This is a genomic window from Escherichia sp. MOD1-EC6300, from assembly GCF_002965045.1.
GTDB classification, from domain to species: Bacteria; Pseudomonadota; Gammaproteobacteria; order Enterobacterales; family Enterobacteriaceae; genus Escherichia; species Escherichia coli_F.
Genome location: NZ_PTRH01000010.1, coordinates 57,672 through 115,342, shown reverse-complemented (window position 1 = coordinate 115,342; position 57,671 = coordinate 57,672). Strand labels below are relative to the sequence as shown.

54 protein-coding genes and 1 other annotated feature (2 of these 55 cut by a window edge) are annotated in these 57,671 nt (G+C 50.5%); of the genes, 17 read left to right on the top strand and 37 right to left on the bottom strand.

The features are described 5' to 3' along the window. Window positions 1–2,858: the 5' portion of an inverse autotransporter adhesin IatC gene (gene iatC, locus BGE37_RS16120; RefSeq protein WP_105288210.1), read on the bottom strand. 5,947 nt of this gene lie to the left of the window's left edge; only the first 2,858 of its 8,805 coding nucleotides appear in the window; its start codon is at window positions 2,856–2,858; its stop codon lies off the left edge, out of view. 202 nt (window positions 2,859–3,060) lie between these two features. After that, window positions 3,061–4,245, bottom strand: coding sequence for a purine ribonucleoside efflux pump NepI (gene nepI, locus BGE37_RS16115; protein WP_088541984.1), 1,185 nt, complete (start codon window positions 4,243–4,245; stop codon window positions 3,061–3,063). Window positions 4,246–4,478: 233 nt separating this feature from the next. Between nepI and BGE37_RS16105 the strand changes: the two genes are divergently transcribed. Together BGE37_RS16105 and BGE37_RS16100 are read left to right on the top strand one after the other, a co-directional pair. Continuing rightward, a complete protein-coding gene (locus BGE37_RS16105) occupies window positions 4,479–4,832 on the top strand; it encodes a type II toxin-antitoxin system RelE/ParE family toxin (protein ID WP_001521686.1) in 354 nt (117 codons plus the stop codon). After that, window positions 4,816–5,139: a helix-turn-helix domain-containing protein gene (locus tag BGE37_RS16100; RefSeq protein ID WP_000125643.1), complete on the top strand. Its 324-nt coding sequence runs from the start codon at window positions 4,816–4,818 to the stop codon at window positions 5,137–5,139. The genes BGE37_RS16105 and BGE37_RS16100 overlap by 17 nt, the downstream gene beginning before the upstream one ends. Before the next feature lie 115 nt (window positions 5,140–5,254). On the opposite strand, the gene BGE37_RS16095 is transcribed toward BGE37_RS16100, so the two are convergent. Together BGE37_RS16095 and adeQ are read right to left on the bottom strand one after the other, a co-directional pair. Beyond that, window positions 5,255–5,707 (bottom strand): DUF1198 domain-containing protein, encoded by a 453-nt coding sequence (locus tag BGE37_RS16095; protein ID WP_001353562.1) that lies wholly within the window; start codon window positions 5,705–5,707, stop codon window positions 5,255–5,257. A gap of 52 nt (window positions 5,708–5,759) precedes the next feature. Continuing rightward, window positions 5,760–7,094: an adenine permease AdeQ gene (gene adeQ, locus BGE37_RS16090; RefSeq protein ID WP_024166224.1), complete on the bottom strand. Its 1,335-nt coding sequence runs from the start codon at window positions 7,092–7,094 to the stop codon at window positions 5,760–5,762. A gap of 174 nt (window positions 7,095–7,268) precedes the next feature. Between adeQ and adeD the strand changes: the two genes are divergently transcribed. Beyond that, window positions 7,269–9,035 carry an adenine deaminase gene (gene adeD, locus BGE37_RS16085; protein ID WP_088541983.1) on the top strand — a complete coding sequence of 589 codons (1,767 nt, stop codon included), beginning with the start codon at window positions 7,269–7,271 and terminating at the stop codon, window positions 9,033–9,035. 46 nt (window positions 9,036–9,081) lie between these two features. On the opposite strand, the gene uhpT is transcribed toward adeD, so the two are convergent. From uhpT to ivbL, 9 genes are all read right to left on the bottom strand, one after another. Further along, the gene (uhpT, locus tag BGE37_RS16080; RefSeq protein ID WP_000879199.1) at window positions 9,082–10,473 is read right to left on the bottom strand and encodes a hexose-6-phosphate:phosphate antiporter; all 1,392 of its coding nucleotides are present in this window, start codon (window positions 10,471–10,473) and stop codon (window positions 9,082–9,084) included. A gap of 137 nt (window positions 10,474–10,610) precedes the next feature. Then, window positions 10,611–11,930 carry an MFS transporter family glucose-6-phosphate receptor UhpC gene (uhpC, locus tag BGE37_RS16075; RefSeq protein WP_088541982.1) on the bottom strand — a complete coding sequence of 440 codons (1,320 nt, stop codon included), beginning with the start codon at window positions 11,928–11,930 and terminating at the stop codon, window positions 10,611–10,613. A gap of 9 nt (window positions 11,931–11,939) precedes the next feature. After that, window positions 11,940–13,442 (bottom strand): signal transduction histidine-protein kinase/phosphatase UhpB, encoded by a 1,503-nt coding sequence (gene uhpB / locus BGE37_RS16070; RefSeq protein ID WP_105288209.1) that lies wholly within the window; start codon window positions 13,440–13,442, stop codon window positions 11,940–11,942. Continuing rightward, entirely contained in the window at window positions 13,442–14,032 is a 591-nt protein-coding gene (gene uhpA, locus BGE37_RS16065; protein WP_000633668.1) for a transcriptional regulator UhpA, read from the bottom strand. Before uhpA ends, uhpB begins: the two co-directional genes overlap by 1 nt. 160 nt (window positions 14,033–14,192) lie before the next feature. After that, window positions 14,193–15,722 (bottom strand): hypothetical protein, encoded by a 1,530-nt coding sequence (locus BGE37_RS16060; protein WP_032185538.1) that lies wholly within the window; start codon window positions 15,720–15,722, stop codon window positions 14,193–14,195. Window positions 15,723–15,935: 213 nt separating this feature from the next. Then, window positions 15,936–17,201 (bottom strand): hypothetical protein, encoded by a 1,266-nt coding sequence (locus BGE37_RS16055; protein WP_105288208.1) that lies wholly within the window; start codon window positions 17,199–17,201, stop codon window positions 15,936–15,938. A 261-nt stretch (window positions 17,202–17,462) separates the two neighbouring features. Beyond that, window positions 17,463–17,753, bottom strand: a complete 291-nt coding sequence (gene ilvN, locus BGE37_RS16050) for an acetolactate synthase small subunit (protein ID WP_001181706.1) — start codon at window positions 17,751–17,753, stop codon at window positions 17,463–17,465. A 3-nt stretch (window positions 17,754–17,756) separates the two neighbouring features. Beyond that, the gene (gene ilvB / locus BGE37_RS16045; RefSeq protein ID WP_105288207.1) at window positions 17,757–19,445 is read right to left on the bottom strand and encodes an acetolactate synthase large subunit; all 1,689 of its coding nucleotides are present in this window, start codon (window positions 19,443–19,445) and stop codon (window positions 17,757–17,759) included. 105 nt (window positions 19,446–19,550) lie between these two features. Then, window positions 19,551–19,649, bottom strand: coding sequence for an ilvB operon leader peptide IvbL (gene ivbL, locus BGE37_RS16040; RefSeq protein WP_001300753.1), 99 nt, complete (start codon window positions 19,647–19,649; stop codon window positions 19,551–19,553). 564 nt (window positions 19,650–20,213) lie between these two features. On the opposite strand from ivbL, the gene tisB reads away from it, so the two are divergent. Then, the gene (gene tisB / locus BGE37_RS16020) at window positions 20,214–20,303 is read left to right on the top strand and encodes a type I toxin-antitoxin system toxin TisB (protein WP_000060506.1); all 90 of its coding nucleotides are present in this window, start codon (window positions 20,214–20,216) and stop codon (window positions 20,301–20,303) included. Window positions 20,304–20,426: 123 nt separating this feature from the next. Here tisB and ysdE read toward each other — a convergent pair whose 3' ends face one another. Continuing rightward, window positions 20,427–20,501, bottom strand: a complete 75-nt coding sequence (ysdE, locus tag BGE37_RS25645) for a protein YsdE (RefSeq protein WP_211180519.1) — start codon at window positions 20,499–20,501, stop codon at window positions 20,427–20,429. A gap of 81 nt (window positions 20,502–20,582) precedes the next feature. Between ysdE and emrD the strand changes: the two genes are divergently transcribed. Next, window positions 20,583–21,767, top strand: coding sequence for a multidrug efflux MFS transporter EmrD (gene emrD, locus BGE37_RS16010; protein WP_001306726.1), 1,185 nt, complete (start codon window positions 20,583–20,585; stop codon window positions 21,765–21,767). 7 nt (window positions 21,768–21,774) lie between these two features. Here the strand turns inward: emrD and BGE37_RS16005 are convergent, their stop codons facing one another. From BGE37_RS16005 to BGE37_RS15995, 3 genes are read right to left on the bottom strand one after another with little or no spacing between them, the layout of a single operon-like run. Then, on the bottom strand, window positions 21,775–22,272 hold the full coding sequence (locus tag BGE37_RS16005) for a radical SAM protein (RefSeq protein ID WP_000148072.1): 498 nt from the start codon (window positions 22,270–22,272) through the stop codon (window positions 21,775–21,777). After that, window positions 22,269–22,631, bottom strand: a complete 363-nt coding sequence (locus BGE37_RS16000) for a DUF202 domain-containing protein (protein ID WP_001113432.1) — start codon at window positions 22,629–22,631, stop codon at window positions 22,269–22,271. Before BGE37_RS16000 ends, BGE37_RS16005 begins: the two co-directional genes overlap by 4 nt. Next, complete coding sequence (locus tag BGE37_RS15995; protein ID WP_000703961.1) at window positions 22,621–22,968, bottom strand: YidH family protein; 348 nt, start codon at window positions 22,966–22,968, stop codon at window positions 22,621–22,623. Before BGE37_RS15995 ends, BGE37_RS16000 begins: the two co-directional genes overlap by 11 nt. Before the next feature lie 107 nt (window positions 22,969–23,075). Here BGE37_RS15995 and yidI point away from each other — a divergent pair, with 107 nt between their 5' ends. Beyond that, window positions 23,076–23,525 (top strand): protein YidI, encoded by a 450-nt coding sequence (gene yidI / locus BGE37_RS15990; RefSeq protein ID WP_105288206.1) that lies wholly within the window; start codon window positions 23,076–23,078, stop codon window positions 23,523–23,525. A 48-nt stretch (window positions 23,526–23,573) separates the two neighbouring features. Here the strand turns inward: yidI and BGE37_RS15985 are convergent, their stop codons facing one another. After that, entirely contained in the window at window positions 23,574–25,067 is a 1,494-nt protein-coding gene (locus BGE37_RS15985; protein ID WP_105288205.1) for a sulfatase-like hydrolase/transferase, read from the bottom strand. Continuing rightward, entirely contained in the window at window positions 25,064–26,779 is a 1,716-nt protein-coding gene (locus BGE37_RS15980) for a solute:sodium symporter family transporter (protein ID WP_001087155.1), read from the bottom strand. The genes BGE37_RS15985 and BGE37_RS15980 overlap by 4 nt, the downstream gene beginning before the upstream one ends. A 166-nt stretch (window positions 26,780–26,945) precedes the next feature. Here BGE37_RS15980 and BGE37_RS15975 point away from each other — a divergent pair, with 166 nt between their 5' ends. Next, window positions 26,946–27,839 (top strand): helix-turn-helix transcriptional regulator, encoded by an 894-nt coding sequence (locus BGE37_RS15975; protein WP_001366762.1) that lies wholly within the window; start codon window positions 26,946–26,948, stop codon window positions 27,837–27,839. Here BGE37_RS15975 and BGE37_RS15970 read toward each other — a convergent pair. Both BGE37_RS15970 and BGE37_RS15965 read right to left on the bottom strand, forming a co-directional pair. Further along, the gene (locus tag BGE37_RS15970) at window positions 27,836–29,158 is read right to left on the bottom strand and encodes a 6-phospho-alpha-glucosidase (RefSeq protein ID WP_032185514.1); all 1,323 of its coding nucleotides are present in this window, start codon (window positions 29,156–29,158) and stop codon (window positions 27,836–27,838) included. The two genes, BGE37_RS15975 and BGE37_RS15970, sit on opposite strands and share 4 nt — an antisense overlap. Further along, the gene (locus BGE37_RS15965; protein WP_088541973.1) at window positions 29,158–30,774 is read right to left on the bottom strand and encodes a PTS sugar transporter subunit IIB; all 1,617 of its coding nucleotides are present in this window, start codon (window positions 30,772–30,774) and stop codon (window positions 29,158–29,160) included. The genes BGE37_RS15970 and BGE37_RS15965 overlap by 1 nt, the downstream gene beginning before the upstream one ends. A 295-nt stretch (window positions 30,775–31,069) precedes the next feature. On the opposite strand from BGE37_RS15965, the gene BGE37_RS15960 reads away from it, so the two are divergent. Continuing rightward, a complete protein-coding gene (locus BGE37_RS15960; protein WP_001300779.1) occupies window positions 31,070–31,786 on the top strand; it encodes a GntR family transcriptional regulator in 717 nt (238 codons plus the stop codon). On the opposite strand, the gene BGE37_RS15955 is transcribed toward BGE37_RS15960, so the two are convergent. The 3 genes from BGE37_RS15955 to ibpA all read right to left on the bottom strand — a co-directional run bounded on the left by BGE37_RS15955 (window position 31,783) and on the right by ibpA (window position 34,593). Then, the gene (locus BGE37_RS15955; protein ID WP_001279752.1) at window positions 31,783–33,444 is read right to left on the bottom strand and encodes a putative transporter; all 1,662 of its coding nucleotides are present in this window, start codon (window positions 33,442–33,444) and stop codon (window positions 31,783–31,785) included. The two genes, BGE37_RS15960 and BGE37_RS15955, sit on opposite strands and share 4 nt — an antisense overlap. 195 nt (window positions 33,445–33,639) lie before the next feature. After that, window positions 33,640–34,068, bottom strand: coding sequence for a small heat shock chaperone IbpB (gene ibpB / locus BGE37_RS15950; protein ID WP_105288204.1), 429 nt, complete (start codon window positions 34,066–34,068; stop codon window positions 33,640–33,642). Between the two features lie 111 nt (window positions 34,069–34,179). Further along, window positions 34,180–34,593: a small heat shock chaperone IbpA gene (gene ibpA / locus BGE37_RS15945; protein WP_001243437.1), complete on the bottom strand. Its 414-nt coding sequence runs from the start codon at window positions 34,591–34,593 to the stop codon at window positions 34,180–34,182. Continuing rightward, window positions 34,587–34,659, bottom strand: a sequence feature (ROSE (Repression Of Heat Shock gene Expression) occurs in the 5'-region of heat shock genes and acts as an RNA thermometer to modulate expression.). It overlaps the preceding gene by 7 nt. Window positions 34,660–34,898: 239 nt before the next feature. Between ibpA and BGE37_RS15940 the strand changes: the two genes are divergently transcribed. Next, window positions 34,899–35,231, top strand: a complete 333-nt coding sequence (locus BGE37_RS15940) for a YceK/YidQ family lipoprotein (RefSeq protein WP_000620888.1) — start codon at window positions 34,899–34,901, stop codon at window positions 35,229–35,231. Window position 35,232: 1 nt separating this feature from the next. Here BGE37_RS15940 and BGE37_RS15935 read toward each other — a convergent pair whose 3' ends face one another. Next, the gene (locus tag BGE37_RS15935) at window positions 35,233–36,447 is read right to left on the bottom strand and encodes a DUF3748 domain-containing protein (RefSeq protein ID WP_198598468.1); all 1,215 of its coding nucleotides are present in this window, start codon (window positions 36,445–36,447) and stop codon (window positions 35,233–35,235) included. Between the two features lie 100 nt (window positions 36,448–36,547). Between BGE37_RS15935 and cbrA the strand changes: the two genes are divergently transcribed. After that, window positions 36,548–37,648, top strand: a complete 1,101-nt coding sequence (gene cbrA, locus BGE37_RS15930) for a colicin M resistance lipid reductase CbrA (RefSeq protein ID WP_105277607.1) — start codon at window positions 36,548–36,550, stop codon at window positions 37,646–37,648. Here cbrA and BGE37_RS15925 read toward each other — a convergent pair. From BGE37_RS15925 to dgoR, 5 genes are all read right to left on the bottom strand, one after another. Then, the gene (locus BGE37_RS15925) at window positions 37,609–38,946 is read right to left on the bottom strand and encodes an MFS transporter (RefSeq protein ID WP_000253471.1); all 1,338 of its coding nucleotides are present in this window, start codon (window positions 38,944–38,946) and stop codon (window positions 37,609–37,611) included. The two genes, cbrA and BGE37_RS15925, sit on opposite strands and share 40 nt — an antisense overlap. Window positions 38,947–39,020: 74 nt before the next feature. Continuing rightward, window positions 39,021–40,169 carry a galactonate dehydratase gene (dgoD, locus tag BGE37_RS15920; protein ID WP_000705257.1) on the bottom strand — a complete coding sequence of 383 codons (1,149 nt, stop codon included), beginning with the start codon at window positions 40,167–40,169 and terminating at the stop codon, window positions 39,021–39,023. After that, complete coding sequence (gene dgoA, locus BGE37_RS15915) at window positions 40,166–40,783, bottom strand: 2-dehydro-3-deoxy-6-phosphogalactonate aldolase (protein WP_032304102.1); 618 nt, start codon at window positions 40,781–40,783, stop codon at window positions 40,166–40,168. Before dgoA ends, dgoD begins: the two co-directional genes overlap by 4 nt. Beyond that, window positions 40,767–41,645 (bottom strand): 2-dehydro-3-deoxygalactonokinase, encoded by an 879-nt coding sequence (gene dgoK / locus BGE37_RS15910; RefSeq protein WP_105288202.1) that lies wholly within the window; start codon window positions 41,643–41,645, stop codon window positions 40,767–40,769. The genes dgoA and dgoK overlap by 17 nt, the downstream gene beginning before the upstream one ends. Continuing rightward, a complete protein-coding gene (gene dgoR / locus BGE37_RS15905; RefSeq protein WP_000174305.1) occupies window positions 41,642–42,331 on the bottom strand; it encodes a D-galactonate utilization transcriptional regulator DgoR in 690 nt (229 codons plus the stop codon). The genes dgoK and dgoR overlap by 4 nt, the downstream gene beginning before the upstream one ends. Window positions 42,332–42,608: 277 nt before the next feature. Here dgoR and BGE37_RS15900 point away from each other — a divergent pair, with 277 nt between their 5' ends. Next, window positions 42,609–43,265, top strand: coding sequence for a YidX family protein (locus BGE37_RS15900; protein WP_000772929.1), 657 nt, complete (start codon window positions 42,609–42,611; stop codon window positions 43,263–43,265). Between the two features lie 43 nt (window positions 43,266–43,308). On the opposite strand, the gene yidA is transcribed toward BGE37_RS15900, so the two are convergent. The 6 genes from yidA to dnaA form a co-directional block, all read right to left on the bottom strand. Next, on the bottom strand, window positions 43,309–44,121 hold the full coding sequence (gene yidA / locus BGE37_RS15895; RefSeq protein WP_000985560.1) for a sugar-phosphatase: 813 nt from the start codon (window positions 44,119–44,121) through the stop codon (window positions 43,309–43,311). A gap of 114 nt (window positions 44,122–44,235) precedes the next feature. After that, the gene (locus BGE37_RS15890; protein ID WP_198598467.1) at window positions 44,236–44,634 is read right to left on the bottom strand and encodes a YidB family protein; all 399 of its coding nucleotides are present in this window, start codon (window positions 44,632–44,634) and stop codon (window positions 44,236–44,238) included. A 239-nt stretch (window positions 44,635–44,873) separates the two neighbouring features. Continuing rightward, window positions 44,874–47,288 carry a DNA topoisomerase (ATP-hydrolyzing) subunit B gene (gene gyrB, locus BGE37_RS15885; RefSeq protein ID WP_105288201.1) on the bottom strand — a complete coding sequence of 805 codons (2,415 nt, stop codon included), beginning with the start codon at window positions 47,286–47,288 and terminating at the stop codon, window positions 44,874–44,876. A gap of 28 nt (window positions 47,289–47,316) precedes the next feature. Further along, entirely contained in the window at window positions 47,317–48,390 is a 1,074-nt protein-coding gene (gene recF, locus BGE37_RS15880) for a DNA replication/repair protein RecF (RefSeq protein WP_000060098.1), read from the bottom strand. After that, entirely contained in the window at window positions 48,390–49,490 is a 1,101-nt protein-coding gene (gene dnaN / locus BGE37_RS15875) for a DNA polymerase III subunit beta (RefSeq protein WP_000673464.1), read from the bottom strand. Before dnaN ends, recF begins: the two co-directional genes overlap by 1 nt. 4 nt (window positions 49,491–49,494) lie before the next feature. Beyond that, window positions 49,495–50,898, bottom strand: a complete 1,404-nt coding sequence (dnaA, locus tag BGE37_RS15870; protein WP_000059102.1) for a chromosomal replication initiator protein DnaA — start codon at window positions 50,896–50,898, stop codon at window positions 49,495–49,497. A 296-nt stretch (window positions 50,899–51,194) separates the two neighbouring features. Here dnaA and BGE37_RS25190 point away from each other — a divergent pair, with 296 nt between their 5' ends. The 6 genes from BGE37_RS25190 (at window position 51,195) to mnmE (ending at window position 55,361) form a co-directional block, all read left to right on the top strand. After that, complete coding sequence (locus tag BGE37_RS25190; protein ID WP_122134670.1) at window positions 51,195–51,275, top strand: hypothetical protein; 81 nt, start codon at window positions 51,195–51,197, stop codon at window positions 51,273–51,275. 229 nt (window positions 51,276–51,504) lie between these two features. After that, window positions 51,505–51,645, top strand: a complete 141-nt coding sequence (gene rpmH / locus BGE37_RS15860) for a 50S ribosomal protein L34 (protein ID WP_000831330.1) — start codon at window positions 51,505–51,507, stop codon at window positions 51,643–51,645. Between the two features lie 16 nt (window positions 51,646–51,661). Then, window positions 51,662–52,021 (top strand): ribonuclease P protein component, encoded by a 360-nt coding sequence (gene rnpA, locus BGE37_RS15855; protein ID WP_000239730.1) that lies wholly within the window; start codon window positions 51,662–51,664, stop codon window positions 52,019–52,021. Beyond that, on the top strand, window positions 51,985–52,242 hold the full coding sequence (gene yidD / locus BGE37_RS15850; protein ID WP_001307474.1) for a membrane protein insertion efficiency factor YidD: 258 nt from the start codon (window positions 51,985–51,987) through the stop codon (window positions 52,240–52,242). The genes rnpA and yidD overlap by 37 nt, the downstream gene beginning before the upstream one ends. A 2-nt stretch (window positions 52,243–52,244) precedes the next feature. Next, a complete protein-coding gene (yidC, locus tag BGE37_RS15845) occupies window positions 52,245–53,891 on the top strand; it encodes a membrane protein insertase YidC (RefSeq protein WP_000378258.1) in 1,647 nt (548 codons plus the stop codon). Window positions 53,892–53,996: 105 nt separating this feature from the next. Further along, on the top strand, window positions 53,997–55,361 hold the full coding sequence (mnmE, locus tag BGE37_RS15840) for a tRNA uridine-5-carboxymethylaminomethyl(34) synthesis GTPase MnmE (RefSeq protein ID WP_001282361.1): 1,365 nt from the start codon (window positions 53,997–53,999) through the stop codon (window positions 55,359–55,361). Window positions 55,362–55,508: 147 nt separating this feature from the next. Here mnmE and BGE37_RS15835 read toward each other — a convergent pair whose 3' ends face one another. Then, window positions 55,509–57,671, bottom strand: partial view of a ShET2/EspL2 family type III secretion system effector toxin gene (locus BGE37_RS15835; protein WP_105288200.1) — the 3' portion only. Its footprint extends 9 nt past the window's final position; the window shows 2,163 of its 2,172 coding nt (coding positions 10–2,172); its start codon lies beyond the right edge, outside the window; its stop codon occupies window positions 55,509–55,511.

Below are 57,671 nucleotides of genomic sequence, written 5' to 3'. Positions count from 1 at the left end.
ATAGAGGAATAAGCCAGCACAGCTCCGCTTTCGCGGATGACATACGCATCGGATTGCTGCGCGCTACTCCATGTCGATAGTTTCAGCGTGGCGTAATGGCTATTGCCAGCAATCTTCGCGGTTCGGGTGGTGGTGTAAACGCCATCAGACTCTTCGCTCCAGTTACCCGTTTCATTTTTATCTGTACCGCTCACCTCGACCACACCGCTACCCACCAGCAGCGAAGCCATCCCTTTCACCAGGTTTTTCTGCTCATCCATAAGGGTAACTGACACTTTTATCTTGCCACCCGCGGTGTATGACACATCGTCCGTCTTGATGGTGGAGGTCAGCTGCGAGATATCGCCAGTAATAAAGCTCACTTCCACAGACTGACTACTGCCATTGATCTCGGCCTTGATAAGACTGTTTACCGCCTGGTCACTGGCAAGGTTAACGCTGGCAATCCCGTCTTTATCTGTCGTCACAATACCGCCATTTGGATCGGCAAAAACCGCCGCACCATTCACGACCGTGAAGGTAACATTTTGTCCCTGCAGTAAATTTTGATGCACGTCCCTGACCGTCACAGCGACGGTATTGTGATCGCGTCTGGCGACTGCGTTATTCGCGGTGATCTGCATCGCTGCGATTTTGGCGGTATCTTTATCACCCGCAATACTGAATGCATCCGAATGCTTGGTTTGCCAGCCGGGCATCGTCAGCTGGGCCGTTAATTTGTCGCCAATGAGATGGGCCGTATAGTTTGCTTTGTAAACTCCCTCACTTTCTTCCGTCCAGGCACTAACAGCATCGGTCTTCGTGTTGTCTACTTTAACAGCCTGTTTAAGAAGTTCTTTTCTTCCGGTAACCCCGTTGCCATTCTCATCTTTCAGGGTCACTTTTACGCCTATCGGCTTACCCGCGACGTAATTATTCTGGTCTGTTTCAATCATGGAGTCCGCTCGGGATGCCATATTAGCCACAATGGCAATCAGCGCTGGTGTTTTAGCAACATCGTCGCCGTTAAATTGTGGCATCAGCGACAACGCGCCTGACGTCTTCCCGGAGGTAACTAACTGGGTATAGGTTCCGTTACCGTTGTCTTTCCATTCGCTTAGGGCGAAATCTTGCAAACCTTTCGCATGGGTTTTTAATGTCATACCCGGGATAGGCTTGCCGCTGGAATCTCGCGCGGTATAGGTCAGCGTTGAAATTGATTTTCCATCCGCAAGCAGAATTTGTAGATCGACAGAAAGCGTTGAATCAGCGAGGCTTAGTGTGGGTTTTTCTACAACCACCATACTTTCTTCACGCCGGGAGAAATTCCCTTTCGAATCTTCCGCTATAACTGTTATTGGGTAAGTGTTGTCGGTTTCAGGCATTACCGTAAATCGGTAGGGTGGAATAGTGACCTGAATATCCTTGCCGGAAACAGCAACTTTCCCGCCCGCAGATTGCAAGGAAGCGGCTTCGATGTCATAACCTTTCAGCGCGTATTTGGTTTGTAAGGAAGAAACCAGCGATTTAACCTCGCCCGGCTTGCCTTTCAGCGGATCGGTCAGCGTCAGCCGCACCAGTTCTTTCTTGCGATATTCGAGGACAATATTGTTATTACGATCGACCAGGTCATAGCGACTGCCTACAAGGCTACGCCGTGCTGCTACTTCAGCCGGATCGAGCTGTTTTTGCAGTGATTGACCGGGTTGCAGCGTCAGCTCCATACCAATTCGGGTGTCGTTCTCTCCCTGTTTTCCCTGCCGTTGCTCGGCACTAAAGGAGATCAGGGGAACGGGGGTGTAACTCAAACCTGCGGTAATCGCGTGAGGATCATTTTGTCGCTCGTCTTTACCAAACAGCGCCACTTCATCGCCATAATATTGTTCATAGACCAACTTGCCGCCCAGCTGCGGCCAGGCCGGTAACCAGCCTTCGGCGCGAAGATCCCACCCGTTCGCCGGACGTGCTTCATAGTCATTGTCGAGTTCCGGTGCACTACGCCAGTTACTGAGGCGCAGATAACCGTTGCCGCTCAGTTTCAGGTAATCGCGCCAGTATTCAACGCCCATCCCGGTTCGAGTGTGATAGCGGGTCAGGTCATGATCGATAAACATATTGACGCCAGACATCCAGCTCGATGTGAAATAACGCCAGCCGATACCGTGGTTGGTTTGAGTGCGATCATCCGTACGGTGAAGTGTGTGCTGGCTGAAGACCAGGTTATCCGGCGTTTCGTACCACGGATGGAGAAATTCAAATGACGAGCTTTTAAGGCTGAAATCTTCATCAACACCAAGAGATACCCGGGCAGTTCCCCAACGACTGAGCCAGTCCGTTGCCTGCGCAGATGCAGAAGAAGCCACCCAGCCACGCGCCATACTCGCAGCCTGTTCGCTGTCCATATCGCGCGCTAAAAGTGTTCCGCTTTGCTGCGCCACTTCCGCGACCTGCATTTGCGGATCTTTGCCGTCGCGCTCCATCTGCATTGCTTTCAGGTTGCGCGCTTCAGGGCTGTTACTGTTAATGAGGGGCACATCTATTTCATCGCCCTGACGCACATTGTCAAAGCCCCGCGCAAAAGTACGGAACTGATTCAGGCGACGTAATTCATCAACGGTAATACCAAAGCGTGCCGCGACCGTTGGTGGCGATTCCAACGCCCCCAGGGTGTATGGAATAGTTTTAACGTTCGACAGGATCAGTGACGCGGCAGTATCCGAATGCGCAGGGTTAACATGCGTAGGGGCAGCAGCCATAACAGGGAAAATAGTTTGTGTTATCAGGCAAATACCGGCGGTCAGACGACGTAAACGATCCCCCAATCCACATATGGTTTTATCGCCCCGACGATCGCCATTCCCATGCGCTTTCCCTGCCATTTGTCATCCCTGTCGCTATGCGTTCAGATTAAATGACCTTTCTTTAACATGAGGGAAAATGATGATTCATGATTAGCAAATGATGAATACAGGCGGAATAATGGAAATAACAACAAGATAAGAACAATACCTGATCAAGGGTTATCAGGGGGAAGAACAGGAGAGCTTTCCCGCCAGAGCAGTAACCCCTCCTGTAAATACGTTACTTCATTTTCACCTTTGCGGTGACCAATAACGCCGTCAGCAACATCAATGTGCCGGACAACATCAACGGCGAAGTCAGACCAATATTATCCAGCGCATAACCGCCGATTGCCGCGCCACAGGTATTAGCAAGCTGAATAACCGCCACCTGAATAGACCCGGCTTTTTCTGCCTGATCGGCCAGTGAGCGGGTGATCCACGTTGACCAGCCGACAGGAACCAATGCAAAAGTTAGCCCCCAGATAATCGCCACGCCGGTAGCAACGATTTTATCGCTTCCCCACAACGTCAGCACCAACGCACTCACAGCCAGTATTAACGGCGCGCCTGCTAAGGCCAGTTTTACCGAACGTTTAAGAATGAACGACGAAAGCGACGTACCAATAAAGCTGGCGATACCAAAACTCAACAGCACCAGAGTTAAGCCATCCACGCCGAATCCCGCCAGGTTCATATACACCGGGCGAATATACGTGAAGAAAGCAAACTGCCCGGCGAAAGACATGAAGATGGCGATCATCCCTGCCATCACACCCGGACGTTGTAATAAGCGGAAAGTATTTTGTTTCTGATGCGAGGGTTCGCCTGGCAGCGAAGGCAATGATTTGATAATCCAGAAAATACACAGCACGCCCATCACCGCCGCCGCATTAAAGACATTGCGCCAACCGATAAGCTCGCCTAAAAAACTGCCCAACGGTGCGGCAATCACCAGCGCAATAGAAACCGCGCCGAAGATCACCGACAGCGCCTTCGGCACCGTACGCGGCGGCACCAGACGCATGGTCAGCGACGCCGACATCGCCCAGAACCCGCCCAGCGCCAGTCCCAGACAGGCACGACCGATTAAAAGCAAACTGAATGAGTTAGCAAAGGAAACCAGCAAGCAGGAGAGCGTCAGCAAAACGGCAAACAAAATAACAACGTAGCGGCGGTCAGTGGCCTGAATTGTCTGGGTAATAAACAAACTGGCAAACATTGCCACAAAGGCGGTCACGGTCACCGATTGCCCGGCAACCCCTTCCGAAATGCCTAAATCCTGGGCCATTGGCGTCAACAAACTGACGGGCAAAAACTCAACGATAATCAGACAGGCGACGCAAAACGCCACCGAGAAAACGGCTGACCAGTTCGGTCGGGTGATGGCATTCGCGCCGCGGTTTTCGGCAATAAATTCACTCATGGTGTTACCCGTGGCATGTTTCAGAGGAAAAGCCGACCACTTTAACACTGAAATGTGTGACACATTTAACGTTTTTGCAACTTTTACGGTGTTGTGGGAAAAGTTCGAGGCTGCTCGAAGAAATAAAAATCATAGGGCAAGCTGATATGCATTTTCGCGATTGGGTTGGGAATAAGGGATAAAGTATTGCACTTGGTGATATACTTTAATAACAGGACCTCAACGATATGCGCGTGTTTAAAACCAAATGGTTTGCAAGGGAAGCCAGGTCTCATGCAATAACAGATGAAGAGTTGTGCCGGGCCATTTTAGAAACGGAGCAAGGTAAAGCTGATGCACTTGGTGGTGGCGTTTTTAAAAAGCGCCTTCACCAAAATCGTGAGCGTGCAATTATTCTGGCAAAAGGGGGAAGCAATTGGTTTTACACGTTTTTATATGCAAAACAGGATATGTCGAACATCAATAGTCAGGAACTGGCTGGGTTTCGTGAACTTGCAAAGCATTATGCCTTCCTGACGAAAGCCCAACTAACAGCAATGATTAACACTAAAGAACTGACAGAGATCTGCTATGACTGCAAAAACTAAATTTAAAAGTCCTGCATTTGAGGCTATTCACAGCGCAGCGGCTGGATTGTCCAGCGTCGATGCTATTTCTGCCGAAACGATGCGTACTTTTGACAAAGCCTGCCTGACCAGCGTGCAAGACTTACAACCTGTTGAGATAAAAGCACTGCGGGAAAAATTAAAAGTGAGTCAGCCCGTCTTCGCTCACTATCTCAATACCAGCGTTTCAACTGTACAAAAATGGGAAAGTGGCGCTAAACGCCCCAATGGCATTTCATTAAAACTGCTCAGCATTGTGCAAAAACACGGGCTGGAGGTGCTGCTGTAAATAGAACGTAGATAATGCGTTCACCTACTGTCAGTTCCGATGCCGGATGCGGCGTGCACGCCTTATCCACCCACCAGCTCAGGCGCGGTCTGTAAGCTAATAAGACGAAACGGTTTTAATGCAGCCAATGAACGCCCTCGGCAGGCTGAAAGAACGCGTTATAGCGCATCTGAAAAGCATTAATATCCTGCATTTCAGGTTCGGTTTCGCGCAGAAAACCCAGTGCCAGCCTGACCTGAGCGTCGGTAATGGGAGCGGCGAGGCGAGCTTTTTGTAAAATCCGATGCCATTGCAGCAGGTTCTGTTCGCTTCCATCGACAATGACAATTTGCCAGATGAGCAACACCTGCGCGGCGTTTTGCAGGTGCGACTCATCCGGGCGATGCAAATAACGTAAAAATTCCTCACCGGCTGACTTTCCCATTTGATCGACCATCGACTCCACGGGTACGACATCAATATTCAGCCGATCGCTGAGACGGCGAATCGCCTTTCTGGCCCCGGATGTCAGCACCCGAAAACCAATTACAAACACCACCGCCAGCGTAGCGAGCATTATCCAGATCATGAGTTCTCCTGCGTAATCAGAACTCATGATATCTGGAAACCCTCGCCAGTTACTAATCCACCAGAATAATCTTCAGTGCAAACAGAGCAGCGACCACCACCACACACAGGTTCAGATCGCGCCAGCGCCCGGTGCACACCTTCATGATGCAGTACGACATAAAGCCAAGCGCAATCCCTTCGGTGATCGAGAAAGTAAAGGGCATCATCACCGTAGTAATAAATGCAGGTACTGATTCGGTAAAATCATCCCAGTTAACGCGCGCCAGGCTTGAGGTCATCAGCACGCCAACAAAGATTAACGCTCCGGCGGTGGCGTAAGGAGGGACCATTGCCACCAGCGGCGAGAAAAACATAACCAACAGAAACATAATGCCGACCACGACCGCAGTCAGCCCCGTTCGACCACCAACTGCCACACCAGAAGTACTTTCAATATAGGCGGTAACAGACGAGGTGCCGATAAACGCGCCCGCCACCGAACTGACGCTATCAACATATAGCGCCTTATTCATATTAGGGAATTTACCGTTACTATCTATTAAGCCAGCTTTATCAGTCACACCGATTAATGTTCCTGATGAATCAAATAGGTTGATCAGCATAAAGGAGAAAATGATACCAGCGAGTTCAAGTGATAATGCGCCACTCAAATCCACTTCACCAATGACGCCGCTAATATCAGGCGGAATGGAATAGACGCCGCTAAAATGAACATCACCGAAAAATAATCCACAGCAAGACGTCACCACAATAGAGACCAGCACCGCGGCATGAAAATGACGAGATGACAACACGGTTATAATAAAAAACCCTAATATACCTAACAACACACCGTGAGAACTTAAATCACCAATCATCACCAGGGTGTCTTTATTGGCGACAATAACACCAGTATTTTTTAACCCCATTAAGGCGATAAATAATCCGATTCCGCTAGTGATACCAATACGTAAACTTAATGGAATGTTGGAGATCATCCAGTACCGGATGCGAAACAGCGTGAGCAAAAATAGTCCAATTGCGCCCCAGAATATCGCGCCCATCCCGGTCTGCCAGGAGATGCCCATCGCCCCCACGACCACGAACGCAAAGAAGGCGTTCAGCCCCATTGCCGGAGCCAGCGCCACGGGTAAGTTAGCAAATATCCCCATCGCAATACTGCCGATACCGGCAATCAAACAGGTGGTAACAAACACCACTTTCGGGTCCATTTGTGCCGCGCCGAGGATTTGCGGGTTCACAAAAACGATGTACACCATGGTTAAAAAAGTGGTCATCCCCGCAATCAATTCTGTGCGGACGGTGGTCCCATGTTGAGGCAGTTTAAATAATCGCGAAAGCGTCCCTGATTCATTACTCACGTAATCGGTATTGTCATTATTCATTTTTTTGTCCATTGGAGGAGATTTAATCCCTTGCTTTTGTAAAACAAATGACAACAACGGTTCAGTGATAATTATCACATTTCAATTGCGCATTAATGGATATTCTTTAATAATCTCGCGACGTTTCTTTATGATAAATAATAATCAAATTGATAAAATCAAAATGAGAAAAATATGAATAATTCTATTAACCATAAATTTCATCACATTAGCCGGGCGGAATACCAGGAATTGTTAGCCGTTTCCCGTGGCGACGCTGTTGCCGATTATATTATTGATAATGTCTCTATTCTCGACCTGATCAATGGCGGAGAAATTTCCGGCCCAATTGTGATTAAAGGGCGTTACATTGCCGGTGTTGGCACAGAATACACTGATGCTCCGGCTTTGCAGCGGATTGATGCCCACGGCGCAACGGCGGTGCCAGGGTTTATTGATGCTCACCTGCATATTGAATCCAGCATGATGACGCCGGTTACTTTTGAAACCGCCACCCTGCCGCGCGGCCTGACGACCGTTATTTGCGACCCCCATGAAATCGTCAACGTGATGGGCGAAGCCGGATTCGCCTGGTTTGCCCGCTGTGCCGAACAGGCAAGGCAAAACCAGTATTTGCAGGTCAGTTCTTGCGTACCTGCCCTGGAAGGCTGCGATGTTAACGGTGCCAGTTTTACCCTTGAACAGATGCTCGCCTGGCGGGACCATCCGCAGGTTACCGGCCTTGCTGAAATGATGGATTACCCTGGCGTAATTAGCGGGCAGAATGCGCTGCTCGATAAACTGGATGCATTTCGCCACCTGACGCTGGACGGTCACTGCCCGGGTTTGGGCGGTAAAGAACTTAATGCCTATATTGCTGCGGGTATTGAAAACTGCCACGAAAGTTATCTGCTGGAAGAAGGTCGCCGGAAGTTACAACTCGGCATGTCGTTGATGATCCGCGAAGGGTCCGCTGCCCGCAATCTCAACGCGCTGGCACCGTTGATCAACGAATTTAACAGCCCGCAATGTATGCTCTGCACCGATGACCGTAACCCGTGGGAGATCGCCCATGAAGGGCATATCGATGCCTTAATTCGTCGCCTGATCGAACAACACAATGTACCGCTGCATGTGGCTTATCGCGTCGCCAGCTGGTCGACAGCACGCCATTTTGGTCTGAATCATCTCGGCTTACTGGCACCCGGCAAGCAGGCGGATATCGTCCTGTTGAGCGATGCGCGTAAGGTCACGGTGCAGCAGGTACTGGTGAAAGGCGAACCGATTGATGCACAAACCTTACAGGCGGAAGAGTCGGCGAGACTGGCACAATCCGCTCCGCCGTATGGCAATACCATTGCCCGCCAGCCAGTTTCTGCCAGCGACTTTGCCCTGCAATTCACGCCCGGAAAACGCTATCGGGTCATTGACGTTATCCATAACGAATTGATTACGCACTCCCGCTCCAGCGTCTACAGCGAAAATGGTTTTGATCGCGATGATGTGTGCTTTATTGCCGTACTTGAGCGTTACGGGAAAAGACTGACTCCAGCCTGTGGTTTGCTCGGCGGCTTTGGCCTGAATGAAGGCGCGCTGGCTGCGACAGTCAGCCATGACAGCCATAATATTGTGGTGATCGGTCGCAGTGCCGAAGAGATGGCGCTGGCGGTCAATCAGGTGATTCAGGATGGCGGCGGGCTGTGCGTGGTACGTAACGGACAGGTCCAAAGTCATCTACCGTTGCCCATTGCCGGCCTGATGAGCACCGACACGGCACAGTCACTGGCGGAGCAAATTGACGCCTTGAAAGCCGCCGCCCGTGAATGCGGTCCGTTACCCGATGAGCCGTTTATTCAGATGGCGTTTCTTTCTCTGCCAGTGATCCCCGCGCTGAAACTAACCAGTCAGGGGCTGTTTGATGGCGAGAAGTTTGCCTTCACCACGCTGGAAGTCACGGAATAATAAAAAAAAGCCCGGCGTCATGCCGGGCAAAAGTCACCAGTTACGTTTATGCCACTGTCAACTGCTGAATTTTTTTCTCGCGGCGGATTTTGCGTTCTTCCATCACCGCCACTATCGCCATCAGGCAGATACAACCAATCGCGGCGATGTCCAGCGCGGCGAAGGTGCCTGCCCAGCCAGTAAGGCCGAATACTGGCGTCCCATCGGCAATCATCCCCAGCCCTAACTTGGCAAAGCTGTCGCCAATCAGGTAAGCAAAGGTGCCTTTAATACCATCGGCAGCACCAATCGCTTTTTTAGGTACAAAACCAACAGCAGCCACACCAATCAACAATTGCGGGCCAAAGACCAGAAAACCCAACGCAAAGAGAGAAGCCAGATAGATATATTGATTGCTGGCATGTTGATACACACCGAGCGTGGCGATAATCAGCGCCAGCGCGATGCAGGCCACCAGGCCACGGCGACCGTTCGCCAGGTCAGAGAGCCAGCCCCACAACAGCGTACCCACCAGCGCACCAGCTTCAAACAGCGTAAAGCCCTGAATCGCCACTGCTTTAGAGAGTTTCAGTTCCTGGAACGCATACACGGTTGACCACTGGTCGATACCAATACGCACCACATAGAGGAAAATGTTGGCGAAGCACAGCAGCCAGATCACTTTGTTTTTCAGCACATACTCAACAAAGATCTGCCACTTGGTCATATCGGTAGATTCTGTCTCTTTGTCCTCTTCACTGATCTCTTCGCCGAACAGTTCTTCAGCTTTGCCGAGGCCATAAGATTCCGGGGAGTCGCTGCCGTAACGAAGGCCGATAAAACCGACAATCAACGCGATGATGGACGGGAAGATAAACATGCCGATTACATGGCCATCGAACAGGTAATTTGCGCCGAACAGTGCCACACCTGCCGCGCCCGCACCGCCAAGATTGTGAGAAATATTCCAGAAACCGAGGAACGTCCCGCGCTTACGACGCGGCGTCCATTTGGTGATGGTGGAGTAACTGCACGATCCCCCGGTACTCTGGAAAAAGCCGCTTAAGGCGTAGAAGGCAATCATCAGGAACAGACTAACCGAGCCGCTGCCCATACTGGCACTGAAGCCCAACATACAAATGGCAGACAAGATCAGCATGAACGGCAGGAATTGTTTGGTGTTTTTGCCGTCAGCGTAATAGGAAACCAGTGTTTTACCCACACCATAAGTGATGGAGAAGCCCAGGCCGATCATCCCCAGCTGCGTCATGCTCAAGCCGTAGGTCGAGATCATGTCGTTCTGCGCGATGTTAAAGTTCTTGCGAATCAGGTACATCGTCAGGTAGCCGATAAAGACCACCAGGTAGGATTGCATGAACGGTTTGAACCACATTTTGCGCCGCACTTCGAGCGGAAGATCCAGGGTCGGCTTGCGAACCTGGTTTAAGAAAGCCAGCATGGGTTACTCCTGAAATGAATACCTGCGTGAGGTATGCATTGTAAAAATCAGCAGCAAATCAGGCCTGAGATAGCGTCCAGGCAAAACCTGGAAAATTTCTTAGTTTTGCCGGATATGAAGTGAAAAAGTGAGATGCATCACGCTTCGCGCGGTGTCTGGGCATTCAAAAAGGGCAGTAACAGCAGTGCGGAAATCCCGGCGGCAATGGCGATAACCACAAAAAAACCGCTCCAGTGCCAGGTATCGAGTACTTTCGCCAGCGGCCAACCAGCAAGCGACGCCCCCAGATAAGCAAACAAGCCGACAAACCCCGTCGCCGCCCCTGCCGCCTCTTTGTGGGAACACTCTGCCGCCGCCATACCGATTAACATCTGCGGGCCAAAGACAAAAAAACCAATGGTGAAGAAGCAGGTTGCCTGCATCACGTAGCTGGCAAATGGCATCAGCCACAGCGAGCCGACGGACAGCAAAATTCCGGCAGCGAAAATCAAATTCATCGGCCCGCGGTTGCCGTTAAACAATTTGTCCGAGCCCCAACCCGCTACCAGCGCACCGATAAATCCGCCCAGTTCAAACATCGTCACTGCCGTATTCGCCGTGACCAGATCGACGCCCAGCGTCTCGGACATATACAAATTGCCCCAGTCGTTGATCGCCGCCCGGACCACATAGACCAGCACATAGCAAAACGAAAGCAGCCAGATATACGGATTCAGCAACACATACTTGGTGAGGATATCTTTACGTGTCAGCCCTGCCCCTTCTTGTTGTTGAGCGATTTCCAGCGCGTCGTGTCGCCATTCGCCGACCGCTGGTAAACCTAACGCCTGCGGGCGATCGCGCAGCCGCCAGCAGAGAATAATCCCCACGACTATCGCCATACAACCGGCAATCATCATCCCGGCACGCCAGCCGTAATGCAGCGCGCTCGCTGCCATCACAATGGGAATGAGTGCGCCGCCGACGTTATGCGCCGTGTTCCATAATGCCCACCAACCCCCGCGCTCAGTACGTGAATACCAGGTGGTTAACAGACGCGCACACACCGGTGAACCCCAGCCCTGGAAAAAGGCGTTCAGCCCCCATAGCATGGCAAACGCCCACAGCGACGTCGAGAAACCAAACAGAATGTTGATAATGCCCGTAGCGATAAGCCCAATCCCCATAAAATACCGGGCATTTGAGCGGTCGCTGACAATGCCGGAGACAAACTTCGACACGCCGTAGGTAATGTAAAACAGAGTTGCTAACAGGCCGATATCGCTACGGCTGAGCACACCGTTGGCAAGAATTTCTGGTACGGCGGCGTTAAAACTTTTACGCGTAAAGTAAAACAGTGCGTAACCCAGCCAGATGGTCAGCAGAATATGGCGACGCCAGTAACGGTAACGGGCATCAATTTCTTGTTTATCGCTAATCAACGGCGCGTCAGCTGGCGCTTTCAGAAACGGCAACATCATCAAGCCTTAGACATAACGTTGAGGTAGAGAAACACTGACACGCGTGCCGTGCAAACAGGAGATGGTCAAGGTGCCACCCAGCGCCGTTACTCGCTCGCGCATTCCGGTGAGGCCAAAACCGTGTTGCCCGGAACCCGGCGGTAAACCGCTGCCATCGTCTTCAATCACCAGCATCAACCGTTCGTCCTGCTGCCAGCCTTGCAACGTGACCGCACTGGCATCGGCATGTTTCACAATGTTGTTCAACCCTTCCTGGCAGACGCGAAACAGCGTCACGCGCTGGTTTTCGCTTAACGCTGATTCATCGATTCGCCATTCGAGATGGCTGACAATACCGCGCCCTTCCAGCTCCATTTCCCGCATCAGTGAGCGGATGGCCTGCTCCAGAGTGAGATCATCCAGCTGGCGCGGACGTAACCGCCCTAACAAGCGGCGCACCGCGTCGTAAACACCCAGGGATAACTGTTCGATGAGCTGCCCGCTCTGTTTCACGCTGGCGTTATCCGCCGCGAGCCGCTGGACAATGCCCGCTTGCGTACGAATGGCGGTGATGGTCTGACCGATATCATCGTGTAATTCACGCGCCACATCACGACGCACACTCTCTTCGGTTTCTAACAAACGTTCAGCCAGATGCTGATTGCGCGCCAGTTCCTTTTGCAGCGACTGGTTAAGTTCACGCAACCGCTGGATGCCAGCGCCAAGTAACAACCCTGTCAGACTTTGCACCAGCAGTGAGAGCAATAAATCAACCGGATGGTCACGCCAGGTTTGACTGGCGATCAGCGCGATGGCGTTCATCAACGTCGCAATCAGCGCCCCTTGCCAGCCGTAGTGCCATGCCAGCGCGATAATCGGCAGCGCCAGGCAGAATGGCGTAAAGCGCGACAGTTCATCCGGCAATCCCAACTGGAGCCAGAGACTGATAACAAACAGCAGCAAGTACCAGACCAGATGCCGCCCGCGCCAATTGATCGGTTGAGAAACTAACGACGGCCCGAGCGGCAGCCAGATGTTATTGGCGAGATAGTGCCAGAACACCAGACATATCGGGGCCAGCGTCAGGCCGCCAGTTAAAGTCAGCAACAGCGCATTCCACGACTCTTTGCCGTACCAAAGCCAGGGCAACGACTGCAACAACGCCGCCGCCGTCAGCGCTGCCCCCTGTAACAGCAGGGTGCGCCAGTCGCGTTGATGGCGATAGCGTGAGATCAGCGCCACGGGCAGTAACGTCAGCAAACTACCGATCATCAATAAGGAGAAATGGCTTAAACCAACCGCCTGCATTAACCAATAAATCAGCAGCCACTCCGCTCCCAGCAGCACCGGCCAGTAGCCGCGCGGGCATTGCAGCATTAGCCCAAGTCGAAGACCAAACGGAAATAACAGCACCGCCATATCAGGGCGCTCAACCAGATGCAGGCTGATACTCCACAGGCAAAACCACGCGGCAGAGAAGATAAAAAAGCAGGCAATAACAGTAATTAAGCGGGAGAACAACGTCTTCATCACCAGCCATCAAACATGCGGCGCGCCAGTTCCACGTCGTTACTGACGCCCAGTTTTTCCATCAGGTTGGCGCGATGGACGTGTACCGTTTTCGGCGACAAGCCCAGTTCGGCGGCAATCTCTTTCACCGCCATTCCTTGCGCCAGTTTTTCCGCCACCTGGCGTTCACGTTTGGTCAGCGGGTCCTGGCGACCGGATGCCAGTTTAATGGCAATATCCGGTGTCAAATAACATCCCCCCGTAGCAACCGTATGCACCGCTGCAATCAGTTCATCCGGGCTACAGCGTTTGGAGAGAAAGCCGCGCGCCCCCGCGTTAAGCGCCTGCTCAACCAGTGCCGGACTGTCATGAACGGAGAGCATAATTGTCGCCATACCTTTCGGCAGCTGGCTTAGCAGCTCCAGACCGGAGATATCGGGCATGGAGATATCGCAAATACACACCTGCACACCGCGCCCCGGCAGCCCCGCCAGTGCCTCGCGCCCCGAACCAAACTCGGCAACTACCTGCAAATCAGGTTCCAGCCCCAGCAGCTGCGCAAAGCCGGAGCGGACGATAAGGTGATCGTCTATAAGGGCAACGGTGATCATGATTGGGTCCTGGCGGATAAAAAACGCGCATACCTTAACGATAAGCGCGATGTTGTTCAAGTTGGATATGGGTATGTATTGACTGATTGATGTTGCGCTTATCGCAAAAACGCTTACCTGAAAGGTAAGCGTTTAGCGTGTATGATTTAGAAAAAGCTAATTATTTGATGATTGCAATTGTAATATTACCTGAGAAATTTTTCGTTATAATATCGTTATACTTTTCTGGCATCCAGTAATTATCTTCAAAATCTGCAGAGCTATAAGATTCAGCGGAATACTCATAATTAGTGTCTTTTTTATACGTGTCTTCTTTATAATTGTATTTTTTATAAGTGTATTTTTTATACGTGTCTTTTTCTGGTAACTCACCGGATGTGGTATAGATGAAATTTGCAATATCAAAATCGCTTTTAGCTTCATTTACGACTGCTTTTACAACATGATAAGTTTGTTTGAATGCATACTCTGAAAAGTCAGCAAAAAGCAAATTCATCCTCCCCCCCAACGCACAAAAAATAGGATTATCAGATATTATGCTATAAAGAGAACTTCCTGCCTGAGATACATTAATATCCTTTCCGTCATGGGCCACATGAAATGCCTGTGAACAAGCATAATACAGATTACTAATCCCTGAAACACTAGAGAGACAAGAAACAATACTCGCTATTTTTGCTTTATCAACATGTTCATCCTCTAGAGATTTTCTTACCAAATCACATTGCGCTGGCGTAAATATAATGTCATTGAAAAGCTCATCGAGATTAATTTTATGGGCATCTTGACGCTCAGCCAAAGCCGAGGTTTTCTCCTTCAGTAACTCATGTATAGTACGGTTAATTTTCACCCCACAACATGAAATATGTGAACTCCCCTCTCCCACTTGCCTTTTTGCATCACCAAGAAGTGAGCCAAACTCACCTTTATCAACAGACAGTTTTGTTATGGCCGATTGATAAAGAAAATCATCTGGAATTAATTGAGTTTGTTTTTGCAAAGCATTTGTTAATGGGGATTCAGCTTGAGTTTTATATACATTATTACCTGTTATATAATTACTAACCAGTTCTTTCTTAAGAGCATTTGCAGCAATTGTTAATTCTGAGAATTGTTCTCTTTCCAATTTATCGTGTTGTGAAAGTAACTGTATAAACTCTTCCACATTTCGACCACTAAAAATCCTTACCCTGGTGTTATTTTTCAACTGGTTGCTATTACCATTGTTCTCACGACACCTCTCAGTGACTGTAAATTTATTACTGCCGGTCTGCTCAATTGTTATTTGACTATTTATACCCGTGGTGGCAACCCATGTTTTTTTATCAGCATTCACCGATTCAGGGGTAACATGAAAATAACGGACTAATTTATCACTAACATCATGTCGATAGATATTAAAAGAATCTAAAATATATAATAACAAACTACGAAAAATTTCGCCAAAAGTGGCTTTATCAGACCTTGTTCTACAATTACCGAGCAGGCCACTTTCTTCCATCACATCAAATTTAGAAATATTGCCGTCAAGACTTCTTTCGATACTATCCCTTAGACTCTGATTAAGAAACTGGCTATCATCAACCTCTGTTTTCCTTGAATTCATAGAACCCGTCGCACTAACCATAGTAACCTCACAATATGACATTTTGCATATTCTAACATTGTTAAAAACATGAATAGTTAGCATCATGAATATTTCTATGCCAACCACTACTCTTCATTTATTTCAATAGTAATTATATGGTGTTGTTATTTTCCTTAACTATTTTCCAGTGCAATTGCATCATCAACACAACTTATTAACTATCAAAAATCGCTCATTTTCAAAAACACAGGCAAAAAACAAATTGCTAAGAACACGTACTCACCTTTATGATAAGCGCGCTTTATCAGGGGTAAATTATAAATCAGCGATTGTTGCGGCACCGGAAAATGTAAAAGAAAATAAATTATCGGTGGACTCTTCTTTAATCACACCTTTAGTAAAATAACGAGAGCACTCAAGCTTAACTTCATCCCCATCATTACTAACACTCGCTACATACAGCTTTTGTCTAAAATCTTTTTTGGTAAAATATATTTCATTAACATACTTACCCCCTCCTACCAAAGTATAACCTGATTTACCCGAACTTAATCTTTCCATACTCTTATTCATCCCCTGTAAAACATCTGGAGTTATGCCTTTTAAATAACTTTGATAGGATTGTATGCAAGCATGATAAAAACATGAAATCCCCTGAGGACTAGATAAGCAATCGATTATTTCATCAATCTTATCATCAGTAATGTTACTCTTTGATTTTTTTAATAATTTACTTAACTGAGAAGGTTCATCGTCTTTAAAGCAAACCAGCGGAACTATTTGTTGAAGTGTGCTTTGACTATTATTTGTTTCGTTTTCAATTATTTTAATTTTGTTTGCAAAAATTTCAAGAATGTCTTTACTTAACTCAACACCGCAGCAAGTTATTTTAGCAGCACCATTTTGCTGACTTTGTTCTTTTATAGTTCTATGCGCATCCATAATTATGGATTCCAAAAAAACATCAGCGCTGTTAAAACTTTCATGAACAGGTAAATACCCTTCATCTTTTTGAATTTGCAGCTTTAACAAATCATATATATTATTCTCAATGTCTGCATTAATTACTTTTTTAGCATCCTTGTTTTTCATAACAATACAATTGACAATACTTTTCCTCAAAAGTGTATCAGCGGAGTGAGTCTCTAGCGCGGCAGTCTTTTCAGAAAGCGACTTGATGATAGTCGCCACAGCCACTCCAGAATATGATATTTCGGTTCGTTCATTTGAATTTTCATCCTTCTGTATAATCTTAAAAGATTTGTCACCTGTTTGTTCGATTACGGTATATTCACTCTCTCCAGTCGCCGCCATCCAGGTACGATTACCATTATTTTCTGTTCCTGGCATAGGATGAAAATAGTCAAGAATATCAGTGCTAACGTTCCGAGAACCGGACATGATATTTACTATTAAGCGTTTTATTTCCTGTAACATCCATTTTGCAAAATTACTGCCTGGTGAATATTTTTTTGCATAATTCTTAATATGAAGCTCATCTGCTATATTTATTTCCTTATCTAAAATAGAGGGAGAGCAGGAATTTGATATCGTTGTTCCATTGTTTATAGGGCTTGCCATAATATACCTCACGATGAGCAATTAATTTATAGAATGCTAGTCATGATCACTGGTATAGACAGCAATCAGAATTTAGCGCCATCGCTGGAAATTTTAGCCCTAACCGTCAACCCGCGAATGACCAGTGCTGGACTCTAATTAACGTCAGGGCCAATAAATTGTGCCTGAGATGGTCTCTGGCACAATTTCACCCTATATATCTGAACGGATCTATCAAAAATCGCTCATCAGTAATCACCCCGAGCAGTTTAATGTCGCTCCTTACTGAAAAAACACCGCAATCTTGTTAAACATCGTCGGATCGGACTGATTACGCTGCACTTTCACCACATCTTCCAGCTTGTCGATTTGGCTTATCATCTGCTCCAGACGCTGGTCGTCATTGACCAGTAGCCAGATGTGGCTTTTGTCGCTGTCCTGAATCGGCAGACAAAGAATGCCTTCAACGTTAAAAGCGCGGCGGGCAAAAAGGCCACAAACGTGGGTCATTACGCCCGGATGGTTGCGAACGGTGAGCTCCAGAATCACGTTGTCATGAGTTGTGTTTTGCATGGCTTATTCCCCCACCATTTCAGTATTCGCCGCACCTGGCGGCACCATCGGGTACACTTTTTCTTCGGCATCAATACGCACGTGGATCAGCGCCGGACCAGGGCGATTGATGATTTCCTGCAATGCAGCCTGCGGATCGGCTTCGTTATTCAAATCACAGGTTTCGAGGCCGAATCCGGCGGCAATCTGCATAAAGTTGATTTTGCCCGGATAGGTGGCGGCAAAAACGCCCTGCTTGTAGAACAGACTCTGTTGCTGATGCACCAGCCCCAGCGCTTCGTTGTTCATCAGGATGATTTTGACATCCAGTTGGTTTTCGCTAGCGGTCGCCATCTCCTGAATATTCATCATCAGGCTGCCGTCGCCGGAGAAACACAACACTTTGCGATCCGGGTTCGCCAGCGCCGCGCCAATGGCCGCAGGCAGGCCAAAGCCCATCGTGCCCAGCCCGCCGGAGGTCAGCCACTGGCGTGGGCGATTGAGCGGATAAGCCTGCGCGGTCCACATCTGATGCTGACCCACGTCGGTGGTGATAATCGCGTTGTCATCGACACAGGCGGCAACGGCGTTGATCAGGCCGTAATGGCTTAACGGATCACACGCTTTCGGGATTGGACACGGGAATTCGCGCTGCAAATCGGCTACCAACTGGTGCCACTCTGCACGCGGTTGCGCTTCCACCTGCGGGATCAGCTGCGCCAACACGTCATCAACATCCGCCTGAATCGCTACGTGCGGCTGCTTGATTTTGCCCAGCTCTGCGCGGTCGATATCGACATGAATAATTTTGGCATTCGGGCAGAACTGCTCGGTTTTACCAATCGCCCGGTCATCAAAACGCGCGCCGAGAACAATCAGCAGATCCGCCTCCTGCAAAATGTAGTTGGTGCTGCGCACGCCGTGCATCCCCAGCATACCCAGCGACAGGGGATGTGCTTTTGGCAATATGCCCAGCGCCATTAAAGTCATGGTGGTAGGCAGCTGCGCTTTCTCCGCCAGTTCACGCACCCGCGCGGGCGCGTTAATGACACCGCCGCCCAGATAGAGCACCGGGCGTTTGGCGGCGTTAATCATTGCAGCTGCGTCACGAATACTCTCTTCACTAAACGCAGGCGCGGCAGCTTTTTCTGTCATACCGGGCTGTTCTTCAATCTCAAAAACTGCCGTTTGCACATCCTTAGGAATGTCTATCCACACCGGGCCAGGGCGGCCTGATTGCGCAATACGGAAAGCATCGCTCATGACCTGCGGGAGTTCTTCGATATGTCTGACCAGATAGTTGTGTTTGGTGATGGGGATAGAGATGCCGTAGGTGTCCACTTCCTGGAAGGCATCAGTGCCGATCATTGAGGCAGGAACCTGACCAGTGATGCAAATCAGCGGGATGGAGTCCAGTCGCGCATCGGCAATGGCGGTCACCAGGTTAGTCGCACCTGGTCCGCTACAGGCCATACAGACCGCCGGTTTGCCGTCAGTGCGCGCCATTCCCTGAGCGATAAACCCCGCGCCCTGTTCATGGCGAGCCAGAATATGGCGGATTTGCGTGCTTTGGCTTAAGGCGTCGTAAACAGGCAGGATAGAACCGCCCGGAATGCCCGTCACAATCTTAATGCCCTGCTGTTCCAGGAAATGAACGATAAATTCTGCGCCGGTAAAGCGCTTACGCGTCGATGATGTGCCCGAACTTGCCATGCTCCAGTCCTTTTCTTCTGGGCCGACTTTCCGGGAGGTGCTTAAACGAAAAACCCCGCCCGGTTTGCGCCGGCGGGGTTTTGGAATCGTGTGTTGTTCCAGTCCCTACGGCGCATTGCCGACGACCACCACCACACGCACGACGACCACTGCGGCGGATGGCGCAGTTGGTAGTAGTTTTGCGTTGAGCATGGAAGTAGTCATTGGGGACCTTGTTGGTTTTGTGTTTAACAATATTTATACAAGCACAGGTTTACAGGAGAGACAATGGAAAATTTTTCAGCAAGGGAAAATTGAGGGATTGATCACGTTTTGTACTGTACTGCAGGTAACAAAAAACCCCGCCGGAGCGAGGTTTCGTCAGCCGCCCGCGGCTGGTAACCGCAAAGCACACTGTATTATGTCAACACAGAAAGTATACGTGTTCCGCGCAGAACGCGCAATTTCGGCACGAATTTTGACGTATTTAGTACATAGTGGAGTATCGATCACAGTTTACGTTTTGTCTAAATATTACTGTTTATTTATACAGTAAACTTCTATAATATCACTGTACGCAATGTGTTATGCGGGGGCCGCATCGTTACCCGGCGCACTAAGTCCTGGCTGAAACGGGTGGTGCCGTCAGCGCCTTAACCCCGCGTGAGCACACTGTGTTATGTCAACAAGCACAACGTTTCTCCTTGAGATACCGCGTGCACAACAGCTGGCAACAGGCAGCGGAAAGGTACGTCAGCTGGCAGTGCTCCTGAACCACAGGAGACGCGTATGAGCCTGGTGGATATCGCCATTCTTATCCTCAAACTCATTGTTGCAGCACTGCAACTGCTTGATGCTGTTCTGAAATACCTGAAGTAATTCAGATTCAAGTCGCACCAAAGGGGAGCGGGTAACCGCTCCCCTTTTATATTTAACGTGTGGGTTGGTGTCGGATGCGATGCTGACGCATCTTATCCGACCTACCATCCCTCCCGGCAACATTTATTGCCGCTTTTGTTTACATATTCTGCCGCTAAACAATTCCCCATTCCTGGCGTATATCTGGCTAACATTCATCAATGTGATAGATTCCTCTCCCGCATTTATGGGAATGCGTAGTGACTTATTCTAATTATTTTTATAAAAGCATCCGTGATAATGAAAAGGCATAGAAACGTCAATTTGTTATTGATGTTGGTATTACTCGTGGCCGTCGGTCAGATGGCGCAAACCATTTATATTCCAGCTATTGCCGATATGGCGCGCGATCTCAACGTTCGTGAAGGGGCGGTGCAAAGCGTAATGGGCGCTTATCTGCTGACTTACGGTGTCTCGCAACTGTTTTATGGCCCGATATCCGACCGTGTGGGTCGCCGACCGGTGATCCTCGTCGGAATGTCCATTTTTATGCTGGCAACGCTGGTCGCGGTCACGACCTCCAGTTTGACGGTGTTGATTGCCGCCAGCGCGATGCAGGGGATGGGCACCGGCGTAGGCGGCGTGATGGCGCGTACATTGCCGCGTGATTTATATGAACGGACACAGTTGCGTCATGCTAACAGCCTGTTAAATATGGGGATTCTCGTCAGTCCGTTGCTCGCACCGTTAATCGGCGGTCTGCTGGATACGATGTGGAACTGGCGCGCCTGTTATCTCTTCCTGTTGGTACTTTGTGCCGGTGTGACCTTCAGTATGGCGCGCTGGATGCCGGAAACGCGTCCGGTAGATGCACCGCGCACGCGCCTGCTTACCAGTTATAAAACACTTTTCGGTAACAGCGGTTTTAACTGTTATTTGCTGATGCTGATTGGCGGTCTGGCCGGGATTGCCGCCTTTGAAGCCTGCTCCGGCGTGCTGATGGGTGCGGTATTAGGGCTGAGCAGTATGACGGTCAGTATTTTGTTTATTCTGCCGATTCCGGCGGCATTTTTTGGAGCATGGTTTGCCGGGCGTCCTAATAAACGCTTCTCAACGTTGATGTGGCAGTCGGTTATCTGCTGCCTGCTGGCTGGCTTGCTGATGTGGATCCCCGACTGGTTTGGCGTGATGAATGTCTGGACATTGCTTGTTCCTGCCGCGCTGTTCTTTTTCGGTGCCGGGATGCTGTTTCCGCTGGCGACCAGCGGCGCAATGGAACCGTTCCCCTTCCTGGCGGGCACGGCTGGCGCGCTGGTCGGCGGTCTGCAAAACATTGGTTCCGGCGTGCTTGCGTCGCTCTCTGCGATGTTGCCGCAAACCGGTCAGGGCAGCCTGGGGTTGTTGATGACCTTAATGGGATTGTTGATCGTGCTGTGCTGGCTACCGCTGGCGACGCGGATGTCGCATCAGGGGCAGCCCGTTTAAGCTCACGTCACCGCAGCATCGTCATCAGCTCCATGGGAGAACGATGCTGCTTTATCAGATCACGCATCACCCGCATATGCGGCGCGGAGTAAGAATAAAACGCCTGATAGCCCGCACAAAGCACGTTGTCTGGCGTCTCCTCCCGAGCGTGCGGGCACAGCCGATGCCAGTCGCACGCCTGGCAGCCACGGCGCGGTTGCGGGTTTTCGCTGCCACACCATTTTTGTAGGGTGGCGTCAAAAAGCTCAATCGAGATACGACTGATATCTGCCCGTACCCAACACTCGAACAGGGCAATTAAAAATTTCCCCCACAGCTCTGCTGTCACCGAAGCGGCCGTCAGATCGCCCCGGTCATCAAATTCAAGATGGGGAATAAGCTGTACGGAGCGGATGCCCCGCTGTTTGAAATTGTAATAAAAATCGGCAGGTTGCAGAGCATCCTTATACTCTACAACCAGTTTATGCCTGTCCTCTTCAGCATCAATGACCTGACTTCCTGTCATGCGACTCTCTCAATAAATACGATAAGTTGATGTATATGCGTTACAGCAAACAGTATTGCGAGAGATAACACCGCGAGGGAGATCAAAAATTTGTCACGGACTACGTGAAATTGGGAAAAATCGCTATTCGTGACATCCATTAAATTGCGATTACGGGTGTAGTGCCAGAGGATCAGCGCTACGATGGCGAGGATGCCAATCGAAATCCAGAATAACATGCCCGCCTGGTGCCAGTTGTGTTTGATAGCCAACGCCATCAACGCGCCGTAGCCCAGCATGGTACGAAACCACGCCAGTGATGTACGCTCCGGCTGCAGCCCTGGGTCGGCAATGCGTCTGGCTTTGCGGCTATCCGGCATACAACACCAGTCCCATAACGATCACCGCCACGACCATCAATATTACGCTGATGATTAATAAGCTGTTGGTATAGGGCAGGTCCTCTTTCAGACGCATCGCTTTTTCATTGCGTAACCAGCGCAAGTAGCCATACATCGCTAACCCGCCGGAAAACAGACACAACAACAACGCCAGCAGTTCGCGAATGACGGGCGTGGCGAAATCTGGCGCAAGTTGATCAAGCCCAACCCCCGCCGCCAGAAATCCTAGTGCAGTACGGATCCACGCCAAAAAAGTACGCTCATTAGCCAGCGAGAAGCGGTAATCGGGCGCTTCTCCGAGGCGGGAAATTTTCATTGTTGCTCCTTTGCAATTTCACTAACGCTCTAGCTTTAGCGGTTTTTTTAAGAATTTCGTCCGCCCGTTTCCTGATATGCTTTTGCCATCCGCTACAAGGAGGTCAGATGGGTATCATAGCGCAAAATAAAATCAGTTCATTGGGCATGCTGTTCGGTGCCATCGCTTTAATGATGGGGATTATCCACTTTTCATTCGGCCCTTTTTCCGCACCACCGCCAACGCTTGAAAGCATCGTGGCGGACAAAACGGCTGAAATTAAAAGAGGTCTTCTCGCCGGAATAAAAGGCGAAAAAATTACCACCGTGGAGAAAAAAGAGGATGTAGATGTCGATAAAATCCTCGATCAAGGTGGAATCGCACTGGCCATTGCTGCGCTACTTTGCGCATTTGTTGGCGGTATGCGTAAGGAAAATCGCTGGGGCATTCGCGGCGCTCTGGTTTTTGGCGGCGGGACGCTGGCTTTCCATACCTTACTTTTTGGCATCGGCATCGTGTGCAGCATTTTGCTGATATTCCTGATGTTTTCTTTCCTGACCGGCAGTTCACTGGTTTAAGCAGCCTGAATATTTTGCCCGCTGGGTTATCGCCAACGGGCATTGTCGTCAAAACTTCTGTTTTTTCTCTTCCACCTTCACCCCTTGTGTTGGCAGGCCGGTGTCATAGTCGCGTACTACCGGCGAATAGCCATCCTGTGGGCGTGGACGGAACGCCCCCATCCAGCGCGGTTGCGCATCTTTACGCCACGGACGCAGACTCCATTGGTAACTGCGGAACGGATCGCGAATTTTGTCCATGTAATCCAGCAAGGCGTCATGCATTTTGCGGCGAACGTCGGTAAAACGGATATCATCGATCAGGTTATGCATTTCATTTGGGTCGTTACGGCGATCGTAAAGTTCATCACTGGTGAAAAGGTTTAGCACCAGTTTAAAATCATCCGTCACCCAGCAACGCACCGGAATAAAACCGCCAAAGCTGTCATGCTCAATCTCATAACGGTTAAATTCCACCATCACGCCACGCGGCTCTTTCACAGCAAGGATATTTTCCCCTGGCAGAATGTCTGGTTTTTCAATATCTGCCAGCGCCATCATTGTCGGCAGTAAATCGATATGACTGACTGGCGTATCGACCTGCCGCCGCTCCCCTTGCGGTGAACGGATGATCAGCGGAATACGGGTGATGTCGTCATACATCGCGGCTCCTTTACTGATCAGCTTATGTGCGCCCATCATTTCGCCGTGATCGGAGGTATAAATGACCCACGTACTTTCACGCTGCTCTGGCGTTAATGCGTTGATGACCCGTCCAATTTGGTCATCAACAAAGTCATTGCAGGCAAAATAGAGCGGATGGTGATAAAGCCCGTCATCACCGACTGGCGATGGCATTGCCTGCGCCCATAAGCGGTGATGTTCCGGTTTGTTCGCCAGGTCATCCTGTGATTTCTCGCCAAGTTCGTAGTAAAAATCAGCGTATTTCTCTAAATACTCAACCGGACAAGTGAACGGGTGATGCGGCTCATCATACGAAACCACCATCAGGAAGGGTTCCTCGGCGCGCGCGGGCTGTTGCAGAAAATCTACCGCCCGATTGCTGATGCGGTGCGCCCAGGTGAAGGTTTCGTCGATCTGGTTCGCCTGTAAATCCTCAACACTGTTTAGGCCATTGCGCCACAGGCTGATCTCTTTTTCCGTCAGTTCGCTAAGGTAGTTCGCCCCATCGAACCAGTAATCAGCGTCCCACTCCGGCGGACACTCGCCAGTGCCGAAATAGTCATGACCGTCGAGATGCCATTTGCCAATGTAACAGGTGTGATAGCCCGCATCCTTAAAGTAGCGTCCCATAGTGGAGATGTTTTTGCCCGGCGCGACGTTATTGGTCCACGGGCCGGACTGGTTAGCGTAGATACCGGTAAACAGCCCGGCGCGCGCTGGTGTACAAACCGGTGAACAGGTATAGGCGGAATTAAAGCGAATACTTTCCGCCGCCAGACTATCAATATTTTGCGTATTCAGCGGCTTACCGCTATAGCAACCGACCATATTGGTGGCCTGGGTATCGGTCATGATGAACAGAAAATTGGGGCGTTTCATAGGCTATCCTTCGCGTCGGGAGTAAAGGTTACGGCTGGGTCGTGACGATGCCGCCAGCTGTCAAAAATCAGGTAGACAATCACTACGGCAGCGATGAAATAACTGAGTATCGCCAACCAGCGCGTACCGTAGCCGCCGAATTCAGCCAGCCCGGCATAGACGCCAATCATCGCGAATAAGATGCCAATTGACGCGATCTTGACGTTTTTCCACGGCTTCATGTCCACCGCAAACGCATCTTTGAAAGTGAACGGCGTGGCGCGTGGTTTGATAAAACCAATCACCAGCATCACTACCACGTTGATGCAGAACGTACAGGCCAGCACATAGAGGAAATGGAAGTCGAACTTCACCAGATAGTTGATGGTAATGTAGCTGATAATGCCAATCCCCATCGCCACTTTTGCCGCCAGTGCCGGAATGCGGGGGAAGAAAAAGCCCATAATGATGATGGTAACCAGCGGCACGTTGTAAATACCGTTGAGCTGTTTCATCCAGCTATACAGCCCCTGCGGCGCGTTGGCGATCCACGGCGCGACCAGCACCGAAACAATGGCGATAAAGAAACCAAATTTGCGCCCGACGGTAACCAGTTGCTGCGGCTCGGCATTTTGGTTAATGATGCGTCGGTAAATGCCCATACTGAATAACGTACTGGCGCTATTCAGAAAGCCGTTGAAAGTACTGATCACCGCACCAAATAACACCGCGCCGAAAAAACCTACCAGTGGCACTGGCAGAACGTTATTGACCAGCGTCGGATAAGCCATATCAGCTTTCGGTAAATCCTGATACAGATGAAACGCTATCAACCCTGGCAGCACCAATACCAGCGGGTCGAGCATTTTCAGCACCGCCGTTAACAGCGCCCCTTTTTGCCCTTCCGCCAAACTTTTTGACGCCAGCGTGCGTTGCACGATGCCCTGATTTGTACACCAGTAAAAGGTGTTAACCAGAATCAAACCGGTAAATGCCGCACCAATTGGCAAGGGATCGGTTGGACCGCCGACTGAGTTTAATTTCTCGGCGTGAACGGTGGTGAGTTGCTCAATGCCCTGCATAAAGCTGCCCTTGCCCATCGCGATCAGGCCAAACACCGGCACCATCAAGCCGCCGATAACCAGCCCAATACCGTTAATGGAGTCCGCCACCGCCATCGCGCGCAGTCCGCCGATCACCGCATACAAAATTCCCGCCAGGCCAAGCAAGATCACCAGCAGCCAGATAGCCGCACCGTGAGAAATTTGTAGCGATTCCCCGACGTGAAACAGGCTGTTTAACGCCAACGCGCCGGAGTAGAGAACAATTGGCAGAAAGCAAACGCCAGTGGCAATGAGGAAGCAGAAGTCGATGATAATACGCGTAGTTTTATCATAACGTTCCTCCAGAAAATCGGGGATGGTGGCAATGCCGCGCTTCAAATAGCGCGGTAAAAAGATTAGTGCAAGAAAGATCAACGTCACCGCAGAAGTGACTTCCCAGCCCATTACCGACATGCCACTTTTGTAGGCCTGTCCGGAAAGACCGACCAGTTGTTCCGTGGAAAGGTTGGTTAACATTAACGAAGCGGCAATAACCGGCGCTTTTAGTGAACGTCCGGCAAGAAAATAGCCTTGTTGCGATCCGGTATCTGTTTTGCGGACCTTCCACCAGGTGATGACCGCCACCAGCAGCGTAAAACCGACAAAACTCAAGATTTGTAACGAATTCATCTCATAGCCCTTATTTATGTTTATGTCCCGGACGCATGAATATAGGGAGAGGTAAAATGCGTCGGGTCAGGCAGTCAGATTCTTAAAATACAAACGTCGTATCCCTGAACGGATTGTTTTCTGTTAAGTTCAGGTTGTGAGCATAATTCGCCGGAGGGATATTAAAATGAATGGAAAATTGCAAAGTTCGGATGTAAAAAACGAAACTCCGTACAATATTCCCTTATTGATTAACGAAAATGTGATCTCCAGCGGAATTTCTCTGATCTCGCTCTGGCATACCTACGCCGACGAGCATTATCGGGTGATCTGGCCGCGGGACAAGAAGAAACCGCTTATCGCCAACTCATGGGTTGCGGTGTATACCGTACAAGGATGTGGGAAAATTATTTTAAAGAATGGTGAACAAATAACACTGCATGGCAACTGTATTATATTTTTAAAGCCAATGGATATTCACTCTTATCACTGTGAAGGTTTAGTCTGGGAACAGTACTGGATGGAATTTACCCCCACCAGTATGATGGATATTCCCGTCGGTCAGCAAAGCGTTATTTATAATGGCGAAGTTTATAATCAGGAACTCACCGAAGTTGCTGAATTAATTACTTCACCAGAAGCAATAAAAAATAATCTGGCAGTCGCTTTTCTGACGAAAATTATTTATCAGTGGATTTGTCTTATGTACTCAGACGGTAAAAAAGATCCACAACGGCGGCAAATTGAAAAACTAATTGCCACTTTACATGCCAGTCTGCAACAACGCTGGAGCGTAGCCGATATGGCTGCCACGATCCCCTGTAGCGAAGCCTGGTTGCGTCGTCTGTTTTTACGCTATACCGGCAAGACGCCCAAAGAATATTACCTCGATGCGCGTCTGGATCTGGCGCTATCGCTATTAAAGCAACAAGGGAACTCGGTTGGCGAAGTCGCTGATACACTCAACTTCTTCGACTCCTTTCATTTCAGCAAAGCCTTTAAGCATAAATTTGGTTATGCGCCGTCAGCCGTGCTGAAGAATACGGACCAGCACCCAACGGATGCCAGTCCACACAATTAACGTAACTCTGGCCAGTACGCTTTGTTGGCCTCCAGCAACTCATCCAGAATAGCTTTGGCGACCGAGGCGCTCGGTACCGTTTTCGACAACGTAATCGCCTGCCACAGGTGCTGATATGAACGCTGTTCCCAGGCGTCCACGACCAGTTTTTCCACCGCCACTTGCTGACTCATTAACCCTTTCTGAAACTGCGGGATATCGCCGACCACCAGTGGTTCTGGTCCGTTGTGCCCGACCAGACACGGGATCTCGACCATCGCTTCATCATCAAAGTTATGAATTGCCCCGTTGTTAGGCACAATCAGCAACATCCGCTCCTGAGTGTTGAAGGCAATTGCCGCCGCCAGATCGACGATGTATGACGCATGTTCGTCAATTTCCAGCTTGCCCGCCGCTGAATTTCCTGCCGCCGTAATGGCGCGGCAAGCATCGAAAACCTGTTTCTCGCGATGTTCCATCACCTCATTCGCGCGGGTATGTTCAGGGTTGGAATGCTGAACGACATAATCCGGGAAGAGATAATATTTCAGATAGGTGTTCGGCAATGTATCCGGGTCCAGTGCCTGTACATCCCGCGCTTTTGCATAGGTGTCGTTCCAGCTCGCTTCGGTATGCGTATCTTGCTGCGGTGGAACATAACCGTGCTTTGAGACATATTGCCGCAGCTGGGGCATCAGGTCGTTGCCTTGCAAATCTTCAATTGATGTCCACCAGCCAAAGTGGTTCAGGCCGTAGTAGCGCACGCGCATCTGTTTGCGATCTTGCAGCCCAACAATTTGCGCCATCCGACTTTCAATACCGATTGGCATGTCACAGATGTTGAGGATTTTCGCGTTCGGACGCAGACGACGTGTGGCTTCTGCCACAATTGCTGCCGGGTTGGAGTAGTTGAGCATCCAGGCATTTGGTGAATATTTTTCCATATAATCCACCAGTTCCAGGACGCCACCGATAGATCGCATGCCGTACGCTATTCCGCCGGGTCCGCAAGTTTCCTGACCGACAACGCCGTGGCGCAGCGGTATTTTTTCATCCAGTTCGCGCATCGGATATTTGCCGACACGAATGTGCGCCATGACAAAATCAACGTCGCTGAACGCCACTTCAGGATCGGTGGTGTAGCTAAACTCAATGTCCGGCGCTTTCTCTTTAAGAATAACTTTACAGGCTTCGGCAATCACTTCCTGCCGTGCGCCATCGTTATCATAAAATTTCAGTGCGCGAAGCGGGAAACGATCCTGATTCGCCAATAACATCAACACGATGCCTGGCGTAAAGGTGCTTCCACCGCCTGCGACAACCACTGAGAATTTGGTCATTATACTGCCTCCGTAATGGCAACTTTTTCTGCTAATTGATGAGAATTAATTAAGCTATCGAGCTGTTCACGCAGCTGGGAAACATGCAAACCAATGATCACCTGAATGGCATCACCACTACGGAAGACGCCATGCGCTCCCAGCTTTTTAAAGACTTCGTCATCCAGCGTTTGTGACATGTCATGCAGTGCAATACGTAGACGCGTCGCGCAATTGTTAATACTGGAGATATTGCCCACCCCGCCCAGGGCTTGCAGGATGCCGGCAGCCTGCTCCAGCTCTTTTTTGGGCTCTGCAGCGGTAGTTTGGCCTCGTGAGGCTTTGTATTCGGCTTTCGAGTAGAGCTTCACCTCCGCATCTTCACGCCCCGGTGTGCACATGTTGAATTGCAGAATCAGGGTGCGGAAGACAACGAAGTACAAGAGGGTAAAGCACAACCCAATGGCGATTTGGGTCAGCATCATATCCGCATGTTTGCTGAACATCGGGATCCAGTTTTGCGGTAAAACCTGGTCTATCAGACCACCGCCCATGTTGCCCACCACACCAAAGAGATACATCACAGTCGACATTGAGGCCGCCAGCACGGCGTGTACCGCAAACAGCAACGGTGAAATGAACAGGAAGGTAAATTCCAGCGGTTCGGTAATTCCCACCAGCATGGCGGTTAAGGTTGCAGGGATCAGCAAGCCCGCCACTTTTACCCGATTTTCCGGTGCAGCAGTGAAGTACATCGCTAAAGAAATGCCCACGGCACCAAAGATTTTTGAGTTACCGTGCAGGGCAAAACCGCCTTCCGGGAACAACGATTTCAGCGGCTCGGCGCTCAAACTGAACTCTTGCAGATGCTGCGCCCAGTACATCTGAATGCCGCCTTCAACAGCTGCCGGACCAAAGATAAACGGTCCGTAGATGAAGTGGTGTAAACCGGTTGGGATCAGAATGCGTTCGAGGAAGGTGTAAACCCACACCCCAAGCGCACCCGCCGAACGCAGGAACGCTTGCAGAGATTCAATTCCCATTTGTACTTTTGGCCAGCCGAGCAAAGTCAGCCAGGCGCAGGGGATCATCACCAGGAAGGCGATAATCACCACATAAGACGTCCCCTGGAAAATGCCGAGAAACACCGGCAGTTTTTTATCGAACAGACGGTTATGCAACGCTGTCACAATGCCGGAAATGATAATTGCGCCGATAATGCTGGTATCGAGGGTTTTAATTCCGGCCATCATGGTCAGCCCGCTACCTGCCACCGCGTCCTGAGAGAAATCGACGCCGAAGTAGCTTCCCCAGGTCATTCCCATCGCGTTGATGAAATAGTTCCAGGTCAGGAAACTCACCATCACCGCCAGACAAGCACGCCCCTGCGCTTGCTTAGCAAGGCCAATAGGTAAACCGACAGCAAAAATCAGCGGCATATTACGGAATACCGTCCAACCGCCCTCTTCAATAATGTGTACGATTTGCGCGAACAAACTGTTCGGATCGGTCAGTGATTCCCCGACAAACATCGGGTTTTGCAGCAAGATGGCAAGACCCACCACAATCCCGGCGAAGGGAAACAGCAGCACTGGCGTGAACATCGCGCCGCCAAAGCGTTGAATTTGACTGAGCATTTCCACATCCTCTTTTCTCAATTCTGTAAGTAGGAAGCCTGATTGGTTATGCGGCAGGCCTGGAGCGAGGATAGGAAGATGCTATCGGCAGAACATAACGACCCAGTGGGATTCGTGATCGCTTTCATGCTTTTCGTTGAGCGGTAGAGATCTACGTTTTCGCGAAAAAGTAGACATCTGTGAACACGGGTACACAGCATCAAACACATCACTAAAAAAAAGATGCTTTTTCAACGGATTAATCGAAATTTGTGGGCGCTTTACCCGGGCTTGCAGGCAAAAAAGAGATCTAGAGATGATCTACAAAAGCATTGCGGAGCGGTTAAGAATTCGACTTAACTCCGCGGATTTCACGCTAAACAGTCTTCTTCCCGGTGAAAAAAAGCTGGCGGAAGAATTTGCGGTATCACGGATGACCATCCGTAAAGCCATTGACCTGCTGGTGGCGTGGGGGTTGGTGGTCCGCCGCCACGGCAGCGGTACTTATCTGGTGCGCAAAGATGTACTGCATCAAACTGCCAGCCTGACCGGGCTGGTGGAGGTGTTAAAACGCCAGGGGAAAACAGTCACCAGCCAGGTGCTAATATTTGAAATCATGCCTGCGCCTCCGGCCATTGCCAGCCAATTACGGATTCAAATCAACGAGCAGATCTACTTCTCCCGTCGCGTTCGTTTTGTGGAAGGGAAACCGCTGATGCTGGAAGATAGCTATATGCCGGTAAAACTGTTCCGCAACCTTTCGCTGCAACATCTGGAAGGGTCGAAGTTTGAATATATTGAACAAGAGTGCGGGATTCTTATTGGCGGTAATTATGAAAGCCTGACGCCGGTTCTCGCCGATAGACTGCTGGCGCGGCAAATGAAGGTAGCGGAACACACACCACTGCTGCGGATCACCTCGTTGTCATATAGTGAGAGCGGTGAGTTTTTGAATTATTCAGTGATGTTCAGAAATGCCAGTGAATACCAGGTGGAGTACCATTTACGGCGACTCCACCCGGAAAAGAGTTAACCGATACTCCAAAAGAGCACCGCCAGTAATTGTGGGGTGATAATGCGCAGGAACATCACCAACGGATAGACAGTGGCATAAGAGAGTGCCGCCGCACCGCTGGTTGGATGAAGATTATTAGCAAATGCCAGCGCCGGAGGATCGGTCATGGAGCCAGCCAGCATTCCGCACATGGTCAGGTAATTCATTTTGGCTAACATCCGCGCCAGAATACCAACAGTAATCAGCGGAACGGCGGTGATCAGGGCACCATATCCAATCCAGCTTAGCCCTTCGCCATTGACCAGGGTATTTACAAAATCCCCACCGGATTTCAGCCCCACTACCGAGAGGAACAGTACGATCCCCAGCTCCCGCAGCGCGAGGTTGGCGCTTGGCGGCATAAACCAGTACAGCTTACCGATACTGCCGATACGCCCGAGGATCAACGCCATAATCAGCGGGCCGCCCGCCAGTCCCAGTTTCAACGCCGCCGGGAATCCCGGCACAAAGACGGGAATAGAACCTAACAATACGCCAAGCCCGATACCAATAAACACCGGCAGCATCTGAACCTGTTGCAGTTTCTGCTGCGCATTCCCCAGCACATTGGCAACGGCATCAATTGCGGACGGACGCCCCACCAGGTTGAGGATATCGCCGAACTGCAGGCTGATATCACCACTGGCGACCAGTTCGACCCCGGCACGGTTCAGACGCGAGATAACAACGTCATAGCGTTCTTTAAAGTGCAGATCGCGAATACGCTTACCAAGCACGTTTTCATTGGTGACCACCACACGCTCGACGCGTAAATCAGTGCCTTTCGTGGACAGCGAGGTATCGACCTCCTGACCAATCACCAGTTGCGCATTATGTAAATCCGCTGGCTGCCCCACCAGATGCAGCAAATCGCCCAGTTGGATAATAGTATCTGGCGAAGGTACTTTTAGGGTTTCTTCTCGTTTCAGACGCGAACAGATAATTTTGTCCCCGTTGAGAATCGGTACATCTTTAATGGCTAAATCATGCAGGTTAGGGTTCTCAACGCGAATATTGATAGTCTTGATCAGCGCACCGCCATTGGTGCGTGAAGACTCGTGCTGCTGGGCTTCTGTCTCGACATTGACGCGGAAAATAACCCGCAACATCCACATGGTGAATAAAATCCCGCAAATGCCGAATGGATACGCCATCGCGTAACTCATCCCCATCTGATCGACCATTTCCATTGGTGTACCCAGGTCGCGCAAGATCTGCTGCCCTGCCCCCAGTGCTGGCGTATTGGTTACCGCACCGGAGAAAATCCCCAGCACGACCGGCAGTGGAATATCAAACAGTTTATGCAGGATGGCGGTAACCAGACCACCGATGATGACGATCAGAACAGCAAACAGGTTGAGGCGTAATCCGGAGACGCGCAATGAGGCAAAGAAGCCCGGACCCACCTGAATCCCGATGGTATAAACGAACAGGATCAGGCCAAATTCCTGAATAACATGCAGCATATCGCTACTTAATGTCATCCCCGCCTGAGAAACAAAATGGCCGACGATGATCCCACCAAACAGCACGCCGCCAATACCTAATCCTATGCCGCGAAATTTGACGTTGCCGATAAACAAACCGACGACTGCCACCAAAGCCAGAATACTGACCGTTAATGCTATATCACTCATCGTCCATTTCTCTTGAGATAACATTTTAATTGCTACGGATTATGGCTGAATCGGTGAAGCAGATTTGCCTTATAGCGCACATTATCACGGGAAAGAACGTGCCGAAATATCTTAAACAGGCGAAATTTAACGCTTTGTTGAGTAAGAAAGACAAAAAAAGCCCCACCAGAATGGTGGGGCAAAGAGAATAGCTAGTTAGCTATTTAACGCGGGACGTTCGCTGATAGCGATACGCTGCGCTGCGATGGGTTCAGGCTCATTACGAATTAAATCAATATGCAGTAAACCGTTTACGAAGGTTGCACCAGAGACTTCCATATTTTCAGCCAGCGTAAAGCTCAGGCTAAACGGCTGATTCATAAGCCCTTGATGCAGCCATTTCTTCTCTTCTTTTGACTGCTCCGGCGTGCCTTTTACGCTCAGGCGCGTACCTTCCAGTTGAATCTCTAAATCTTCCTGACGAAAACCTGCCAGCGCGAGGGTAATGCGGTAGTGGTTATCGTCGCTTTTTTCAATGTTGTACGGCGGGAAGCTCTGGCTTTCACCGGCGTTTTGCAGTGCGTTGGCCAGTTTGTCAAAACCGATCCATTGACGCATCAGTGGGGATAAATCGAAGTTACGCATAGTCATTTCTCCTTCTAAGAAGCGAGTAAGTACCTGCAAATCCGAAGATTCGCATATGCTCCCTGACGGCGAGCATGGAGATATCAGGCCGCGCCAGGCGGCCTTAGGGAATTAGTTGATTTCGATACGGCGCGGTTTTTTCGCTTCCGGAATCACACGTTCGAGATCGATATACAGCAAACCATTTACCAGGTTAGCACCACGAACATGAATGTTCTCAGCTAACTGGAATTTGCGTTCAAAGTTGCGTTCAGCGATGCCCTGGTACAGATAGGTGCGCTCTTTTTGTTCGTCGGCGTGAGCACCTTTCACCACCAGCAGATTATCCTGGGCGGTAATTTCCAGTTCGCTCTCAGCAAAACCAGCCACAGCGATAGCAATGCGGTAATGGTTTTCGTCTACCAGTTCAACGTTATACGGAGGGTAGCCGCCATTACTCTGGCTCTGGTTGTTTTCTAAGTGGTTAAACAAACGGTCAAATCCAATAGCAGAACGGTAAAGCGGGGATAAATCAAAGTTACGCATAATCAATAGCTCCTGAAATCAGCGAGAATGTAAGACCTTCCACAATGGACAGGTCAGGTAGCCAGAACACCCATCAGGCGCGTCCTCATCGGCTACGATGTAAAAATGGGTCTGGAAATGAACTTTTCAAGCCTTATCAGCGGACTTTTTTTTGCAGTTTATGGTCTATTGCATAGACTGAGGGGGCAGCACGAAACGTTAAAGTGCGATAGCCGCCACAGTGCGACGTAATGATGATGTTATTTTCAGCAAGGGATCGCTATAACTCATCAGGCCAACACCCACGATCAACAGATGAATTTATTATGATAAGAAATGTGTTGTTAGCGTTCATGATATGCAGCGGAATGACATTACTCGGAGGATGCTCCAGCGTGATGTCCCATACCGGGGGGAAAGAAGGAACGTATCCCGGCACCCGCGCCAGCGCCACCATGATTGGCGACGATGAAACCAACTGGGGCACTAAGTCGCTGGCGATTCTCGATATGCCGTTTACCGCTGTGATGGACACGCTTTTACTGCCGTGGGATGTATTCCGCAAAGACAGCTCGGTGCGCTCACGCGTTGAAAAAAGCGAAGCCAACGCGCAAGCCACCAATGCGGTTATTCCACCGGCCAGAATGCCTGATAACTGATTTAGCGATCAGTTTCGGTGATCCACAGCTGGCCACCTTCCATCCACGCCAGCCATTGACCATCCGGCGAGAAGACCACGGCGTCCGCAGAAGGGGGATTGGCGTGGTTTTCGGTTAAATACTCAACCTCGCCGCTTTGCGCATCGACGCAAGCAATTCGATTATCCAGCACAAAGCCCAGCCATTCCCCGGAAGGGTGCCAGTTAAATGCAGACTGAATATCCGTTTTGTTATGAGTTAACTGTCGCGGCTCGCCGCCCTGTGGTGAGATAAGCCACAATTGCACAATGCCGTTATCATCACGCATTAAAAACGCGATTTGCGTCCCCTGCGGATTACAGCGCACCCAGTGGCGCGGAATGTTGACTAATCCCGGATAAGCCCGATGATGGGTAAAAGTTAAACGTCGCTGCACGACGCCACGCGGTGGCGCAGGCAGGGTCGATTCCGTTCCGCTTAACGGCGCATCACCTGCTGCTTTCCAGCCAGCTTCATCTTGCGGTAACTCAACGATGAACAGCTCCGGTACTTTCTCGCCCTTTGGCGAAAGTGTGTCGCCAATAAACGCCAGCGCGTGGTTTCCTACCCATCCTTCTTCATAAGCACGATTGATTTCATCACTGCCAGGCTGCGGCGTGGGCGTGGTATTACTCACCAACACGCACCAGTGGCTGCCGCTGTATTCACGCGGATGCTGCTTTTGTACGTTGACCGGGCCAAACGGTACCGCAACACCGACGTTGCGCAAATCCAGCGCCGGATCGCGTTCATGCATTACATGGTCGTTATAGGTAAAACTCACCATTTCACCGTTCGGGCTAAAGACATGTACATGGCTGCCGCCACGCAGCGCTCCTGGCGTATACGGCGCGGTAATATCCATTGCATCGAGATTGCTCACCTTGCCGCTTTCAGCAATCACGCCGCGTCGATGATGGAAGTCGTAATGCCATGTTTCATCAGGATTTTCAGGGCCGTGAATAAAGACATATTTCTCTGACTTCGGATGAACGGTCACCACGCCGACGTGTGCGCCCTGTGACGCACGGTAGATAACCTCGACCTCACCGGTATGAATATTCACGCGCTCAATGGTCTCACCGGTAAACGACGCCCCAGAAGGACGCACGTCAAATACCAGCCACTGGCTGTCGGGCGTCCAGGTATTGGTATTGGTGAGCAGGTGATTACGGGGAGCAAAGGTTATCTGTTTCATGGCGCGGTCCTGATACAAAACGGTTCCCGCCATCATACTTCACAAGGACTTCACTTTCAGACAATAGTCTTTTGCCATCGTGATGAATGTGAGTGAAAAGATGGAACATTTCGACGTGGCGATTATTGGCCTCGGCCCGGCAGGGTCGGCGTTGGCGCGAAAGTTAGCAGGCAAAATGCAGGTGATCGCGCTGGATAAAAAGCACCAGTGCGGTACTGAAGGTTTCAACAAGCCTTGCGGCGGTCTGCTGGCACCGGACGCTCAGCGATCTTTTATTCGCGATGGACTGACGCTTCCTGTCGATGTGATCGCCAATCCGCAGATTTTCAGCGTCAAAACCGTCGACGTAGCCGCATCGCTTACACGTAACTACCAGCGAAGCTATATCAATATTAATCGCCATGCTTTCGACTTATGGATGAAATCGCTGATCCCCGCCAGCGTTGAGGTTTACCACGACAGCCTGTGCCGGAAAATCTGGCATGAGGATGATAAATGGCATGTCATTTTTCGCGCAGACGGCTGGGAGCAACACATTACCGCCCGCTATCTGGTCGGTGCCGATGGTGCCAACTCGATGGTGCGGCGACATCTCTACCCGAACCATCAAATTCGTAAATATGTCGCTATCCAGCAGTGGTTCGCAGAGAAACATCCGGTGCCGTTCTACTCCTGCATCTTTGATAATGCGATAACTGACTGTTACTCATGGAGTATCAGCAAAGACGGTTATTTTATCTTTGGCGGTGCCTATCCAATGAAAGACGGTCAGACGCGTTTCACGACGCTGAAAGAGAAAATGAGCGCCTTTCAGTTCCAGTTTGGCAAAGCGGTGAAAAGTGAGAAATGTACCGTGTTGTTTCCCTCACGCTGGCAGGATTTTGTCTGCGGTAAGGACAATGCCTTTCTGATTGGTGAAGCGGCGGGATTTATCAGCGCCAGCTCACTGGAGGGGATTAGCTATGCGCTGGATAGCGCAGAGATTCTGCGTTCGGTGTTACTCAAGCAACCGGAGAAGAGCAACGCCGCCTACTGGCGCGCCACCCGCAAACTGCGTTTAAAACTCTTCGGCAAAATAGTAAAAAGCCGATGCCTGACCGCACCGGCTTTAAGAAAATGGATTATGCGCAGTGGTGTGGCGCATATTCCACAGTTGAAAGATTATCCAACGCGCTTCACATCGCCCACCAGCAGGATGTAAGAGAGCGCGCCAATCAACGCGACGGCGGAGATATAAACCAGTGCAGGCGCGAAACCGTAACCCTGCGCCAGGTACCCTACCACCAGCGGAACGGTGATGCCGCCCAGACCACCGGCGAAGTTAAACACGCCGCCGGTTAAACCAATCAGCCGCATCGGTGCCAGAGAAGAGACTAACGACCAGGTAATCGAAGCAAAACCGTTGCCGAAGAATGCCAGCGCCATCAGGCACATAATCATCATCGGATCGTTGGTGTAGTTAGCACCCATAATGCAGGTGGAGATCAGCAAACCGCAGATAATCGGCGTTTTACGCGCAAAGCCCAGTGAAAAGCCCTTACGTACCAGCAGATCCGCGACCCAGCCTGAGAGCAGGACGCCAACAAACGCCGCAAGGAATGGCACCGTGGTCATAAAGCCCGCTTTCAGCGCTGTGATTCCTTTTTCCTGGGTTAAATAGTTCGGGAACCAGGTTAAGAAGAACCACAGTGTAGAAGCCACCGCAAATTGCCCAAGATAGACGCCGATCAGTTTACGATGGAACACCAGTTTCCAGTCTTTGGCGGTTAGCGGCTGACGCGCCTCTTTTTTCACTGGCGCATCGCCATCCACCAGACCGCCGCCGTCACGAATGTAATCCAGTTCAGCTTTGCTAATGCCTTTGGTCAGGCGCGGCGGCTGATAAACCTTAAACCAAATCAGCGACCAGATAATGCCGATACCGCCGGTGACAATGAACACCCAGTGCCAGCTCAACATTTCCTGAATCCAGATCAGCAGCGGAGTCAGAAACGCCAGACCGACAAACTGACCAGACGTATAAAAACCCACGGCAGAAGCGCGTTCATGTTCCGGGAACCAGCTGGTCACCATCCGGTTATTGGTCGGGAACGCGGGCGCTTCGAAAATACCGGTTATCGCACGCAGACCAATTAATGACATTAAGCCCGTGGCAAAGCCCTGGAATAACGTCGCCACTGACCAGCCAAATATCGCAATAAAATAAGTCACGCGAGAACCTACGCGATCTAAAAACCAACCGCCGGGGATCTGACATAAGGTATAAAGCCAGGCGAAGGCCGAAAATACATAGCCCATTTGCGCTTTGGTAATGCCGAACTCTTCCTGAATATGGGCGGAAGCCACGGCCAGGTTAGCGCGGTCAACATAACAAATGACCACCGTAATAAAGATCATCACCAGCGTCAGATAACGCCGACGCCCCGGTTTTGCTGCATTAACGGGAATATCCATAGCGAGCTTTCTCCAGATTTTGGGCATAGCGAAGCCGCTCACCATGCCCTGTAATGTACAGAGGGTTATATTTTTGTATTGCTGTTTTAGTGCCTGATGAGGGGCTTACGTGGCAGGAATTACCACTCTGCTACGCTGTTATCTTCATGACGCCAGAGCGGATTACGCCAGTCCGGGGCATTTTTACTGAACTCAATGACTTTGGCTTCGTCGATTTCCACGCCTAAGCCCGGTTTCGTTAATGGTTTAAAGAAGCCGCCGACCATGCTGAAGTCTTCTTTATTTTTCACAAAGTCGAGTAACTCCGCGCCTTTGTTGTAATGAATGCCCATACTTTGTTCCTGAAGTACCGCGTTATAGGAAACAAAGTCGATATGCAGGCAAGCCGCCAGTGCAATCGGGCCGAGCGGACAGTGCGGCGCAAGGGTCACGTCATAGGCTTCCGCCATTCCGGCAATTTTGTAGCATTCGGTAATACCGCCTGCGTGGGAGAGATCCGGTTGCAGAATCGAAATACCGCCAGCTTCCAGCACGCGTTTAAAATCGAAGCGTGAGAACATGCGCTCACCCGCCGCCAGTGGAATATGCGTTTGTGCCGCCAGTTTCGGGTAGTATTCGGCTTGTTCCGCCAGCACCGGTTCTTCAATAAACAGAGGGCGATACGGTTCCAGTTCTTTAATCAGCACTTTCGCCATCGGCGCGCTGACGCGACCGTGGAAATCAAGACCAAACTCAATCTGATTGCCAAAAGCTTCACGAATTTGTGCCACGGTGTTGACCGCCGCATCTACCGCGCGGGAGTTATCAATCAATCCCAGCTCTTCACAACCGTTCAGTTTGAAGGTATCGAAGCCGATTTCGCGTAGCGTTTTAATGCCGTCGATAACATCCGCCGGACGATCGCCGCCGACCCAACTGTAGGCTTTAATTTTGTCGCGAACCAGGCCACCCATCAATTGCCAGACCGGCGCATTCAGCACTTTACCTTTGATATCCCATAACGCCTGGTCGATCCCGGCGATGGCGCTCATCAGAATCGGACCGCCACGATAAAATCCGGCGCGATACATCACTTGCCATAAGTCATTGATGCGCGATGGATCCTGACCAATCAAATAGTCACCCAGCTCGTGAACTGCCGCTTCCACCGTGCGGGCTCGGCCTTCGATCACGGGCTCGCCCCAACCGACCACGCCTTCATCAGTTTCAATTTTCAGGAACATCCAGCGGGGAGGTAAACGATACGTAGTAATGTTGGTGATTTTCATTGCACTGCCTCTCGATACGCCTTAACAAATGCTGCTGCCTGCTGCGCGGTGCGTTCTACTGATTGCCCGGCGCGATAGAGATCGCTGCCTAAGCCCGCCCCTGCACAACCTGCGTCTATCCACTGCGCCAGGTTTTCTGGCGTCACACCGCCTACGGCAAAGACCGGGATGTCCTGCGGTAATACCGCTTTTAACGCTTTGATGTATTGCGGCCCAAAAGCCGATGACGGGAATATTTTCAGCGCCTGAGCGCCCGCGTCGATCGCGGTAAAGGCTTCAGTCGCCGTCGCGCAGCCGGGGCAAACGGTCATGCCATAGCCCACCGCGCGGCGGATCACTTCACTATGGATATTGGGCGTAACGATGAGCTGGCAGCCCATCCTGGCGAGCGCATCGACCTGTTCAGGTTTCAGTACCGTACCTGCGCCAATCAACGCCTTGTCGCCATACGCATCAACGATGGCGGGAATGCTTTGTTCCCATAGTGGAGAGTTCAGCGGGATTTCTACCGCGTCGAACCCAGCGTCAATCACCGCGCCAACATGCGCCAGCGCCTCGTCGGGCGTAATACCGCGCAAAATGGCGATCAGCGGGAGTTTAGTTTGCCACTGCATGAGCGATGCTCCTTATACCAGCCTGAAATGCCGTGTCGCCCGCCACCGCCGTCACGTCGCAACCCATCGCCTGAAAGGCTTGCTGGTAGCGTGCAGTCAGCGATGTTCCGGCGACAAGGGTGATGGCGTGTTGATGGACCACGTAGTCGCGCATACTGGCGACCTCTGCGCCAATCAACAATCCAGAGAGAAATTCGCTGACCTGTTCACGGGGAAGTGTTCCCAGCACATGCGAAGCACGAACTTCAAAAAGCTGCGGCAATATTGCGGGCGCATTAAGGCCGCGCTCAAGGCCAGCCGCGAAGGCATCGGCAGAGTTTTCCTGCGGCGGTAAACCTGCACCAATCAATGAGTGATTTAACAGTAAATGATGTAACTCACCGGTCATTACGGTGCGAAAATCGTTGATTTGCTGGCTATCGGCCTGCACCCATTTGCAATGCGTACCGGGCATGACATAAAGAGAGGAAGGAGCCAGAGCATGCGCGCCGATCAATTGTGTTTCTTCGCCGCGCATCACATTGTGGTTATCATCATGAGAAACGCATAATCCGGGAATAATCCAGATATTGTCGCCAACAGACGTTAATTGTTCGCCAATAGACGAAAAACGGGCAGGAACAGATAAATACGGTGCAACTTTCCAGCCGACATTGCTGCCGACCATTCCTGCCATCACCACTGGCGTATTCTCTTCACGCCAGTCGGTCGTCACTTCCGCTAGCACCGCAGCCGGAGATTTTCCGTTCAGACGCGTGACGCCTGCTTCTGATTGCCTGCTGTCCAGGCAGTGGTCGCCCTGATAAAGCCAGGCGCGCAGATTGGTCGATCCCCAGTCAATTGCGATGTAGCGAGCTGTCATGTGATTTCCTTTAACCTTCGTGTCGAGCTGGCGATCATGGTAAGCGCCGCCTGCTCTGCCGCATCGCCGTCCTGATGCCGTATCGCATCAAACAGCGCCTTATGTTCCTGGAGCGTTTGCGGCATGTTGGCCTCATCGCCCATCCAGGTTCGTTCAAAAACCGCCCGCTGTAATGAACTAATCGCAATGCTAAGTTGCTGTAACACCGGGTTATGCACTGATTGCAGTACCGCCTCGTGATAGCGAATATCCGCTTCGTTAAACGCTTCGCGGTCCTGATTGTTGGCGATCATCTCGTTCAGCGCTGATTCAATCTGCGCCAGATCGCTGGAAGTCGCGCGCTCTGCCGCCCAACGGGCAATCGCCGGTTCCACCAGATTTCGCACTTCGCTCATTGCACTGATAAGCCGTGGGTCGTAGTCGTTTTCCAGCACCCATTGCAGCACGTCAGTATCGAGGTAATTCCACTGATTACGCGGTGCCACAAACGCCCCGCGATAACGTTTCATTTCAATCAGCCGCTTCGCCATCAGCGAACGAAACACCTCACGGATGATGTTGCGCGAGGTTGCAAACTCCTCACAAAGTTCCGCTTCGGCCGGAAGCGGCGAGCCTGGCACGTATTTGCCGTGAACGATCTGTTTACCCAGCGTAATGACTATGCGATCGGTTTTATTGAGAGTCATGGAGAGTCCTTGTGCTCTGTATGTACTTCTCTACTTTACCCCGATCGATGCATAACGCGGCAATTTTGTAGTACCAGCGTGATGACGTTCGCGTTTGCTGTATGCGTAATGTAGTACAAAGTTATATTGTTGTACTACAATTTAGATCACAAAAAGAACAATGCATAAAAAAATGACATGCGTCGGGCAGAAATCTGAAAAGGGATATCAGGCGCTAAACAGGAGGGAAAGAAGAGTATGCTTTCAACGGCTTAGCTACTCGTTTAAAGGATTAGTCATGAAGTTGAATTTTAAGGGATTTTTTAAGGCTGCCGGTTTGTGTTCTTTGGCATTTGCGTTGACCGGTTGTCTAACCGCAGGACTGCTTTTCAATACCGCAAGTCCTCCACATGCCGAGCAATGGCGGTCAGACTCGATTAAGGGGTTATCGCTGGCAGAGGATAGTAACGGTACGAAAGGCTATGTTTTTGTTGGTGAATCGTTGGACTATCTGTTGACCACGGGCGGCGGCGAGGTGGTTAAAATGCTGAACGATCCGGCAATTCATGGCGAAAGAATCACCGTTTCCGATAACGCGAAATTTATTTTAAGCAGCAGTGATACTAATTTTTCTGGTTCAATAACGCTCTATTACGACTGGGATAATGAGGAAGATAAAGCACTGGCGACACAATATGGTTTTATTTGTAATACCCAGCGTTGTACCTGGGCACTTGACGGCCTGAAAGGCTCTATCCACCAGAAAAATAAAAAAGCGGATTACTCAAACGTGATGGTTTTCCATCAACCCTTTACGGTGGGATTTTATAAGTACAAAGCAACTGATGGCGTTCCGCGCGGCCTCGCTAATGCGCTGCTACCAGTCACTCTTACGCTGGATATAGTAACGTCACCACTCCAGTTCCTGATTTTATGCACGACCAGAAATTGTTAATCGCTGCGGGCAAACGCATTTATGTAGTTTGCCCGCCCACTGATTAATTCAGCACATACTTCTCAATAGCAAACGCCACGCCATCTTCCAGGTTGGATTTGGTGACAAAGTTCGCCACTTCTTTCACCGAAGGAATAGCGTTATCCATTGCCACACCAACACCTGCATACTCAATCATTGCGATGTCGTTTTCCTGATCGCCAATCGCCATGACTTCTTCCGGCTTAATGCCTAACACGTCGGCCAGTGATTTCACACCCGTACCTTTGTTAACGCGTTTATCGAGGATTTCGAGGAAGTACGGCGCACTTTTCAGCACAGTGTATTTTTCTTTCACTTCCTGCGGAATACGCGCAATGGCCTGGTCGAGGATGGCGGGTTCATCAATCATCATCACTTTCAGGAACTGAGTATTGGGGTCCATTTTCTCCGCTTCGCAGAACACCAGCGGAATAGTGGCAACGAAAGATTCATGCACCGTGTAGTAGCTGATATCACGGTTGGCGGTGTACAGCGTGGTGCGGTCCAGGGCGTGGAAATGAGAACCGACTTCGCGAGAGAGTTTTTCCAGGAAACGGTAGTCTTCATAGCTCAGAGCGGTTTGCGCCACGGTGCTACCATCGGCGGCCTTCTGTACCAGCGCGCCGTTATAAGTAATGCAGTAATCGCCCGGCTGTTCCATATGCAGCTCTTTTAGGTAGTTGTGAACACCTGCATAAGGGCGACCCGTCGTTAGCACGACATTCACGCCACGGGCGCGAGCTGCGGCAATCGCGTTTTTAACAGCGGGTGAAATGGTGTGATCGGGCAGCAGAAGGGTGCCATCCATATCGATAGCAATGAGTTTGATAGCCATGAGTTCCCCAGGTAGATTGGTTCCTGACCCATGCTAACGCGATTCCGCTCAAAAATCAGTACAACACCTGAGGGAAAAGGGGGATGCAACGCGCGTTGCATGCTCCCCTTTTGCTTAGCGGAAGAGTTTCCCTTTCAGCAGTTCCATGCCTGCGGAAAGCAGATCGTTATTGGCTTGCGAAGACACTTCACCCTGCGGTGAGAGAGCATCAATAATCTTTGGCAGTTGCTCTGCCAGCAAGCTGGAAGCCGTACTGGTATCTACACCCAGTTTTTGCCCGAGATCGGACACCGCATTTGTGCCGAGCGCCGACTCCAGTTGCTCGCCACTCACTGGCTGATTGCCCTGTTGATTACTCAACCAGGTTGAGAGAATGGCACCTAAGCCGCCACTTTGCAGTTTTTCCAGCAGCACCTGAATACCGCCCTGCTCCTCAACCCAGCTCAAAATAGCCTGATATTTCCCCGCATCGCCTTTCAGAAAGGCGCCGACAACTTCATCAAAAAGCCCCATGATAATCACCTGTAAAGCGTTACGTGTTGACTCAAAAAGTATAGATCTGCGGGATGATAATCGCGGATTGCAGAAATAAAAAGGGCGGAGATGATCTCCGCCCTTTTCTTATAGCTTCTTGCCGAATGCGGCGTTAACGTCTGATCCGGCCTACAAAATCATGCAAATTCAAAATATTGCAGGAGTCTCGTAGGCCTGATAAGCGTAGCGCATCAGGCACGCTCGCATTGTTAACGCCATTAAATATCGATATTCGCCGCTTTCAGGGCATTCTCTTCGATAAACGCACGACGCGGTTCAACGGCGTCGCCCATCAGCGTGGTGAACAACTGATCGGCAGCAATCGCATCTTTAACGGTAACGCGCAGCATACGACGGCTTTCCGGGTCCATGGTGGTTTCCCACAGCTGTTCCGGGTTCATCTCGCCCAGACCTTTATAACGCTGGATGGAGAGGCCGCGACGGGACTCTTTCACCAGCCAGTCCAGCGCCTGCTCGAAGCTGGCTACCGGCTGACGACGCTCGCCACGTTCGATAAACGCATCTTCTTCCAGAAGGCCACGCAGTTTCTCACCCAGCGTGCAGATACGACGATATTCGCCACCGGTGATAAACTCGTGATCCAGCGGATAGTCAGTATCCACACCGTGGGTACGCACGCGAACAATCGGTTCAAACAGGTTTTGATCAGCATTGGTGTGGACATCAAACTTCCACTGGCTGCCGTGCTGTTCTTTGTCGTTCAGTTCGCTGACCAGGGCGTTCACCCAACGGGTAACGGTCTGCTCATCAGAGAGGTCGGCTTCCGTCAGCGTCGGCTGATAGATAAGCTCTTTCAGCATTGCTTTCGGATAACGACGCTCCATGCGGTTGATCATTTTCTGCGTCGCGTTGTACTCAGACACCAGTTTCTCTAACGCTTCGCCAGCCAATGCCGGTGCACTGGCGTTGGTGTGCAGCGTTGCACCATCCAGCGCGATAGAGATCTGGTATTGATCCATCGCTTCGTCGTCTTTAATGTACTGTTCCTGCTTGCCTTTCTTCACTTTGTACAGCGGCGGCTGAGCGATGTAGACGTGACCGCGTTCAACGATTTCCGGCATCTGACGATAGAAGAAGGTCAACAGCAGCGTACGAATGTGCGAGCCGTCGACGTCCGCATCGGTCATGATGATGATGCTGTGGTAACGCAGTTTGTCCGGGTTGTACTCGTCACGACCGATACCACAACCAAGCGCGGTGATCAGCGTCGCCACTTCCTGGGAAGAGAGCATCTTATCGAAGCGCGCTTTCTCGACGTTGAGGATTTTACCCTTCAGCGGCAGAATCGCCTGGTTCTTGCGGTTACGCCCCTGCTTCGCAGAGCCGCCCGCGGAGTCCCCTTCCACAAGGTACAGTTCAGAGAGCGCCGGGTCGCGTTCCTGACAGTCCGCCAGTTTACCTGGCAGGCCCGCTAAATCCAGCGCACCTTTACGACGGGTCATTTCACGAGCGCGACGCGCAGCTTCACGGGCACGAGCAGCATCGATAATTTTGCCGACTACGATTTTCGCGTCGGTTGGGTTTTCCAGCAGGTATTCTGCCAGCAGTTCGTTCATCTGCTGTTCAACCGCCGATTTCACCTCAGAAGAAACCAGTTTGTCTTTGGTCTGAGAGGAGAATTTCGGGTCCGGCACTTTTACGGAAACGACGGCAATCAGGCCTTCACGCGCATCGTCACCGGTGGCGCTGACTTTGGCTTTTTTGCTGTAGCCTTCTTTATCCATGTAGGCGTTCAGAGTACGGGTCATCGCCGCACGGAAGCCTGCCAGGTGAGTACCGCCATCACGCTGCGGAATGTTGTTGGTAAAGCAGTAGATGTTTTCCTGGAAGCCATCATTCCACTGCAATGCAACTTCAACGCCGATACCGTCTTTTTCGGTGGAGAAGTAGAAGATATTCGGGTGGATCGGCGTTTTGTTTTTGTTCAGATATTCAACGAACGCCTTGATACCGCCTTCATAGTGGAAGTGGTCTTCTTTGCCGTCGCGCTTGTCGCGCAGACGAATGGAAACGCCAGAGTTGAGGAACGACAACTCACGCAGGCGTTTCGCCAGAATGTCATATTCGAATTCGGTCACATTGGTGAAGGTTTCGAGGCTTGGCCAGAAACGCACCATGGTGCCGGTTTTTTCAGTCTCGCCGGTAACCGCCAGCGGAGCCTGCGGTACACCGTGTTCGTAGATCTGACGGTGAATTTTACCCTCGCGCTGGATAACCAGCTCCAGTTTTTGCGACAGGGCGTTTACTACCGAAACACCAACGCCGTGCAGACCGCCGGACACTTTATAGGAGTTATCGTCAAATTTACCGCCTGCGTGCAGGACGGTCATGATCACTTCCGCCGCCGATACGCCCTCTTCCGGGTGAATACCGGTCGGAATGCCGCGCCCGTCATCCTGTACAGAGACAGAGTTATCGGCGTGAATGGTGACGATAATGTCTTTACAGTGACCCGCGAGCGCTTCGTCGATAGCGTTATCTACCACCTCGAATACCATGTGGTGCAGACCGGTGCCGTCATCCGTGTCGCCGATATACATACCCGGGCGCTTACGCACCGCATCCAGCCCTTTCAGGACTTTGATACTGGAGGAGTCATAAGAATTCGACATCAACGTTTCTCGCTCATTTATTCTTGGGTTAATCCGTTATTTTACCCTTTTCCACGGTAAACATCTTCGAATTTTCGTCCGACATGTCTATTACGTGTTCAGCACTGATCGCGCTGACAAAGACCTGTGATTGCGTCGCTTTTAAGCGGCTGGCAAGCAGCCCGCGACGCTCATCATCAAGCTCAGAGGCAAAATCATCTATCAGGTAGAGACACCGCCGCCCGCTTTCACGGGTGAGGAACTCTCCTTGCGCCAGACGTAAGGCGCACATCAACAGCTTAAGCTGCCCACGCGATAAGGTATCTTCCACCGGCGCACCGTCGGCGCGAATGCGTAAGTCCGCTTTATGCGGGCCGTGCGCGGTGTAGGTTAGCTGGCGATCGCGTTCAAAATTACGTTCCAGCACCTCAGCATATTCTGTCTCTTTCTCCCAGCCACGCTGAAAAGAGAAAGTCAGAGTAAACTCCGGGAGAAATTGCTTACAGGTATCGGCCATATCAGCGGCGATACCGGCGCTGTACTCGGCGCGCCAGGTACTGATTTGTTCTGCCAGCGGGATCAGTTCTTTGTCCCACGGGCGTAGCTGTTCATAACGAGTCACCTGGCGCAGTGCCGCATTGCGCTGCTTGAGTAATCGCTTGAGATTGCTCCAGGCGGTGAAAAATCCGGGTTCGTTGTGAAAGCATCCCCAGTCGAGGAAGGCTCTTCTGTATTTGGGGCCGCCGTTGAGTAAAGTAAACCCTTCTGGCGTTATCAGTTGCATCGGCATCAGATGCGCCAGCTCGGCGACCTTATGCCCGTCAGTACCGTCGATGCGGACTTTGCTGTCGCCCTGTTTATCTTTGGTTAGGCCAATCGCCGTCTCGCGCTCTTCGCCCTGTAAACGCCCATGGAGAATAAACGCCTCCTGCTCGTGGCGAATAACACGACCAATCTGCAAACTGCGAAACGCCCGACCGTGGCCGAGCGTATAGATGGCTTCCAGCACGCTGGTTTTGCCACTGCCGTTGGCACCAACCAGAAAGTTAAAGCCGGGAGATAAAGCGAGATCCGCGGTTTCAATGTTGCGGAAATCGCGGATCAACAAGCGGGTGAGGGACATTACAGTCTCATTGGCATGACAACATAGGCAGCCGACTGTGATGCGGCATCTTCAATCTGCACACTGGAAACCGAATCGGTCAGCATCATGCGCACGTTTTCGCATTTCAGCGCGTTCAGAACATCCAGTACATAGCTGACGTTGAAGCCAATTTCCATCTCCGCACCGCTATAGGTAACGTCGAGGATCTCTTCCGCTTCTTCCTGTTCCGGGTTATTGGCGGTGATTTTCAGCTGATTTTCGCTGACATACAGACGCACGCCGCGGAATTTCTCGTTGGAGAGGATCGCTGCACGGGCAAACGCCTGCTTGAGCAGATCGCAGCCTGCTTCCAGATGTTTGTCCGGGTTCTTCGGCAGAACGCGGCGATAATCCGGGAAGCGACCATCCACCAGTTTGGAGGTGAAGATAAAGTCGCCAACGTGGGCGCGAATGTTGTTGCTGCCAATCTGCACGCGCAGCGGATTGTCGCCGCCGTCGAGCATACGCATCAGTTCAATCACACCTTTACGCGGCACGATCACCGAATGGCTTGGCAAAGACTGACCAATTGGCATGGAACAGACCGCCAGACGGTGACCGTCGGTCGCCACGGTACGCAGTTCTTCACCTTCGGTTTCGAACAGCATACCGTTTAAGTAATAGCGAACATCCTGATGCGCCATCGAAAACTGAGTCGCTTCAATCAGACGCTTCATCGTCGCCTGCGGCAGGGTAAATTCGACTTCGCTCTGCCAGTCATCGAGGTTCGGGAAATCTGCTGCTGGCAGGGTGGAAAGCGAAAAACGGCTACGCCCGGAACGCACCAGCATCCGCTCACCTTCCAGTTGCACGGCAATTTCCGCGCCTTCAGGCAGACCACGGCAGATATCAAAGAATTTGCGCGCCGGAACGGTCGTCGCCCCTGGTTCGTGCGGCTGAACCAGCGCAACACGTGCCACCATTTCCATCTCGAGATCGGTACCGGTCAGCGACAACGTACCGTCAGCAACCTGTAACAGCAGATTACCGAGAATCGGTAGCGTAGGACGACCACCTAACGGACCGCTCACCTGTTGTAGCGGTTTTAATAAATGCTCACGTTCTACGGTAAATTTCATAGGTTTACGATGACAATGTTCTGATTAAATTTGAAAAATCTTCTTTGATATCGTGGCTCTCTTCACGCAACTGCTCGATCTTCCGGCAAGCATGAAGCACCGTTGTGTGGTCACGACCACCAAACGCATCGCCAATCTCGGGCAGACTGTGGTTAGTCAACTCTTTCGCCAGCGCCATCGCCATCTGGCGCGGACGCGCCACCGAGCGGGATCGACGCTTGGAAAGGAGATCCGCAACTTTGATCTTGTAGTACTCTGCCACCGTCTTCTGAATATTGTCGATGGTGACCAGTTTTTCCTGCAATGCCAGCAAGTCGCGCAGCGCCTCACGCACGAAGTCGATGGTGATCGCCCGTCCGGTAAAGTTGGCGTTAGCAATGACGCGGTTCAACGCCCCTTCCAGCTCACGTACGTTAGAGCGTAGACGCTTGGCGATAAAGAACGCCACTTCGCCCGGCAAACGAATGTCGTTTTCGTCGGCCTTTTTCATCAGGATCGCCACGCGGGTTTCTAACTCTGGCGGTTCGATCGCCACAGTCAGTCCCCAACCGAAGCGGGATTTCAGACGATCCTCAACGCCGTTGATCTCTTTCGGATAGCGATCCGAGGTGAGAATGATCTGCTGGTTACCTTCCAGCAGGGCGTTGAAGGTGTGGAAAAACTCTTCCTGAGATCGTTCTTTATTAGCAAAAAACTGAATATCGTCGATCAGTAGTGCATCTACGGAACGGTAGTAGCGTTTAAACTCTTCGATCGCGTTGTTTTGCAGGGCTTTAACCATGTCCTGAACAAAGCGCTCGGAGTGCATATAAACCACTTTGGCATTCGGCTTACGCGCCATAATGCCGTTACCCACCGCATGCAGCAGGTGAGTTTTACCCAGACCCGTGCCGCCATAAAGGAACAACGGGTTATAGGCACCGCCAGGGTTATCAGCCACCTGACGAGCCGCCGCGCGCGCCAGTTGGTTAGATTTACCTTCAACGAAGTTATCAAACGTGTGTTTGACGTTTACGTTAGAACGATAGGTCGGTTCTGCCGGAGCCGGGACGTTATCCCAACCGGAACGCGTAGAAGGCGCAACACGTTGCGGCTGCGCATGCGCCACCTGTGCTGGGGCCGCGACGTTGCTCGTCACTGCCGCTTGTGGCGTTTGTGTCACCGGTTTGGTGCCCACTTCAAAACGCAGCTGTGGGGCATCCGCTCCGCAGAAACTGGTTAGCAGTCCATTGATATTATTAAGGTACTTGTCCCGTACCCAATCGAGGACAAAACGGTTTGGCGCGTACAGGGCCAGCGTGTTATCGCTCAGTTCCGCCTGCAATGGGCGTATCCACATACTGAATTCTGTGGCTGGTAACTCATCCTGCAATCGGGCAAGACACTGCTGCCAAAGCGAAAGTGACACGGCGGACTCCACTCGAACAAAAGTCGATAATGACTAAGGCTGAAACATTCATGATTGTTGACGTACGTCGAAAAGACCCTGCTTGAGGGTGACGCACGAACCGCTGTCTGCGGTTATATGCCCGATCAAGATCCTGCTAAACGATCGGGACCGCGGATCATAGCCTAAACTGCGCAAGAGATCTTCTGTTTCTCACAGATTTTCCCGATTTATCCACAGGATGATCCAGAACTCGCTAAGTGTAAACGATCCTGCCGCGAGGCGGGCACGATTTACGCCGCATATTGGAAAATTTAATGACCATAGACAAAAATTGGCTTAATCGATCTAATAAAGATCCAGGACGATCCTTGCGCTTTACCCGTCAGCCCGTATAATCCTCCACCCGGCGCGCCATGCTGGTTTTCACCGGTGTGAGGCCGTACGTTTTCCCTGCGAAAAGGTGCGGAAAAGCGCGGTAAATAAGGAAAGAGAATTGACTCCGGAGTGTACAATTATTACAATCCGGCCTCTTTAATCACCCATGGCTTCGGTGTCCATCGTTTCATTTTTCGGCGGATATCCAATAAAGCCATTGAATTTATTCAAGTTTAGGTAGAAATCGCCATGAAACGCACTTTTCAACCGTCTGTACTGAAGCGCAACCGTTCTCACGGCTTCCGTGCTCGTATGGCTACTAAAAATGGTCGTCAGGTTCTGGCACGTCGTCGTGCTAAAGGCCGCGCTCGTCTGACCGTTTCTAAGTAATAAAGCTAACCCCTGAGTGGTTAAGCTCGCATTTCCCAGGGAGTTACGCTTGTTAACTCCCAGTCAATTCACATTCGTCTTCCAGCAGCCACAACGGGCTGGCACGCCGCAAATTACTATTCTCGGCCGCCTGAATTCGCTGGGGCATCCCCGTATCGGTCTTACAGTCGCCAAGAAAAACGTTCGACGCGCCCATGAACGCAATCGGATTAAACGTCTGACGCGTGAAAGCTTCCGTCTGCGCCAACATGAACTCCCGGCTATGGATTTCGTGGTGGTGGCGAAAAAAGGGGTTGCCGACCTCGATAACCGTGCTCTCTCGGAAGCGTTGGAAAAATTATGGCGCCGCCACTGTCGCCTGGCTCGCGGGTCCTGATAGCCCTCATTCGGGTCTATCAACGCCTGATTAGTCCGCTACTCGGGCCGCATTGTCGTTTCACTCCAACCTGTTCAAGCTACGGAATTGAGGCATTGCGCAGGTTTGGAGTGATAAAAGGCAGTTGGTTGACGGTGAAACGCGTATTAAAATGCCACCCTTTACACCCTGGTGGTGACGATCCCGTCCCGCCCGGACCATTTGATACCAGAGAACACTAACGATGGATTCGCAACGCAATCTTTTAGTCATCGCTTTGCTGTTCGTGTCTTTCATGATCTGGCAAGCCTGGGAGCAGGATAAAAACCCGCAACCTCAGGCCCAACAGACCACGCAGACAACGACCACCGCAGCGGGTAGCGCCGCCGACCAGGGCGTACCGGCCAGTGGCCAGGGGAAACTGATCTCGGTTAAGACCGACGTGCTTGATCTGACCATCAACACCCGTGGTGGTGATGTTGAGCAAGCTCTGCTGCCTGCTTACCCGAAAGAGCTGAACTCTACCCAACCGTTCCAGCTGCTGGAAACTTCACCGCAGTTTATTTATCAGGCACAGAGCGGTCTGACCGGTCGTGATGGCCCGGATAACCCGGCTAACGGCCCGCGTCCGCTGTATAACGTTGAAAAAGACGCTTATGTGCTAGCTGAAGGTCAAAACGAACTGCAGGTGCCGATGACGTATACCGACGCGGCAGGCAACACGTTTACCAAAACGTTTGTCCTGAAACGTGGTGATTACGCTGTCAACGTCAACTACAACGTGCAGAACGCTGGCGAGAAACCGCTGGAGATCTCCACCTTTGGTCAGTTGAAGCAATCCATTACACTGCCACCGCATCTCGACACCGGAAGCAGCAACTTCGCACTGCACACCTTCCGTGGCGCGGCGTACTCCACGCCTGACGAGAAGTACGAGAAATATAAGTTCGATACCATTGCCGATAACGAAAACCTGAACATCTCTTCGAAAGGTGGTTGGGTGGCGATGCTGCAACAGTATTTCGCGACTGCGTGGATCCCGCATAACGACGGTACCAACAACTTCTACACCGCTAATCTGGGTAACGGCATCGCCGCTATCGGCTATAAATCTCAGCCGGTACTGGTTCAGCCTGGTCAGACTGGCGCAATGAACAGCACCCTGTGGGTTGGCCCGGAAATTCAGGACAAAATGGCAGCAGTTGCTCCGCACCTGGATCTGACCGTTGATTACGGTTGGTTGTGGTTCATCTCTCAGCCGCTGTTCAAACTGCTGAAATGGATCCATAGCTTTGTGGGTAACTGGGGCTTCTCCATTATCATCATCACCTTTATCGTTCGTGGCATCATGTACCCGCTGACCAAAGCGCAGTACACCTCCATGGCGAAGATGCGTATGCTGCAGCCGAAGATTCAGGCGATGCGTGAGCGTCTGGGCGATGACAAACAGCGTATCAGCCAGGAAATGATGGCGCTGTACAAAGCTGAGAAGGTTAACCCGCTGGGCGGCTGCTTCCCGCTGCTGATCCAGATGCCAATCTTCCTGGCGTTGTACTACATGCTGATGGGTTCCGTTGAACTGCGTCAGGCACCGTTTGCACTGTGGATCCACGACCTGTCAGCACAGGACCCGTACTACATCCTGCCGATCCTGATGGGCGTAACGATGTTCTTCATTCAGAAAATGTCGCCGACCACTGTGACCGACCCGATGCAGCAGAAGATCATGACCTTTATGCCGGTCATCTTCACGGTGTTCTTCCTGTGGTTCCCATCAGGTCTGGTGCTGTACTATATCGTCAGCAACCTGGTTACCATTATCCAGCAGCAGCTGATTTACCGTGGTCTGGAGAAACGTGGCCTGCATAGCCGCGAGAAGAAAAAATCCTGATTCGGTGAGTTTTCGCTAAAATAAGGGCGGTCAGTTGACCGCCTTTTTTCTTTTCGTAGGGTGGATAAGCACCGCGCATCCGCCACACAAAGCAACAGGAACATCATGAGCGATAATGACACTATCGTAGCCCAGGCCACGCCTCCGGGACGTGGCGGCGTTGGCATCCTGCGCATCTCCGGCCTCAAAGCCCGTGAGGTTGCCGAAACCGTGCTGGGTAAACTGCCTAAGCCGCGCTACGCCGATTATCTTCCGTTTAAAGACGCCGATGGCAGCGTGCTCGATCAGGGGATTGCGCTATGGTTCCCTGGCCCGAACTCGTTCACCGGCGAAGATGTGCTGGAACTGCAAGGCCATGGCGGTCCGGTGATCCTCGACCTGCTGTTAAAACGCATTCTGACTATTCCCGGCCTGCGGATTGCCCGTCCTGGTGAGTTTTCCGAACGCGCGTTTCTTAACGATAAACTCGACTTAGCCCAGGCCGAAGCGATTGCAGACCTTATCGACGCCAGCTCGGAACAGGCGGCGCGCTCAGCGCTAAACTCGCTACAAGGCGCGTTCTCCGCACGGGTTAACCATCTGGTGGAAGCCCTCACCCACTTGCGCATTTACGTCGAAGCGGCAATTGATTTCCCCGATGAAGAGATCGATTTCCTCTCCGACGGCAAAATTGAAGCCCAGCTCAATGACGTGATTGCCGATCTCGACGCAGTACGCGCCGAGGCTCGTCAGGGCAGCTTGTTGCGCGAAGGGATGAAAGTCGTCATTGCCGGGCGTCCAAACGCCGGTAAATCAAGCCTACTGAACGCGCTGGCGGGCCGTGAAGCGGCAATCGTGACTGATATCGCCGGAACCACGCGTGACGTACTGCGTGAGCATATCCACATTGACGGAATGCCGCTGCATATCATCGATACCGCCGGATTACGCGAAGCCAGTGACGAAGTGGAGCGTATTGGTATCGAGCGCGCATGGCAGGAAATTGAACAGGCCGACCGTGTGCTGTTTATGGTTGATGGCACCACCACGGATGCCGTTGATCCAGCAGAGATCTGGCCGGAGTTTATCGCCCGTCTGCCAGCGAAACTGCCGATCACTGTGGTGCGCAATAAAGCCGATATCACCGGCGAAACGCTGGGGATGAGTGAAGTGAACGGTCACGCGTTAATTCGTCTCTCGGCAAGGACTGGTGAAGGTGTGGACGTACTGCGTAACCATCTCAAACAGAGCATGGGCTTTGACACCAACATGGAAGGCGGCTTCCTGGCGCGTCGTCGTCACCTACAGGCACTGGAACAGGCGGCAGAGCACCTGCAACAGGGTAAAGCGCAACTGTTAGGTGCCTGGGCGGGTGAGCTGCTGGCGGAAGAACTGCGTCTGGCGCAGCAGAATTTAAGCGAGATCACCGGAGAATTTACCTCAGACGACCTACTGGGGCGGATTTTCTCCAGCTTCTGTATTGGTAAGTGAGTCGTCTAAATTGATATAAAGGGCACTGTTCCGTTCTGGGGAAACTAACTATCAGAACGGAACAGCGCTTGTTTTTTATGAGCATCCTGCACCGAAACTGCATTTGCTACTGGCTGGAGCGACTTTAAACACCTTGCAGTCCTGTCTTTACAGAGAACGATATTGCTTTAACCTATTAAGCTCCTCTTGCGGAAAGTTAAATTCGTCTACTGCTTTCCAGAATAGTTCTTTAAGTACAGGATTGCCATTTGCCTGACTTATTACAGATTTACCTTCATTATTCTTTTCTTCCAGCTGCATCATCACATCTTTAAGGTAATTTTCATTTTCACCAACCACAATTTTGAATATTTTCAGCCAGAGTCCCATATGTATATCATCCCCGTTATTTACCACATGAGAGAATGGCTTGCCATCAAAGTCACGGGTAAACTGCTCCACAATTTCATCGAAAGTGAATCCGTGTTGCAACGCCAGGCGAATCGCCGCATTCAGATATACGTCAATGACCTGTTTACTCATTTTCTTAAAGCTTGCAATATGCAAAGAGCAGACGGCATTATTTCTGCTCAGCGACAGTAGTTCGCTCACCACATCTTTATCATTTTCATAATGGCTGGCTATCACATCAGCTGTCTCCATCCAGGCGGCAACAATCTCCGTATACCCTTTCACTATCGCAGAATATAAGCCTGATGCCTTCGTCCATTTGTCTGACTCCCCCGTCCATTTTTCTCTTGCAGCCATCAGTTTCAATATATCTTCTTTATTTATTTCATTTTTAAACATTTTGGCTTTTATATTGGCGAGCAATATATTAACAACATTATAATTATTGGTTTTAATAGCGCTATTTAAATCATAAGTTGAGCATATTTTTTTTCCTATATAAAGAAGTATTTCATTTTTATTTACCCCAAACTCTTTCTCAAAGTCATCTATCGCCAAGAACAATGCCTTGACACTTTCTTTTTTATTTTTTGATAACGCTACAGAAATCGCGCTCACACCACGGTTATCTTTCGCAAGGAGTAGAGTTTCCAGGTCTTCCCGGCTAAAGTTAAATTTTCGGGCCAACTCTTTTAAATTTGTTATATATTCATTAATCTTATTAAGATTATCGTGTTGCAGTGACATATATAACCCATATGTTCCCCCTGGTCCTTTAGCAGCAAGAATCTCAAGAACCTTTGATACTGTCATTTCTTGGGAATTTCTTAACTTATCGAAAAAAAGAACAATATTTTCATACGTCCCCATTTGCATTAATAGATATAATGCTGATGGTGATAATGGTGGTTGCAATTCATTTTCTATACCACTTAATAAATGGGCCTGCTCTCGAGGGAGATAAGGAATTATGCCTACACACTCGGAGCAAATCTCTGTTTTTACCCATTTTATATTCGCCAACTCAATATTTATAAATGATTGTAATGACCCAAAAGAATCACAGTTTTTTGCTTTATAGCGTACTGCAGTATTGGTTGCATTAGGATCATAAAAGGATACAACATATTCAGTTTCTCCGGCAGGCGTTTGTTTTATCCTCAAGCGGACGGCCATAGCGTGTTTTTGAGATTTAACGATTGCCGCCATATGCGTTAACTTCTCTTTTTCCATTCTGTGAAAGAAGACAGATAATATCTCCCCGAACTTGTCACTAGCAACGACGCATGTACCTGGTGGTGGATTGTTTATTAGATTATCAAATTGCTGATCAAGCTCGTATGGAAAATGTTGCTGTATCCCTTCTGGAGTTGAATAGCATTCCTTCAATGGAACTTTACCTGTATTTTCATTCATTGAATCTATACAATACTGCAGAGAAATATGCCTGCACACGACTAAATCTTCTGGTTTTTCATTAAAATAAACCTTACAGTTATAATCTACAATATCATATTTACTATTAGCTTTTTTCTGCTCTTTAGTAAAACTCTCATCATCTGCGTTCGTATGAGAGCGAATAAAAATATCTTTGAGGGATGTTGTAAGCGCAGGCGGTACAAAAATCTGTGTAGCATACTTTCCTTCAGCATCCCCCACAGTTACAATCATACTTTCAGGGTCTTGCTCAGATGTTGAGACAATAATAATAAGTCCACCACCGATAAAAACCCATGGTTCAATCTCACTGCTATTATTAACAAAATTACTTAATGAACCCGCTTTTTCAAGTGAATAAACTGAAGGATTTTTAAGATACAACACTATATCGTCAACGATTAATTGAGTTTTATTTTTTCCTCCATCCAAATCAGGTATGAAAGAAGAAGATTGTACACATACTCTGCCAACAGTTACGTT

Bases quoted from the DNA above. Each gene is read 5' to 3' on its own strand.
- nepI (WP_088541984.1), bottom strand. From the start codon at position 4,245: ATGAGTGAATTTATTGCCGAAAACCGCGGCGCGAATGCCATCACCCGA.
- BGE37_RS16100 (WP_000125643.1), top strand. From the start codon at position 4,816: ATGACTGCAAAAACTAAATTTAAAAGTCCTGCATTTGAGGCTATTCAC.
- BGE37_RS16095 (WP_001353562.1), bottom strand. From the start codon at position 5,707: ATGATCTGGATAATGCTCGCTACGCTGGCGGTGGTGTTTGTAATTGGT.
- adeQ (WP_024166224.1), bottom strand. From the start codon at position 7,094: ATGAATAATGACAATACCGATTACGTGAGTAATGAATCAGGGACGCTT.
- adeD (WP_088541983.1), top strand. From the start codon at position 7,269: ATGAATAATTCTATTAACCATAAATTTCATCACATTAGCCGGGCGGAA.
- uhpT (WP_000879199.1), bottom strand. From the start codon at position 10,473: ATGCTGGCTTTCTTAAACCAGGTTCGCAAGCCGACCCTGGATCTTCCG.
- uhpC (WP_088541982.1), bottom strand. From the start codon at position 11,930: ATGTTGCCGTTTCTGAAAGCGCCAGCTGACGCGCCGTTGATTAGCGAT.
- uhpB (WP_105288209.1), bottom strand. From the start codon at position 13,442: ATGAAGACGTTGTTCTCCCGCTTAATTACTGTTATTGCCTGCTTTTTT.
- uhpA (WP_000633668.1), bottom strand. From the start codon at position 14,032: ATGATCACCGTTGCCCTTATAGACGATCACCTTATCGTCCGCTCCGGC.
- BGE37_RS16060 (WP_032185538.1), bottom strand. From the start codon at position 15,722: ATGCTAACTATTCATGTTTTTAACAATGTTAGAATATGCAAAATGTCA.
- BGE37_RS16055 (WP_105288208.1), bottom strand. From the start codon at position 17,201: ATGGCAAGCCCTATAAACAATGGAACAACGATATCAAATTCCTGCTCT.
- ilvN (WP_001181706.1), bottom strand. From the start codon at position 17,753: ATGCAAAACACAACTCATGACAACGTGATTCTGGAGCTCACCGTTCGC.
- ilvB (WP_105288207.1), bottom strand. From the start codon at position 19,445: ATGGCAAGTTCGGGCACATCATCGACGCGTAAGCGCTTTACCGGCGCA.
- ivbL (WP_001300753.1), bottom strand. From the start codon at position 19,649: ATGACTACTTCCATGCTCAACGCAAAACTACTACCAACTGCGCCATCC.
- tisB (WP_000060506.1), top strand. From the start codon at position 20,214: ATGAGCCTGGTGGATATCGCCATTCTTATCCTCAAACTCATTGTTGCA.
- emrD (WP_001306726.1), top strand. From the start codon at position 20,583: ATGAAAAGGCATAGAAACGTCAATTTGTTATTGATGTTGGTATTACTC.
- BGE37_RS16005 (WP_000148072.1), bottom strand. From the start codon at position 22,272: ATGACAGGAAGTCAGGTCATTGATGCTGAAGAGGACAGGCATAAACTG.
- BGE37_RS16000 (WP_001113432.1), bottom strand. From the start codon at position 22,631: ATGCCGGATAGCCGCAAAGCCAGACGCATTGCCGACCCAGGGCTGCAG.
- BGE37_RS15995 (WP_000703961.1), bottom strand. From the start codon at position 22,968: ATGAAAATTTCCCGCCTCGGAGAAGCGCCCGATTACCGCTTCTCGCTG.
- yidI (WP_105288206.1), top strand. From the start codon at position 23,076: ATGGGTATCATAGCGCAAAATAAAATCAGTTCATTGGGCATGCTGTTC.
- BGE37_RS15985 (WP_105288205.1), bottom strand. From the start codon at position 25,067: ATGAAACGCCCCAATTTTCTGTTCATCATGACCGATACCCAGGCCACC.
- BGE37_RS15980 (WP_001087155.1), bottom strand. From the start codon at position 26,779: ATGAATTCGTTACAAATCTTGAGTTTTGTCGGTTTTACGCTGCTGGTG.
- BGE37_RS15975 (WP_001366762.1), top strand. From the start codon at position 26,946: ATGAATGGAAAATTGCAAAGTTCGGATGTAAAAAACGAAACTCCGTAC.
- BGE37_RS15970 (WP_032185514.1), bottom strand. From the start codon at position 29,158: ATGACCAAATTCTCAGTGGTTGTCGCAGGCGGTGGAAGCACCTTTACG.
- BGE37_RS15965 (WP_088541973.1), bottom strand. From the start codon at position 30,774: ATGCTCAGTCAAATTCAACGCTTTGGCGGCGCGATGTTCACGCCAGTG.
- BGE37_RS15960 (WP_001300779.1), top strand. From the start codon at position 31,070: ATGATCTACAAAAGCATTGCGGAGCGGTTAAGAATTCGACTTAACTCC.
- BGE37_RS15955 (WP_001279752.1), bottom strand. From the start codon at position 33,444: ATGAGTGATATAGCATTAACGGTCAGTATTCTGGCTTTGGTGGCAGTC.
- ibpB (WP_105288204.1), bottom strand. From the start codon at position 34,068: ATGCGTAACTTCGATTTATCCCCACTGATGCGTCAATGGATCGGTTTT.
- ibpA (WP_001243437.1), bottom strand. From the start codon at position 34,593: ATGCGTAACTTTGATTTATCCCCGCTTTACCGTTCTGCTATTGGATTT.
- BGE37_RS15940 (WP_000620888.1), top strand. From the start codon at position 34,899: ATGATAAGAAATGTGTTGTTAGCGTTCATGATATGCAGCGGAATGACA.
- BGE37_RS15935 (WP_198598468.1), bottom strand. From the start codon at position 36,447: ATGAAACAGATAACCTTTGCTCCCCGTAATCACCTGCTCACCAATACC.
- cbrA (WP_105277607.1), top strand. From the start codon at position 36,548: ATGGAACATTTCGACGTGGCGATTATTGGCCTCGGCCCGGCAGGGTCG.
- BGE37_RS15925 (WP_000253471.1), bottom strand. From the start codon at position 38,946: ATGGTGAGCGGCTTCGCTATGCCCAAAATCTGGAGAAAGCTCGCTATG.
- dgoD (WP_000705257.1), bottom strand. From the start codon at position 40,169: ATGAAAATCACCAACATTACTACGTATCGTTTACCTCCCCGCTGGATG.
- dgoA (WP_032304102.1), bottom strand. From the start codon at position 40,783: ATGCAGTGGCAAACTAAACTCCCGCTGATCGCCATTTTGCGCGGTATT.
- dgoK (WP_105288202.1), bottom strand. From the start codon at position 41,645: ATGACAGCTCGCTACATCGCAATTGACTGGGGATCGACCAATCTGCGC.
- dgoR (WP_000174305.1), bottom strand. From the start codon at position 42,331: ATGACTCTCAATAAAACCGATCGCATAGTCATTACGCTGGGTAAACAG.
- BGE37_RS15900 (WP_000772929.1), top strand. From the start codon at position 42,609: ATGAAGTTGAATTTTAAGGGATTTTTTAAGGCTGCCGGTTTGTGTTCT.
- yidA (WP_000985560.1), bottom strand. From the start codon at position 44,121: ATGGCTATCAAACTCATTGCTATCGATATGGATGGCACCCTTCTGCTG.
- BGE37_RS15890 (WP_198598467.1), bottom strand. From the start codon at position 44,634: ATGGGGCTTTTTGATGAAGTTGTCGGCGCCTTTCTGAAAGGCGATGCG.
- gyrB (WP_105288201.1), bottom strand. From the start codon at position 47,288: ATGTCGAATTCTTATGACTCCTCCAGTATCAAAGTCCTGAAAGGGCTG.
- recF (WP_000060098.1), bottom strand. From the start codon at position 48,390: ATGTCCCTCACCCGCTTGTTGATCCGCGATTTCCGCAACATTGAAACC.
- dnaN (WP_000673464.1), bottom strand. From the start codon at position 49,490: ATGAAATTTACCGTAGAACGTGAGCATTTATTAAAACCGCTACAACAG.
- BGE37_RS25190 (WP_122134670.1), top strand. From the start codon at position 51,195: ATGACCATAGACAAAAATTGGCTTAATCGATCTAATAAAGATCCAGGA.
- rpmH (WP_000831330.1), top strand. From the start codon at position 51,505: ATGAAACGCACTTTTCAACCGTCTGTACTGAAGCGCAACCGTTCTCAC.
- yidD (WP_001307474.1), top strand. From the start codon at position 51,985: ATGGCGCCGCCACTGTCGCCTGGCTCGCGGGTCCTGATAGCCCTCATT.
- yidC (WP_000378258.1), top strand. From the start codon at position 52,245: ATGGATTCGCAACGCAATCTTTTAGTCATCGCTTTGCTGTTCGTGTCT.
- mnmE (WP_001282361.1), top strand. From the start codon at position 53,997: ATGAGCGATAATGACACTATCGTAGCCCAGGCCACGCCTCCGGGACGT.